Origin of the sequence: Rhizobacter koreensis (assembly GCF_013366375.1) — a bacterium.
Taxonomy (GTDB): domain Bacteria; phylum Pseudomonadota; class Gammaproteobacteria; order Burkholderiales; family Burkholderiaceae_C; genus Schlegelella_A; species Schlegelella_A koreensis.
This window is the reverse complement of sequence record NZ_JABWMJ010000015.1, coordinates 1-56607: the sequence shown is the minus strand read 5'-3', so window position 1 is coordinate 56607 and position 56607 is coordinate 1. Positions and strand designations below refer to the sequence as shown.

The following is a 56607-nucleotide window of genomic DNA, read 5'->3' as shown; positions in this document are numbered from 1 at the left end:
GTCACCGCCGAGTGCGCGGCTCCCATCGGGCGAGCTGGTTTCGATGTTCGGCTTCGACTGCAAGGATCCGCTGGCCGGCACCGCGCCGGGTACACGTCAGGGCGAGCTCTGCACCAACTTCATGGGCTGCTTCACCTGCCCCAATGCCGTGATCGCGCCGGAGCCGCTGACGGTGGCTGGTCTGCTCCAGGCGCGTGACCACCTTCGCGCCGCGGCGGCGACGCTGCATCCCGCGCGCTGGCAGGCCTTCTACGCGCCCCAGCTACGCATCCTCGAGGAGGACATCTTGCCGCGCTTCGCCGAACGAGAACTTGCGGCGGCCGAGTCGCTGTTGCCGCAACTTCCGCCGCTGCTGGACCTGCGCTGAGGCCGCTGCCATGCCAGCCCTGCAGCACATCGTCACCGACCGTCCCGCCGTCCCCGCGGGCGAACGCGCCGGCGATCGTGGATGGTTCCTACTCGACTCGAGGTGGGAAGACGATGTCTGGATTCTTGCGCCAGGCAACGCGCTGGAAGAACGGCAGCCTGTGCGCCTGCGCTGGGACTTCGATCTGCGAGACGGCCGACGATTCACCGACGAGCGCTACGCCACGCTGCGGGAGACCAGCAGGCAGCTCGTCGCCCTCATCCGATCGCGCTCGCTGTCCACCGGCCTGCCTCTGCGTCCGAGCACGGTGGCGCAGTACTTTCACACCCTGCGCTGCCTGCTTCAATGGATGGACGGTGAGGGCTTCGGCCGCTTTGGAGCGCTCGACCCGCCGGCGCTGTTGGAATTCCAGCAGTGGCTGCGCACGCGCCCCCTGACTGGCCACCTTTCGCAGCGAGCGCCGGGGACCGTGCAGCGTCACCTGTACCTGTTCGCGTACTTCCATCGCTTTCGCGGCAAACTCGACGACAGCCTGTGCTTCGACCCCTTTGCGGGACACGATCAGCGCCAGGCCGCCGGCTATCACGAGGGGCTGCGTCGACCCTGGCCTTACACGCCGGACACCGTCGCCGTGGCATTGGTGCAGGCGGCCATCGACATCCTCACCCGCGACGCTCCCATCGTTCTGCGCGCCTGGCCGACGTATCGGCAGGCGGCGACCGGCGGTCGTGGTGCGGGCCATGCCCACACCGGAAGAGCGACACGGGCACTTCGAAGCGCCAGCGCCGGCATCCCCGATGGTGATTCCCCAGTGCGATCGGTCCGCGAACTCGTCTTGCGCACCGACTTGCTCTACGCCGCCTGCTTCGTCGTCATTTCCTACTTGGTCGGCCCGCGCGTCAGCGAGATCCTGCACTTGAAGGCCGGCTGCGTGCAGCACCGTTGCGCCGACGGCGCCAGCGAGCCGGTCACCGTGATCGTCGGGGCGATCTTCAAGCGCCAATCGGGCTACCACGGACGGCCGCACGAATGGGTTGCACCTCCTGCCGCGGTGCAGGCCGTGGCGGTGCTCGAAGCCTTGTCCGCCGGGCACCGCGCCGTCTCCGGACGCGACGAGTTGTGGTTGCGCCGCTGGCACGGCAACGGCGCGACGGAGTGGCACGAGGTCCTGCCCGAGCTGCTCGAGATTCCGTCGATCGCACGGATCAACATCCAGCTGCAGCGCTTTGGCGCCTGGCTGGGCCTTACGCACCAGGACCGGCCGTGGCGGCTCTCCACGCACCAGGGCCGCAAGACCTTCGCCAGGTTCGCGGCGTTGCGTGATCGCACGTGTCTGTTCGCGCTGGCCCAGCAACTCGGTCATCGCGAACGGGCCGAGACCGACCATGGCTACGCCGGCTCCGACTACCGGCTCGCCCAGGAGATCGACGCCGAGATCCTGCAGCAGTCGGTCAACGCGTGGGAACACATGCTGGCGACACCCGGCCTGGGCGGCCGCGCCGGCGAGGAGATCGTGGCCAATCGCCCGCGCTTTCGGGGCAAGCGCATGAAGGAAGACCTCGCAAGCTACGCGCGCCTGCTGGTGGACGCGGGGCTTGTGCTCGGCATCTGCGACTGGGGCTTCTGCGTCTATCGCGAGGAGCACAGCGCCTGCCTCGGCAACGTGGCCGGCCCGAACCCCGCTCGCCGCGAGCCGTCGACCTGCGCGCGCTGCAAGAATTTCGTGGTGTCGCAGCGGCATCGACCCTATTGGGTCGAGCAAGTCCACCGCTGCGAGCGGTTGCTGGACGAGCCGGCCCTGCCGCGGCAGACCCTGCGCATCGTCCGCGCACGACTCGATGAGGCAAGGTCGCTGGTCCGCACGATCGACAGCGATGGGAAGCAGCGATCATGACGAAGCAGGCGCGCGGCACAACCAGGACCGCCTCGGCCCAGCGTCTGCGCGAGGCGCTGACGACGATGGTTCGACAGCGTGGCGGCAGCGCCTCACCGCCGGCACTGACCGCCGCCGCGCTGTGCGATCTGGCCGGCATCTCGCGCAACGCGCTGTACCGCTACCACCCCGATGTCGTGCAGGCGTTGCGCGCGGCTCAGCAGAAGCACCTTCGGCGCCCCGATGACGCCGGGCGCGCGGCGCGACTGCGCCGCGACAATGCCGCCTTGCGCGAGCAGCTCACCAAGCTCGCGGCACTGGTCGACCACTACTTCGCAGCCTGGCAGGAGACGCGGCTGCAACTCGTGCGGCGCGACCGGGAGTTGGCCGAAGTGCGCCGCGCCCACAAGCCCCAGGTGGTTTCGCTGCAGCGCTGAACCTCCGCCGCAGTCCGAGGGAGGGACTGCGGCCGGGGGTTGACTTTGACACAGGGGCAAGCTCTACGCTGCCAGCACTCGGGGTAGTGATGCCCCGCTTGGAGGTCTGCGATGAACAGCGACCTCGGATCCTGCCTTCGCCTCGCGCGAGGGCTGTTGCGGCTCTACAGCCTGGCCGTCGCGAGTGAGCAGCGCAGCGTTGCAGATCACCTCCTCCGCGCCCTGGAGCGGCTCGCGAAGAGCGAGCCTGCTTGCGAGCCCTTGCTCGATGAGGCATACCTGAGGGGAATCCGTCACCATGGCTCGGCCGATCCGCGCACGCCGCGAGCCGAGCCGCAATGATCGGTGCCGGCGCTGCCGGCTTGGGCCCGCGGTCGCTACGCCGCGAACACGGACCTTCGCGCTGCGCATCCGTCCGCCTTCAGCGCGTCGAGGTCGATCACGGCATCGGCCATCGCCGTCAGCTCCGGCGTCTGCGAGACGAAGAACTCGCGCTCGTAGCCGCCCAGGCGCAGCACTTCCCGCTTCATCGCCATGAACATGCGCTTGCGCTGGGAGTCCAGCGGGCCGTCCGCCTCGTCGGTGAACAGCGTGGTGTAGCGGCGGCCGGTGTTTCGCGCCAGGTACAACGCGATCGCGCGGGTCAGGCATGACTCCACGAACGTTCGCTCGCCCCCGCTCATCAGGCCGACGCTCTTGCTTTCGCCGGTGTCGCCGTCGTGCACGAGGATGTCGAAGCCCTCCTTCTGTTCGCCCTTGGCGGTCTCCAGCAAGGTGTGGATCGACACCGTGAAGCGCGGTCCGTAGCAGGCCAGCAGCAGGTCGTTCGCCAACGCCGAGAGCGCGGGCCCCGCATCGTCGATCGCCAGCGCGATCAGGCCGTCGTTGCTCATGCAGCGCGCGAAGAGGCTCCAGTTGCCCAGTTCGTCCTCGACGCGAGCGCTGCGCGCGTGAACGCGCTCGCGGCGCTCGGCCAGCGCGGCCACTTGTTTGGACACCTCCTCGATCGTCTGCGCTTCGCGCACCGCCGTCAGCATCGATTGCTCGGCGGCGCCGAAGGCTTCCCGAGCGGCACCCAACGCTTGAGAGGCCTGCGTCACCTGTCGCTCGTCGAAGGCGGGCGGCAGCGACGCGAGCGCGTGATCCAGGCGCGCCAGCGCCGCCGTGGCCTGCCGCGCCAGTTGTTCCTGTTGCTCCTCGATCGCCTGGCGTGCCGCGGCGATTTGCTGGCGCTCGGCGCGCTCGTCGGCGGTTTCGGCGGCCGCATCGGCGGCCAGCGCAGGGCCCAGCGCCTGCAACTCCTGGTCGATCTCGACCAATGTCATCTGTGCCTGTGCGCACGCCGGCGCCTTCGAGCACATCACGGCCAGGCGACTCACCCGCTCGCGCGCGACGGCTTCGCGGTGCTCGGCCCGTGCCAGGTTCTGCGGTGCGCCGGCCAGCGCTTCGCAGCGCTGGCGCGCGGCGAGCAGTTCCTGCTGCGCCGCGGCCTTCTCGACGGCCAGCCGGGCCAACTGGGCATGGGCGTTCGGGATCAGCGATTGCGCCTCGCGCGCGTCACCCAGCAGCTTGCAACGGCCCTGCAGGTCCGTGCCGACGCAGGGCACCTCGCCGGTCAGCCCGAACCGGCGCGCGAGTTCCTCGGCTTTCAGCGCGGCCCGCCCCGCCTCTTGCTCGATGCCTGCCACGCGGTGTTCGGCAAGCCGCATCGCCCCTTGGCAGCGCGTCAGCGCGTGTGTCTGCTGGCGACAGGCTTCGGTGAGCGCGCTGCGCAGCGCCTGCACACGCTGCGCGAGCGGCAGGCGCCGGTCCGCACGCTGTACCTCGGCCGCGTCGGCAAGCACTGCCTGGCAACGTCGCCGGGACAGGGTCAGGGCTTGACGCCGCGAGCGTTCCTGCTGAAGCCGTCCGGCGACCCGCTGGTCAAGTTGCTCGAGCCGTTGCCGCTCGACCTGATCCCTGGACTGGAGCGCACGGCGAGCCTGCGCGGTGGTGTCGAGAGTGGACTGGCGTTCGGCCGCGAGCTGTGCGCGGCGAGCTTCGGTGGCCCGCGACTGCTCGCGCTCGACCGCCACGCGCGCATGCCGCGCCTGCGCTGCCTCCAATGCGGCGTGTGCCGCCGCCTTGGCACGCTCGGCCGCCGCCATGCGTTCGCCCGCTCCGTCGAGCTGCCGGCGTGTCGCCTCCAGGCGCACCCCCTCCGCGTCGAGCCCGACCAGTTCCTGCCGGATGGTCGCCAACCCCGCCTTCAACAGGCGCACCGTCTCCGCGGCCTTCTGGCCCAGAGCCTGGATCTCTTCCTGCCCTAGCAGGTCCGCCAGCAGCGACTTGATCTCGGCGTTGCGATAGGTACTGAGCTGGCGCTTGCCCTGCGCCGCGAACACGGAGGTGAAGAACGTCTCGGCGCTGCCGCAGATGGCCTCGACGCAGCGGGTATAGGTCTCGACCCGGCCGTCGGACACCATGCCGTCGTCGAGCTGCACCGGCCGCCAGTGCCCGGCATCGTCGAGCGTGTGCAGGAAGGCCTCGGTGCGGCGGCGGCCACAGAGGCGGATGACGATCTGCGAGCGGTAGCAGCGGCCCTCGTGCGCCCAGGTCAGGTCCTTCACGCTTTCGGGCAGGTACACGTGGTCGTAGTAGGAGAAGCCGCCCGCACCGGCCAGCGCGGCGCGGCTCGGCAGTCCGATGTAGGGCACGAGGCAGTCCATGATCGTCGACTTGCCGCTGCCGTTCGCCCCGACGATGGCGATCAGTTGCGCGTCCTGGGTCAGGCGCTCGAGGTCCAGCGTGATCTCGTCGCGGCCCAGGCCGTCACGAATACCGCGGAATCCCTTGAGGGTGAGTGCGAGAGGTTGCATGGAGAGCCCCGAAGAAGCAGATGCCTCAGGCTCTCATGAACATTCTCTGCGTCAAGGCCAGTCGTCCGCACTCAAGGCACGCATGTCAGCCGGCACAGCACGAGAGCAGCTTGACGTCCTTGGTGAAGGTCTGCGCGCACAGCTTGAGCCCTTCCACCATGGTCAGGTATGGGAACAGCTGATCGGCCAGGTCGTGCACCGTCATGCGTGCTCGCAGCGCGAGCGCAGCGCTCTGGATCAGCTCACCCGCATCGGGCGTGACGGCCCGCACGCCCAGCAGCCGCCCGCTGCCCGCCTCGGCTACCAGCTTGATGAAGCCTCGGGTGTCGAAGTTGGCCAGCGCGCGCGGCACGTTGTCCAGGGTCAGCGTGCGCGTGTCGACTTCGAGGCCCTTGGCCCGCGCCTCGGTTTCGGTCAACCCGACAGTGGCCACCTGCGGGTCGGTGAAGACCACGGCCGGCATCGCGCTCAGGTCGAGTGCAGCCTCTCCTCCGGTCATGTTGATCGCCGCGCGCGTGCCGGCGGCCGCGGCCACGTAGACGAACTGCGGCTGGTCGGTGCAGTCGCCGGCGGCGTAGATGTGCGACGCGCTGGAGCGCATCGCTGCGTCGATGACTATGGCGCCCTGCGCGTCAACGGTCACACCGGCCGCGTCGAGCCCGAGGCCCTGCGTATTGGGTGCGCGGCCCGTGGCGACGAGCAACTGGTCGGCCCGCAGTTCACCGCGATCGGTCGCGAGCACGAACTCGCCGTCGGTGTGGTCCACCCGGTTGGCTTGCGTGTGTTCGAGCACCGTGATGCCTTCGGCGCGGAAGGTCGCTGTCACGGCCTCACCGATCCCGGGATCGTCGCGGAAGAACAGCGTGTGGCGTGCGAGCACGGTCACCTTGCTGCCCAGCCGCGCGAAGGCCTGTGCGAGCTCCAGTGCCACCGCCGACGAGCCGATCACCGCCAGACGTGGCGGGATGACGGCGCTGGCCAACGCTTCGGTGGAGGTCCAGTACGACGTGTCCTTGAGCCCGGGGATCGGCGGGATCGACGGATGTGCACCAGTAGCAATCAGGCAACGGTCGAACGCCAGTTCGCGCTCACCGCCTTCGTGGAGCCGGACCACGAGATGCCAACTGTCCTTGAAGCATGCCTCACCGCGCAGCACGGTGACCGCCGGGGTGCTTTCGAGGATGCCCTCGTACTTCGCATGTCGCAGTTCGTCAACGCGGGAGCGTTGCTGCGCGAGCAGACGGGCACCGTTGATGACCGGCGTGCTCGCGGCGATCCCACCGTCGAAGGGACTCTCGCGCCGCAGGTGCGCCACGTGCGCGGCGCGGATCATGATCTTCGACGGCACGCAGCCCACGTTGACGCAGGTGCCGCCGATCGTGCCGCGCTCGATGAGCGTCACGCGCGCGCCGCGTTCGGCCGCTTTCAGCGCCGCGGCCATCGCGGCGCCGCCGCTGCCGATGACGGCGACATGCAACGCCTCGTCGCCGCCGGGTGCCTTCTGGCCACCGCCGAGCCAGCTGCGCGCCTTGCCGAGCAGGCTGTCGCGCGGCCGATCGGCATTCCCATTTGCGACACGGGCTCGATAGCCCAGCGCGGTCACCGCCTCCACGAGCGCCGTCATGGGCGTGTCGGGGGCCAGCGTGAGCTTGGCCGTGCCCTTGGGGTAGGACACCTGCGCGGCGTGCACGCCGGGGACTTTCTCCAGGGCTTGGCGAACATGCGTGGCGCACGAGTCGCAGGTCATGCCGCTGATCACGAGTTCGGTCATGGGGTTGCTTTCACAGGTGCTGGCGCGGCGCCTTCAGGAGTGCCTGGCCGCGACCTCGCAGCCTTCGGGCCCGCAGCGCCGGTTTGCAGGGGAGACGAAGTCCCACACCGACACGGCGACCATCGTCGCGAGGCCCACGTAGAGGAGTTTCTCGGCTACGGTGAAGCTGGCGACCAGCACGATGGCCGGTCCGATCATGCCGAGCACGCTGCGCTGCCACTGGCGGTGACTGAACCAGCCCAGCGCATTGGCCAGCAGCGCGAGCCCCGCGAACAGCGGCAGCAGCACGGTGACGAACAAGGCCTCGAACTGGCTCAGGAAGCCGAGCCCGAGGGCAGCACCGAGGCTGGCAAGGGCCGGGAAGCAGGCGCCGCAGCCCATCGCCGAGACGATGCTGCCCAGCGCGCCGGCCTTGTCGGCAATGCGCGTCATGACGTTCATCGTGGCCTCCTTACCGCCGCTGCGGTTCAGCGCTTGACGGTGGACGGGTAGCCGGCGTTCTCGGTGGCCTGGGTCAGCTTCTGCACGCTGGCCTTGGCATCGTCGAAGGTCACCACGGCCTGGCGCTTGTCGTAGCTCACGTCGACCTTGCTCACGCCGTCGACCTTCGAGATCGCCTTCTTCACCGTGATCGGACAGGCCGCGCAGGTCATGCCGGGCACGTCGAGCGTGACGGTCTGGGGCGCCGCTTGCACCGCGGCGGCGGCGAACACGGCGATCAGCAACAGCTTCTTCATGGCGAACTCCGGGTCAGTAGAACAAAGGAAGGACATACGGGAAGGCGAGCGCGATCAGCACCAGCGCGCCGACGATCCAGAAGACGGCCTTGTAGGTGGACCGCACCTGCGCAATCGCGCAGACCTCGCCCGGCCCGCAGGCCTGTGCCGGCCGATAGATTCGTCGCCACGCGAAAAACATGGCGAGGAGTGCGGCACCGATGAAGATCGGGCGATAGGGCTCCAGCGCGGTGAGGTTGCCGATCCAGGCGCCGCTGAAGCCCAGTGCCACCAGCACCAGGGGCCCGAGGCAGCAGGTCGATGCGAGGATGGCGGCCAGTCCTCCCGCGAAGAGGGCTCCGCGCCCGGTCGGTGTTTCCGTCATGCGTATTCCTTGGCGAGTCTGGACGCGATGGCGTAAGCTTATTTCCGTACTCATGTACGGAGTCAAGCGGCATGGAACGCGAGCAGAACGGCCTGACGATCGGAGCCGTCGCCAAGGCGGCCGGGGTCAACGTGGAGACGGTGCGCTTCTACCAGCGCCGGGCTCTGCTGGCCGAGCCGGACAAGCCCTACGGCGGCATCCGGCGCTATGGCGCGGATGACGTGGCGCGCGTGCGGTTCGTGAAGGCCGCGCAGCGCCTGGGGTTCAGCCTCGACGAGATCGCGGGGTTGTTGCAGCTCGATGACGGCACTCACTGCGACGAGGCGCGAGAACTCGCAGAAGTCAAGCTCGCGGACGTGCGCAGGAAGCTGAAGGACCTGCGCCGAATCGAATCGGCCCTGGCCGGCCTCGTCCGCGATTGCTGCATGAGCCGCGGCAAGGTGTCGTGTCCGTTGATCGATACCTTGCAGAAGCAGTGAGCAGCGCCTCGGTCGGTTCGGGCCACTGTTGACACCGCGAACTCAACATAAGGGATGGAGGTTGTCCATGATCGTGGTCTTGCCGCGGCCATTGCTGCCTGCGATCGCGACCAGCTGGGCATCGCCGACCAGCGCCTCCAGGTCCAGCGTAATCGCGTCACGGCCCAGCCCGCTGCGGATGCCTTTGAATCCCCTGAGGGTCAGGGACAGCGGCCGGTAGCCACCACTCGTCGCCTTGCCCACGTTGACCTTCGTCTCGCTCATCGCCTCTCCGTTCCAGCGCGTCCATCGCACTTGCTGGGTTCAGTCTCGCGCCGGATGTCCGCGCATCAAGTCCCGGCTTAGAAGAGCTCGAGCTCGGCCGGCTGGTCTGGCTCTCGCGCCGCCTGGATCGGCAGAGGCTTCGCCTGCGGGGTCGATCGGAACAGCGACGCGTCGACGTCGGCGCTCGCTTCGTCCACCTGCAGGATGCCCGCAGCGATGTCGGCGGGGTCTCGGTCGACGAGCGAGTTCAGGCGTTCGATCAGCGGCCCGTCCGTGCAGCCCGTCGCCTTGGCCCAGACCCTCACCTTTTCCTGCAGCGTGGCAGCGCGCGAGATGCCGGCGGCGCGGCTGCGCACGACTGGCACGACACGGCCCTCGAGCTGGACGTCCGCGGCATCGCCGAGGGCGCGCTTGATCGCCTCACGATCGATGCCGGCACGCTCCTCCTCGCCCACCTGCCAACGGACTCGAACGTGGGCGCCTGCCACGCCCAGATCGGTCGCCGCGCGCGTGATCTCTTCAAGGTCGGGCAAGCCTTCGAACACCAAGTCGACCGTGCGCCGCGCCGGCGTCTCGATCAGCTCGAAACGCGCGATCGCTGCACCCACCTCCCACAGCAGGAAGCCCTTGGCGTCCAACTCGCCGTGGTGAAAGCGGCCGATCGAACCCGCGTAGGCCACCACTCTCCCCGCATCGTCCCAGCTCTGATGCTTGTGGATGTGCCCAAGCATGAAGGCCTGAGCCCCCGCCGAGAACAGGCTGGTCGTGGTGAACTCGTGGTCAAAGCCTGCCATCGGCACGCCGTGCTCCGTGATGCAGCCGGTCACCGTGCCATGACCCAGGCCGATGGTGGGCACCTGTGCCGCCCGAGCGGCGCCATTGATGCCCGCGTAACCGGACAACAGCGCGGCGAGCTCGCGGCCCACGGCCTCGGCGGCATCGGCGGCACCCACCATCGCCGCCACCGTGGCCTTGTTGACCGTCGGGATGCAGGTGAAGACGGCTCGAGCGCCAGCGGGCACTGCATCGAACCGCCAACCCTGCGCCGGCGCCCAGGTCCCATCGGCCATCAGCGCGACTTGCCCGATGCGCTCGGCCACGTGCACGGGGTGTCTCCCACCCAGCAGCGGGAAGATCGCCAGCGTGCCCGGTGGTTCGTGCGAGAACGTGCCCTGAAGCATCAGGACCGGGCAGTGGTCGGCCAGGCGCCGCACTTCGCGGGCCAGCCGCCCCACGGCCGGACTGTGCACGTCGAGCGCGTGATCCGTCGAGTCGCCGGTGATCACCGCCAGATCGACCCCGCGCTCGATGGCCTGGCCCACGCCGTAGCCGAAGCAGCGTCCGGCCTCGTCCAGGTTCTTGCCGCTGAAATGCAGGTCCGAGAACTGCGCCACCTTCATCATGAGATGCATCCTTTTCGTTCGCTGTCGTTGTCGGAGCCCGACTGCCGCGTGTGTCGTCCGGGTTGGTCTGTGCGACAGGATCGCGCGGCGGCGCCGCGCTTCAAGCCCGGTGCATGGCCTGCGGGTCCATCCGCGACGCCTAAGTCCTCGCGGCTCAGGCCCAGACGTCGAGCTCGGCCTTCACCTTGTCGACGAAGCCAGCGCCGTTGTCCTGGAACGGGGTGAGATCCTCCAGCGCGCGCTTTCGACCGCCGGCGGCTTTCTTCCACCCCTGCCCCCACCGCTTGGTGGCGTAGCGCTCGTAGGTCTCCGCGTCGACACCGAGTGCTGCGGCGGCGTCGAAGAGCCACGCCACCTCCTTGCCGTCGGCGGCACCTTCGCCGCCACCGGCCTTAAGCGCGACCGGCGTGTCGCGGCGCGGCTGCCCTCCGGGCCTCGGCGCCGCCGGTTGAACAGGAGGGCCCGGCTGCACCGCATTGGACTCGGCCGCCACAGGTATCCGTTCCGGTTCGGCGTCCGTCTTGCCGCCCGGCGCCGCCGGCAAGTCGATCACACCGTCATCGCTTACCACCGGCGCGGCGCTTGTCTGGGCCGTCGACTGCCCCTGAAGCACGATGGCTGCCTCCGCCGCGCGAGTCTCGATGGCATCCAACCCGTCTTCGTTGCGCAGCAGGGCCGTCGGATCCACCGGGGCCTCGAGTTCGATGAGCCACTGGGTGACGCGACCGGGCTTGCCTTCTTCATCGATCCGTGACACCTCCACCAACCGCTTGCTGATGAAGAAGGGCGTGCGCTGCCCGTCCAGGAATCCCGAGATGCGACCACCTCGCATGAACGCGATGGTCTGGAACTTCTCGATCGCGGCCTGCATCGCGTAGAAGCTGTTGGTCGGCAGCTCGAACGCGCTGATCGACTTGATGCCGGGAATGAAGAAGATGAACCGGCCGGACAGGTTGCACTTCTTGGCCTGGTACTCGGCGCAAGTCTCGGGGTCGCACACGCCGTTGTTCTGTGCCCGCAACGTCGCCTTGCGGCCGCCGAACATGCGCACCACGCGGCGCCCGTCGCCGGCGGCAGGCGGCTGCTCGTAGGTCTTGCAGTACCGCGTCTGCCCGTCCTCCGAGTACTCCGACCAGAAGCGCCGCTCGCTGGACGTCCAGGTCACCAGTTCGTGTGGCATGACGTGCTGCCACGCGTCGGCCGGGAAGACCACGGGGAAGCGGTACAGCCGCATCACGCCGTCGCCCCGGTCTTCGGCATACAGGTCCATGATCTGCCGCGCCAGTTCCGGGTTCGGGAAGTCCTCGCCGCGTACGGTGAAGTACGGGACGTTCTTCGGCGTCAGCGGGTTCTTCAGGTCGGGCAGCACGGCCGCAAGCTCCCGTTCGATCGCCTCGAACCCGCGTCCTTCGGCCACGCCGGACTCGTACACCTCACGCGCCCGCGCCGACTCGGCGGCGCGCCGGGTCAGCACCTTGATCCCTGCGCGGATGCGGCCACCCACCGGGATGCGCTGCGCCGAGCGCCCCAGCAGCGTCGGAATCGCCACCGCTCCTGCGGCGGCCGGTGCCAGGGCAGTGCCCTGCCCGTTCGCCTTGCTTTGTGCCATCGCGACCATTCATCTCTCCTTCACAAGTTGGTGGAAGCGGAAACTCATGGTCCTGCGGCTGTCCGCTCTTTCAAGTCCGCGGCTGCGTTCGATCACGACCTCGAAGTCCGGCATCCCGCGCATCAGCAGTCCACCCCAGCGCTTGGTCACGATCCGCCGATCGAGGATCGTCACGCGGCCGCGGTCATGGATCGTCCGAAGCAGCCGACCGATCCCCTGCTTCAACCGCACGGCGGCTTCAGGAACCGTGATCTCGATGAAGGGCGACCCGCCTCGCGATTCGACCCACTCGCGGCGCGCCTCCTCGAGTGGCGAGTCCGGCACCGAGAACGGCAGCTTCACGATGACGACGTGCGTGCAGTAGTCGCCCGGGAGATCGACGCCCTCGGCAAAGGTGCTCAGGCCAAAGAGGACGGACCTGTCGAGCCGGTCGACGGCTGCGCGGTGCCGCGCGAGCATCTCGCCCTTGGGCATGGATCCCTGCACCAGCGTGATCCGCCGGAGGTCCTCGGGTAGCAGTGCATACACATCCCGCATCTGGCGCGCCGAGGTGAACAGCACCAGGGTTCCCAACGTGTCCACGAGGGCTGGCAGCCGGGCGCCGACCTCATGGGTGTGCTGCTCCGCAGCCGTGGGTTCCGCGCGCATGGCCGGGACGACCAGGCGTGCCTGGCTGCGGAAGTCGAAAGGCGAGTCGACCTGCAAAAACGTAGGCCGCTCGAAGCAGCCGAGCCCTGATTGGCGAAGGAAGAGATCGAAGGTGCCACACGACGTCAGCGTGGCCGACATCACGACGGCGCCGCTGGCGCGGTTCCACAACAGCTTGCGCAGCTTGTCGCTGCCGCTGATCGGCGACGCGCAGACCAGGTAGTCGCCCGGCCGCCCGCCTCCATCATGGCGCTCGATCCAGCGCGCTATCGGCGCGACGTCGTCCGGCTGCTCGGCCAGCATCAGCTGCCACGTATCCACCAGGTTGTCGAGCCGGACAACGTAGAAGCCAAGCACGGACAGGATCTGGGTGGCGAGCGTGCCGGCGCTGGCTGCGCGCTCCAGGACATGCTCCCTGAGCGATGCGAACGTCTTCTGCAGGCCCTCGCCAGCATCCAGGATCTGCTCCCCCGCACCTTGACACCAGGCCGGCAAGGGTCCCGCCTTGAACCGCCTGGCCCGCTTCTCCTCGAACCCATTCGTTCCATGGATGCACCGGTGCAGTTCGCGCAACGCGCGCTCGATCCGTTCGCTGGAGGCGCGACTGTCGCGGATGAGTTGCTCGTCCAGGCGCAGTCCAAGGACGGCATCGCGCACCGCGTTGCAGGCGCCTTCCAGCCATTCGACCGCCCCGCGGATCGCGTGGCGCGCAGAGAAGTGCTCCACCGCCTTGGCCGCGAGGCTATGTGCCTCGTCGAAGACGTAGATCGTCTCCTGCGCTGCCGGCAGGACACTGGCACCCTCCATGTCGATCGCCGACAGCACGAGATCGTGGTTGGCGATGACGAGGTCGGCCTCCTTGACACGTTGCCGTGCTGCTTGGAATGGGCACCGCGAGAACTCGGGGCACTTGGAGCCGGAGCAGCCCTGCCTGTCCGTGGTGATGCGATCCCAGAGCTCGTCCACCACCGGGATAGGTAGCTCGTCTCGGTCTCCGTTCCACCGTCCGCCGTCGAAGCTGACCAGCAAGTCGCGCAGCACCGCCACGCGTCTGGGTGCCTCATCGGCAGCGGCGGCCGTGGAGGCGCCAGCGAGGTCTAGACCCCGTTGGCCCGCCTGCTTACCTTCCGCCTGGAGCTTCACCGTACATGCATAGCGCCGCCGGCCCTTGGCCACAGCGAAGCTGAACTGAAGGGGCAGCAGCCGCTGCAGGGTCGGCGCGTCCTTTTCGGCGTACTGGTGTTGCAGCGCCACCGTCGAGCTGCTGACGACAAGCCGCTTATGTCGTGACTTCGCCATCACGAGCGCCGGCACCAGGGCCCCGAACGACTTACCCGTGCCGGTGCCCGCTTCCACGATGGCGAGGTGATCGCCGTTGCCCGCCTGCTCATCCTCGGCGCGGCACCGCGACAGCGTGTTGGCCACGGCCGCGATCATCTCCATCTGCGGCCGTCGGGACTTGAAGCCAGGAATCCCTTCGCGCAGCGCATCGATGCACTCGCGGATCAGCTGCTTCTCGGCATCCCGGACCATGCAGTCAGCCTATGGGCCGCCTGCCTGCGCTCAAGGGTGCCGGCCGGTCCGCATGCGGCTCACGACCTGAGACCGTCGTCAAGCCGCGCGCGTCGTGACTGCTCTGCTACCCGGCCTCCGGCACCCGCTGAGCGCGCAACCCTTCGCTGGCAGGACCGGTGGCTCGCGGCGACGCGCGTGGCGGCAACTCGGGCAGGTCTTGATCCGTCCGCCAGACCCACGCGCCCTCACCAGCCGCCAGCACCGCCTTCTCCTTGGCACCCTGCTCCTTCGGATCGAGGAAGGCGCTCACGACATGCAGCGGGAACGGCCCACCCTCGGTGTCCAGCAGCAACGCATTCGGAAAGCAGGCACCGCTCTTGGCATCGAACCGAAGCGGCTTCAGGAAGGCCCGTCCCTGCCGTTGCAGTTCCTCGATCAGCGGAAGCTCGTGAAGGCCCTCAAGCGGGATCCACTGATCCGACACCAGGGTCATCGACAGCGAGTCGACCTGGTAGAGGTGCTCGCGCTTCGCGTAGATCAGCGCGGCCATCACCACCATCGGCTTGCGCTCAAGGTCCGCGTCACGGGCCTGCAGCGTCGCCCCGTAGGCGCGCTCGGCGCGCTCCCAGGCCTTGTTCTCCATGTACAGGGGCACGTCCGGCATGTGCTTGATCAACAACCTTCGACCGTAGGCACTCTGCTCCGCCCCGTTGAACTGCCCGATGACGATGGCCATCTTGTAAGCCACGTCATCGCCCGGCGACAGCAGCATCGCCAGCTTGCGCCGCCGGCGCTCACCGATCTCTTCCTTGTCCGCGACCCGGAACGGCTCCGGGACGTAGAGCCTCTTGTCCAGAGTCTCGCCCTTGAGCGTCACACCCGATGCCGCAAGCTCGAGGTACTTCTTGATCACGCCCTGCGAGCGCCTGCCCTCCATCGCCGGATACCAGCGGTTGAGGCCGGCCCGGTGGTAGAGAAAGTGAAGGACCGCGCGCAGGCTCATGCGCTTGCGCGGTGCGTTCACCGCCGGCGGCTCTCCACCGGCCTCGCCGCGCGGCATGGCCTTGCCGGAGACGCGGGAGAACGGAAAGTCCGTCCGGATCTCCACGTGATCCGCGTTGTGCTCGACGATGGCTTCGCCGACCAGCTCTCCAAGTCCCGAGATCCCCGGCTCCGGCTCGAAGGAGTGGCACGTGGGATGGTGCATGTCTCCCGTGCCCGGCATGCGCTTGACGACGTATTCGCCGTGCTTGGCGATATACATCTCCACGCCGCCGCGCACGCACATGCAGCGCGGCCGCTCGGCGCTGTCGTAGACCCTTGCCAAGGCGTCCTGCAGGGCCGGGTCGGTCGCCTGAAAAGTGATGCCTCTGACGAAGTACCTCGGCCCGTCCATTGCAACCTCCTGGGCCCGCAGGCCCCTGTGTGTCTACACCAGCTCGCGTGCGATCTCTTCCAGGGGCACGGGCGGTAGGCTCGTCAGCCGATGCACCTGCCGACTCGAGCGCAGCCCCAGCAGTTCCTGCAGTTGGGTGCGGTCGGCACCGTGCCGCTCCATCGCGACCGCGACTTGCCGACGTACCTGCTGGGCCGTCATCCCGATCCAACCAGCGCGCGCGAAAGCCAGGCGCAGCGTCGCTTGCAGGTACTTCGAGGTAAGGCGCGAATCGGTCGCGGACCGTGGCTTGACTTGAAAGGGATTGCCCGCCTCAGTCAGGAACAGCCGGCTCGTCGGATCAAGCCCGCGAAACCGATTGGGCACGCCTACACCCAGGCGACGGCGGATGCGCTCCTCGAGGTAGGTGTCGATGCTTTCCACGGCTTTGGCCGAGACGAAGAACAGCGGTCGCTCGAGACCGTTGGATGCCGCGCCGGCGCGCAACATCGAACGGCGCCGCACGTTGCCCTGTTCGTCCAGGTAGTCACCCACCTGCAGACGGGCAAGCTCCATGGTCTTGAGACCGGTGCAGAGCAGCGTGTAGATCAGCGCGATGTCGCGGTTCGCGCTCCTGCAGCTTGCGCGCAACCGTCGAGCACCGGCGGCCACTTCCTCGGCATCGAGCACGACATGGCACGGTGGCGGCAGCTTGTCCTCATCGTAGGCGCGTGCAGCCGCCATGATGGTCTCACGCTCCTGGCGAATCGCGGGCAGGCTGTCGAGGTAATCCGCCCTCACCGAACCGAGCGCGTTGCTCAGGTGAAGTCGGCGCAACAGTCCCTTGATCCGCCGTTCGACCGTAGATCGCGCAACACCCAGGTCGGCGGCCACCTCCTTGTAGGTCCGGCCCTCCTCGACCACGCTGGCAAGCAAGTGCATGGAATGAATTGGAATGCGCCCCATGGACTGGTTCCGACCGGTGAAATGCGCGGGCGACTACAGCTCCCTGCCGGTTGCATTGCCCTGCCCTGGATCGTCCAGAAGTCGATCAGGCGTTTCAACCCGGAAAGGAGGGTCGAAGCCCCCCCGGTTTCCGCCCGTCGCGCTCGTAGCCACGGCCGGCACGCTGCATGAACGCGAGGTGGCACGACCTCCCACGGGCTGCGCCTTGCTGAGCCTCTGTTCAGGTACACAGCGTTGGTTCATACTGAGGCCGCTACTGGCACCTCGCCATTGCCGCTGTCACCAGCGTTCCGGCTTGGCCGGCGTTTGCGGTCGTGACCCGCACTTCAATCCGCCTGCGCCTGCAGGCCCACCACATCCTTCGCCGGCTCTTGCTGGCCCGGCTTTCGAACCGACCCGTGCCGCCCAACTGCGGCCTCGCGTCCAGGACGTAGGCCACCTCCTGCGCGGGCCCGCCCGCGCATCCTCAACCCGAGCTCGGGCGACACCCCGAGTCGGGTTCGCTCGTGTTCATGCGCTTGAAAGGAAAGCGTCATGTCCCACGAATCCATTTCCCTCTTCGCCAACCCGGGGCAGGCCTTCGACGGCAGCGCTCGCATCACCGCGAGCGTCGTGCCCGTCGAACGTCGCTTGGACTTCCTGCCGCAGCACTTCGGTGAGCGCGCGATGATCAAGTTCGAGATGTCGGTGTACGACTGGATGGGCAGCCTCTGCCCGACCTATCGCGGCGGCTTCTGGGACTACGTCGAGCTCTCGAACGGCGGTGCGTTCTTGCACCCGTCCGGCGTCGAGACCTTCCAGATCAAGGTCGACGGCAACGGCTTCAGCGGCACGGTTCGCGCCGAGGTCGCCGGCATCATCGCCACCGCCTTCGCGCTCAACAACATGCTCTGGCGAGGCTGGGACAGCCTGGCCGAGAAGTACGAACAGCTTCTCGAGTTCATCGGCGAGCACCCGGAGTCCGCGACCATCCGGCGCGCCCTCGACTAGGGGACGGCCATGTTGACCCATCGTTGCAACCGGTTCATGGTCCTCTTGACGGGCTTGCGCCACTACACCACCGAGCAACTCCTCGCGGTGATGCAAGACCGCCGCTACCCACCCCTGCTGCGCGTCGCCGCGCTGCGGTGGCTCATCCACTGGGCTCCACTGGACATCACCAAGGGCGCTCCCTATCTGCAGCGGCGTCGCTACGTGCGTCAGCACTATGGGGTGTAGCTCTCCGCCTCGAAGCTCGAAGACCACGGCCGGCACGCCGTGGTCTTCGAACTGCAGCAACCGCTACCGCGTGCAGTAGAAGTACAGAGTAACTAAGGCTTCCGACCGTGCACAATTGCTAGCGATGCAAGCCGAGATCACGCTGCCCGCACGATGGGTTGACGCCAACTTGCTTGATGATTCGTTCAAGCACCAGCGCGCGGTTCACGACCAAGTTGTCACTCGAGTCCAGATCACCTTTCCGCGTGACTGCAAGGTGATGGTCGATGCCGGCACCCGCCTGCTGTCGCTGGTGAACCAAGCCGCGACTGCCACCAAAGATGTGAGCCTCGTGTTCGAAGAGGGCGCGGCCGGCACCATGGGTTACCTGCAGCGCATGGGCTTCTTCAACTATCTTGATCCTGCGGTTCGCGTACATCCGAAGCTCGAGTCGGTAAGGCAACCCGCGCAACGCAAGCACAAGATGCTGGTCGAATTCGCTCGGATTCATCCTTCCGAGCGTGATCCCGATTTGCCCAGCCAATTGGCTGACCGCGTTGCAGGACAGGCGAGCGGAATGACCCAGGACCGGCTTGAGAAGTTTCGGTTCGCGGCTTGGCACGCGTTTGCCGAACTCATTCAGAACATCCATCGTCACGCGAACACCGCGATCGAGGGCTATGCCGCGATGCAGATTTACGGTGGGCATCGGGCCGTTGTCAGCGTTTCCGATTCGGGCCTGGGGCTGTTTGAGACACTTCGACCAGCACTGAACAAGACCGACCCTCAGTCCGCCGCGTTGTCCGACCCGGAACTGCTACTCCGAGTCGTTACAGATGGCTTGTCCCGGTTCGGCCCTGAGAACGGCTGCGGCATTCGCACCAGCGCCCGGCACGCACTCGCGTTCGACACCAGCATCCACTTTCGCCTCTACAACTCAAGTCTCCTCCTTGAACCGCGTAGCGGGAGGTCGTTTGTGGTAGCCCGGCACCGGCATGACCTCACGCCCTTGTGGGGAACGCACGTCGCCTTCGTTTTTAAGCTTGACGCTTGACAGTGCCTCTGCTTCAATGTACTCAATGAACGAGGTCGTGCGGCTCCGATTGGCCGACTACTTGGGGGCCGGCAAGGAAGGCTGGGGCAATGAGCAAGGCCGCGAGGTCTATGCCATGCTCCTGCGAGCCGTTGAGCAACATCCGAGCGCGCGGGTCTTTGAGATCTCTTTGGAGGGTGTCAAGCGCACCGACGCCTCCTTTCCACGTGAGAGCGTTGTCGAGCTGGCCCGTCGCTTCCGGAAGCAGTTGGGGTTCGTGATCAGTGACGTTGCTCACGAAGATCTGCTTTTCAACTGGTTCGTCGCCGCTGACAAGAAGCAGCAGCCCCTCTTCGTCAAAGGCCCGGCGGGCTGGGATTTGATCGGCGGCGAGCTTTCGCCCGCAAAGAAGTCTCTGCTTGACTACGTGATGGCAAACAAGGCCGTTCGGACGTCGGAGGCTGCAGCAGACTTGGGCCTGAAGACGACCAACGCCAGCACCCAGCTCAAGGATCTCTGGGAGATGGGCTACGTCTTGCGTCACGAGGAAGCGGCTGATACCGGCGGTGTGGAGTTCGTCTACACGGCGATTCCCTAATTTTTCTGCTTGCTTCAACAGCTTCATTGAAGCAGAATGGGCGCACTGAGGTTGACGAGCGCGCCCCTCCAGGGTCTGTTCAACAGCTTCACTGAAGCAGCTTATTCATCGTTGGTTCCATCGCCTTCGTGGCAGAGGAGTGATCCCATGCAGTCGGATACGCAACACAACCAGGCGGCTCGTCTCCAGGGCCAGGCCATCGAGGTGCTCGACGAGCACTTCAACCGCCGCAGCGCGCGCATCGACGACGACCGTGTGACCGGCCGTCAGATTGCCGAGGCTGCGGGCTTCAACTCCAGCGACGAGGTGATCGTTCTGCAGCAGCTGCCCGGTGGCGCGCTGGAGGAACTCCGACCTGAAGAGCTCGTCAATCTCAACCAGCCGGGCGTGGAGCGCTTCTTCGTCATCGAGGGCGACGCGACTTACCGCTTCTTCCTGGATGGCCTCAAGCTCGAGTGGCCGCGGGCGAGGGTCAACGCAAAGACCTTGCTGCGTCTGGCCCGCAAGGATGACGAGTTCGAGGTTGTGCAGCAACTGGAAGATGCTCCGGACAAGGTGCTCGACGATGACGATGTGGTGGATCTGTCCCAAGAGGGCACCGAACACTTCAAGACCCGCAAGGGCAGCAAGCTGGTCAAGGTGCTCTACAACGAACAGCCGTTCGAACTGACCAAGGGCACCTACACGACCGAGCAACTGATCGCCATCTTCAATGTCGAGCCGGGCTACCTCCTCGACCTGTGGGTCGATGGCAGGCTGGTCGAGTTGAAGCCCGGGCAGGAGCTCAAGCTCAAGGCCGGCATGCACTTCACGTCCCACCCGCCGCGGGGGCAGTCGTCATGAGCGCCGCACAACTGAGCGCACTGCAGGCTGTCGTACCCAGCGCAGAGCCGTTCCAGGAAGGGGGCCGCCTATTGGCCTTCCTGCCTGGCCTCAAGGTCGAAACCCTGGGCGGCACCGTCGTCTGCGACGCGCTGCTGCACCCCCACGAGCACACGGGCTACCAAACCCGCCTCTTCCTGGATCGACAAATCCCCGGCGGCAGCGCGAACAACTGGACCGCCCACTCTTTGGGCGGCCGCACCTGGTGGGCCTGCTCATGGCAGGGCGTCGAGGCGGCGCTCCCCTGGGTGCAGATCCTGATGAATCACCTGAGGGCATTCCGATGAAGATCCACATCAAGATCACCGAGGCACTACTTGCTCAGGTACGACTGGATCTGCACCGTCGACACCCGTTCGCCTTCGAGCGTGTTGGCTTTCTGACGGCGGGCGCCTCGCGCTCTGTCGACGGCGACATCCTGCTGCTCTGCCGCAGCTATCACCCGGTGGACGACGACGACTACGAGCGCGCTGCGACGGTCGGAGCCCAGATCGGATCCGACGCCATGCGTAAGGCGATCGAGGTGGCGCATCCGGGCAAATCGGCACTGCTGCACGTCCACACCCACGGCGGCCATGGTCTGCCGGGCTTCTCGAAGACCGACCTGATCAGTGGCGCCCAGTTCGTGCCGGGCTTCTTCAACGCGCTGCCGCGCATGCCACATGGACTGCTAGTGCTGAGCAACACAAGCGCCAGAGGCTTGGTGTGGACTGCGAAGAAGGCCCAACCCCAATACGTCGCCGGGTTCACGCAGGTGGGCCGCTCGGTTCGGAAGTTCGGAGATCTCTATGAGCAAACATGACCGACAAAGCTTCCTGGGCGCCACGAGCGAACAGGACCTGAAGCGCACCAAGGTCGGCGTCATCGGCCTGGGAGGAGGCGGGTCTCATGTCGTCCAACAGCTCGCCCACATCGGTGTCGGCAACTACGTGCTGGTCGATCCTGACACCATTTCCGAGACAAACCTGAACCGCCTGGTCGGCGGAACCCTTGAGGACGTAAAGCGCCGGACCTTGAAGGTTGAGATCGCCGCGCGCGTGGTCCGCGCCGTCGTCGCCGACGTCAATATCGGCGCTCATCCCACGCACTGGCAAGAGGTGTCTCAGGAACTCCAGACCTGCGACGTGCTGATCGGCTGCCTGGACGCCGTGACTGCCAAGGACCAACTCGACAAGTTCTGCCGGCGCTTCCTGATCCCATACATCGATATCGGCATGGACGTGCACAAGATCGGCGATGGCTTCCTGATCTCGGGCCAGGTCGCACTGATCACGCCAGGAAGCCCCTGCCTGCGCTGCATGGGCGTGGTGACCGAAGAAGCGCTAGTCCAAGAAGCCCGCAACTATGGCGCCGCAGGTGGCAAGCCTCAGGTCGTTTGGCCCAACGGCCTACTCGCGTCGGCCGCGGTCGGCCTGTTCACGCAGCTGATCTGCCCCTGGCACAACCAAGCCCGCGGATCCGCGTTCCTGGAATACGACGGCAACAAGGGCACGCTCACGCCGAGCAAGAGCTTTGCCTTCCTCGCGGACCACGCCTGTCCGCACTTCCACGCAGACGAGGCTGGCGACCCCCTCTTCGACATCCGTCATGCGCACCAACGCGCGCATGGATCAGAGTAGGGCCAAGTCCACCTCGAGCGTCTTCACTACTCGTAACAAATGCGATGCCCGGCTTCCTTGCAAGGCGGCCACCGTAGCGGCGCATCAAGCAGGGACAGCAGCCGTGTTTCAGCACTGCGCTACTTGTGTCTCCAACGGCTACCGGCGAGTCTGCCGCGGGGGCCCCATCAGCCTCGACCGGCTGCGCCCATGTTGGAGGCGGGAGACGAACTATCGCGGCTTGCCAACCTTCTTCGCCCGAGGTCTAGTCAGCGACTTCAGATCGATTGGCAGTGCATTCAAGTTGTAGAACTCGTGCAGCTTGGCGGCCAGCAGTTGCTTGTCCGGCAACTGGGTCTGGTATTGCGCGACAAGCGCTGGCGATAGCGTTCGGCTCAGCGCGTACTCCACCACCTCACTGTCCTTGGACGCGCACAACAGCACTCCGATGGCCGGGTTCTCGTGCGGCTTCTTCACGTCACGGTCCAGCGCTTCCAGGTAGAAGTTCAGCTTGCCGAGATGCTCGGGCTCGAAGCGGTCCACCTTCAGCTCGATGGCCACCAGGCAGTTCAGGCCGCGGTGGAAGAACAGCAGGTCGAGCGCGAAGTCGCGCCCGCCCACCTGCAACGGGAACTCCGAGCCGACGAAGCAGAAGTCGCGGCCCAGTTCGATCAAGAAGGCCTGCAGCCGGCCAAGCAGGCCGCGATGCAGGTCGGCCTCGGTGTGGCCGATGGGCAGCTCGAGGAATTCCAGCGCGTAGGCGTCCTTGAAAGCAGCAGCCGCCGACTCGCCATGCATTTCTCTCACCGCTGGTGAGAGTTTTGGCGGCGCCAGCACCGCCTTCTCGAAGGCCGCCAGGCGGATCTGCCGCTCCAGCTCTCGCTTGCCCCAGCGCTGCTGCACGGCCATGCGAAGGTAGAACTCCCGCTCCTCGGCACGCTTGGACTGGCCCAGGATGATGAGGTTGTGGGTCCAGGGCAATGCTCTCACCAGTGGTGAGAGTTTTGGTGCATCGCGGTAGGTGTCGACCAGCTGCCGCATGCGCCACAGGTTCTGCGCCGAGAAGCCACGCAGTCCCGGCACCGTGCGGGCCAAGTGTTGCGCCAGTCGGTCCACCACGCCCTCACCCCACTCGGCCGCCGCCAGCTTGCCGTCGATGTACTCACCGATCTGCCAGTACAGGCCGATGAGCTCGGTGTTGACCGCCTGGTGGGCGCGCTGGCGCGCAGCACGTATCAGTTCCACCACCTCATCGAATGCCGCCTCGATGGGCACGCCAGCCGCCGCGCCCGTGCGCGATACGCGAGGCGCCACTGCGGTCTTCTTGGCCGTCTTGCGAGTGCTCATGCCAACTATTGTGCGTGAGGCATGAGGGGTACCTTTCCACCTCGCTCGTGCGGCCAGGCCGCGGCAAGCCGCTGCACCTTGGTCACCGCGACTCCTGCGCCCAGCGCGGCGCAGATGCCCTTCCCTTCCACCGCACCATGCTCGCGCAACCAGGTGGCCTCTTCCCGTTGGCGTCAAGTTGTCACAACGCGCGACCCGGCCGCCTGTGGCCGGGTCAGGCCCGATGAACATGCGCCGACGCGGCGGGGCGTCTTTCCCTCCGCGGCTAGTTGATTCATACTCAATTTGCTTCGTGGCCACAGCCACAGCCGCCCTCTGAGGCGTTCCGGCATCGCCGGCGTTAGCGGTCGTGACCCGCAAGTCGATCCGCGCAGAGCCCTGCCCTGCCGAAGCCGCCAACCCGGGCGGTGAGTTCCCTGCCGTGCCCGCCTAAAAAGCGGCCGGCCCCTTCCCCCAATCCGTCTTCACCAACTCGCTGCCGCTCAGGCCGCGCGGCTGGCTGACGCACGTCCGCTTGCCGCTCCGTCGGCCGGCGCCCCCCTCCCACCGGGAGCTCACGCTCCCCTCGGGGGCGTGTGCTCTCTCCACATCACGGAGATCGCATGTCCCCATCCAGCCAGGGTGGCTACACCCCTTGTCTGCCGGGCTTCGACACCGAAGCCCCCGCATACCCAGACCTATTCGCCGAGGCCGCGCAGCCCGCGGCCACCACGGCCGAAGCCCTGCCCGAGGAGCCCTCACAAGTCTCCAAGGCATGGCGCCCTGCCCTGCAGACGTCGGCCAGCACCACCGCGGTCGTCGAGTGGCCGACCTGGGACGACACCGTCCTGGGTCAGCTCGATGGCCAAGTGACGAAGTTCGAGGCCAACACGGCCGCCATCACCGCACTCCGCGCCATCGAGGAGGAGGCACGAACCCCGACGGCCAGCGAGCGCACCACACTGCTGCGCTACACCGGCTGGGGAGGCCTTCCGGCCAGCTTCAACGAAGACGGCCGCGACCCCGCCTGGGTTCAGCGCGCCGGGCTCCTGCGGCAGTTGCTCTCCGACGCAGACCACGACTCGGCGCGCGCATCGGTGAACAACAGCCACTACACCGATCCGTTGGTCATCCACTGGTTCTGGGCGCTGCTGCGCCGCCTGGGCTTCCAGGGCGGCCGCATCCTCGAGCCGAGCGCCGGCATCGGGCACTTCCTGGGCTGCATGCCTGCCGAGGTGGCCGGCCGCAGCCGGATCACCGCCATCGAGATCGATCGCGTCTCAGGTCGCATGCTTCGAAGCCTGTACGCGCCCTTCGGCGTGGACGTGCGCATTGGTGGGTTCGAGTCCGCGGCCTTGGCCGAGGGGACCTTCGACTTGGTCCTGTCCAACGTGCCCTTCGGGCGCTACGGTGTGCTCGACAACCGCAACCGGCCCTACAGCCGAGCGAGCATCCACAACTGGTTCGTCGGTCGAGCACTCGACCTTCTGCGGCCTGGCGGCCTGGTGTGCTTCATCACCTCGTCGTACTTCCTGGACGAGAACGATGCCGGCGTGCGGGCGCATGTGGCCTCCGAAGCCGACCTGGTCACGGCGTTCCGGCTGCCGGCCGGTACGTTCGAGCGCCTCGCATCGACCAGCGTGCAGGCCGACCTGGTGGTACTCAGAAAGCGTGCCACCGGCGAAGCGGCGGCCTCGGCCGAATGGCTGGACCTCGACTACGTCCCCAAGGGGATGCTGCGGTCAGGTTGCCACGAGCAGTACCTGCGGATCAATCGCTGGTTCGTGCAGCACCCGCAGCATGTGCTCGGGCAGATCGACCGGGTCAGCAACGGCTACCAGGCCGTGCCGACTGCCGTGCTCGAGGGCAACCTCGAAGCGGCGCTGCTCAACGCGCAGGCGATGGTGCCCAAAGGCGTCTACGGCGCTCGGCCCACGGTCCCCAGCAAGGCGCCGCAGAACGTGGTGTCTGCGCCCGTGGGCGCGCGACCAGGGTCGTTCGTGGTCAACAACGGCCGCATCGGCGTCGTCGAAGGCGATCACGTCGTGGATGTGCACGACCGCCTGAACGCCACTGTTCGGCTGCGCATCGCCGGCATGGCAGACATCCGTGATCGCGCCCGCGCGCTGCTCAGCGCGCAGCTGGGCACGGCATCGGACCATGACCTTGGCGATCTGCGGCGCCGGCTCAACCAGAGCTACGACCGGTTCGTCAGGCGCCACGGCTACCTGTCCTGTCGCGCCAACGCCCTCGCCTTCCGGCGGGATCCCGACTATCCGCTGCTCCTGTCACTGGAGCACTACGACGAAGAGGAGGAAGTCGCCACCAAGGCCGCCATCTTCTCCAAGCGCACGGTCGCGCCGGTTCGGGAGGCCACGCAGGCTGAGCATCCCGACGAGGCGCTCGCCCTATCGATGCAATGGAAGGGCCGGGTCGATCCCGACTACATCGGCCAACTGCTGCGCGCGACGCCAGGCGAGGCCCTCCAGGACCTCATGGCGCGGGGCATGGTCTACCTGAATCCAGAGAGCGACCGGTACGAACCGGCCGACGAGTACCTCTCCGGCAACGTGAAGCGCAAGCTGACCGCGGCCCTTGACGCCGGCGACGCCTACCGTGCGAACGTGGCGGCACTGGAGAAGGTGATCCCCGAGGACCTTCCCCCGGGCGACATCGCGCTGCGCCTGGGCGCGGTCTGGGTCCCTGCCGACGTGGTCGAGGCCTTCATCAAGGAGGTGCTCGGCCTGCAGGACAGCAGCGTCCGGTACCTGGCAGTCGCCGGGACCTGGTCGGTGAACTTCAACGACTGGGCGGCACGTCAGAGCGTCGCATGCATTCAGGAGTACGGCACGCGGCGCATGCATGCGATCGAGCTCGTGCAGCACGCGCTGAACGTGCAGACACCCACCGTGCGCGACCCGCACCCTGAGAAGGACGGCGTGTACGTCGTCAACAAGGAGGAGACGCTTGCTGCGCGGGAGAAGCTCGGCCTGATCCGGGACCGCTTCGCAGCGTGGGCCTATGAAGACGCTGCGAGGCGCGAGCGGCTGTGCAGGATCTACAACGACCTGTTCAACTGCATCCGCCAGCGCGAATTCGACGGCTCGCATCTGAAGCTGCCCGGCTTCTTGCGTATTTCAGCGATCGTGGACGCCGGTTTCGGCGTGATCGCGGACGCTGTTTCAGCGTGATCGTGGACGATCACGGGAGCACGCGAGTGAAGGGGTTCATCGTATCTCAGCCGTCCACGATGGCGCTGAAGCGATGAGCGTTGTCCATGCCGGCGAGCATCGCCGGGGTGGGCAACGTGGCGCCGAAGGCGGTCATTGCAGGCTGGTCTTTGCGGCAGGCTTGTCCAGGGCGGCGGGCGTCGCTTGCGACGAACGACCGCCGCGGTGGGCAAGCCGTGTTCATGGTCGCAGCCGATGTGTTGCTCGGTTTGCGCGAAGCGGTCATGCCTTCACCTGCTTCTTTCGCATCGATTCACCCTTGAGCGCGATCTTGTGCGCCGCGTGGACGATGCGGTCCAGGATCGCATCGGCCAGCGTCGGATCGTTCAGCCATTCATGCCACGCTGTGACCGGCAACTGGCTCGTTATCAGGGTGGCGCGGGTGCCCACGCGGTCATCCAGCAGCTCGAGCAGGTCATTGCGCTCCGCGGCGGTGATCGGCGCGATCGCGAAGTCGTCGATGGCCAACAGGTCGATGCGTGCGAGTTGCGCCAGCCGGCGCCCGAAGCTGCCGTCGCCATGGGCGACGCGCAATTCCTCGAGCAGCCGCGGCGCTCGCATGTACAGCACCGTGAAGCCCGAACGCGCGGCCTGCTGCGCCAGCGCACAAGCCAACCACGTCTTCCCGACGCCGGTCGCCCCGGTGATCAAGACGTTGTGACCGTGGCGCAGCCAGTCGCAGCCGGCGAGCGCTGTGACGAGGGTGCGGTCCAGCCCGCGCGAGCCGCGCCAGTCGATGTCCTCGATGCAGGCGCTGCCGACCTTCAACTTGGCCGCCTTGAGCAGCCGCGCGAGGCGCTTGCCGTCACGCCAGTCGATCTCGCGCTGCACGAGCATCGCCAGGCGTTCGTCGAAGGCCAGCTCGGCCGCTGCCGCGCTGGTGCCCGGGTCGGCCAGCGCCTGGACCATGCCGTCGAGGCGCAGGCCGCGCAGTTGGTCCAGGGTGTGTTCGTTGAGCAAGGGCGTTCTCCTTCGTCAGTGGTAGTAGTCGGGGCCGCGCACGTTCTCGTGCGGCGGCAGTGCCGCCTCGGCCGGCGTAGCCGGCACCTGCTGGCGATCCAGCCCTGCGGCCAGGATCGAGTTCACGCTGCGGTAGGTCGGCGAGCGGATCGACATCGCACGGGCGCAGGCGGCTTCGAGCCGCGCATCGCCGAACTGGCGCGCCAGGCGCTGCAGCCCAAGGCAGGCGCGGTAGCCCTGCTCCGGGTGCGGGCGGTGCTCCATCTGCCAGCGCACGAGCGCGCCAGTGGCCGCGCCGATGCGCTCGCCCCAGGCAATGAGTCGCTGCGGCGTCCACTCCCGGTGCGCACGGTGCGACGCCGGCATGTGCTCGGCGGCGGTCGTGTGCGCGCCTCGCCGGCTGCTGTAGGCGTGCACGGCGACGCGCTGGTTGCCCGCCAGGATCTCGACCGTCGCGGCGGTGACACGCAGTTCGACCTTGCTGCGCACGAGGCGGTGCGGCACGCTGTAGTAGTGGCCGTCGAGCTCGACGTGGTAGTCGATGTTGACGCGGGCGCGCTTGAAGCGGGCGATCGCCATGCGGGTGGCCGGCAGTGCCCGCAGCTCAGGGCGGTCCAGGGCGTCGAACGCGCTCGCGCGGCAGCCGGGCAGCTTCTTGAAGGCTCGGTGGTTCAGGTCGAGCAGCAACTCGCGGATCGCGGCGTTCAGCTCCCCGAGGCTGAAGAAGCGCCGGTTGCGCAGGCGCGCGAGGATCCAGCGCTCGACCACTTGGACCCCCACCTCGACCTTCGGCTTGTCGCGCGGATGCGCGGGCCGTGCCGGCAGCACCGCGACGTCGTAGTGGTCGCACAACTCGTCGACCAGGCGGTTCACCGCCGGTTCGTAGCGGTCGGGCCGGGCGATCAACGCCCGTGTCTGGTCGGGCACGATCAGGCGCGGTACGCCGCCGATGAACTCGAGCGCGTCGATGATCGAGCCAACCCAGTCGACCGCGCTCTGCGTCGCCGTGGCGCAGGCGTAGGTGTAGTTCGATGCGCCGAGCACGGCCACGAAGATCTGGGCGCGGCGGATCTCGCCACCGGTCGCATCGAAGACCGGAACGGTCTGCCCAGCGTAGTCGACGAACAGCCGCTCGCCGGCGATGTGTGTCTGGCGCATCGAGCGCTTGAGCGCCGCCGCCCACGCGCGGTACTTGACGCAGAAGCTGGTGTACTTGTAGGCCTGCTCGCAGCCTCGTTGGTACTCCTCCCAGAGCAACTGCAGCGTGACGCCCGGGCGCTTGATCTCCTGGTGGATCCAGGGGTAGTCGGGCTCCAGTTGGCGGCTCGCGCGCGGCACGGCAGGCCGGTACAGCCGCGCTTCGAGTTGCTCGTCGCTGAGCGTCTGCGCGACCACCCAGTCGACGCCGGCGGCGCGCGCGAGCAGCACGAACTTGCCGATGGTCGCCTTGCCGATGCCCACTACGCGCGCGATCTGGCCGTAGCTCAGGCCGGCTTCAAGGTGCAGGCGCAGTGCCTGTCGAATCTGACGCATCATGATCCTGTTGGTGGGCATGGCAGGCCGAAAAATCGGCCAGCATGCCCGCGCTCAAGATCACCCGCGCGCTCCGCGATCGTCCACGATCAGGCTGAAACGTCGTCCACGATCAGCTTGAAACGGCGTCCACGTTCGTCTGAAACGGCGTCTACGATCGGCTGAAACGACCGTCTACGATGGGCTGAAATACGCAGTCTTCTCGCAATGCTTCGAGCTCCACGGGAGCCAGCGCAACGCGATCTGGCGCGTCGTGCAGTCCGGCAACACCGGGCTGTTCCACGCGGTGGGCGCCGGCAAGACGGCGATCATGGTGGCGGCCAGCATGGAGCTGCGTCGCTTGAGGCTGGCCAACAAGCCGGCCCACATCGTGCCGAATCACTGCCTCGAGCAGTACGCCGCCGAACTGGTGCGGCTCTACCCCTCGGCAGCCGTCCTGATGGCGACCAAGGAGGACCTGGCGGGCGACCGCCGGCGGGAGTTCGTGGCACGCGTGGCCACGGGCGACTGGGATGCGATCGTGATGACGCATTCGACCTTCGAACTGCTGCCCATGTCCGCCGGCTTCACCGCCGACTTCATCAAGGACACCATCCGCGAGATCGAGATGGCCGTGCGCATGTGCAGCGCGGACAGCCGGTCCAACAGGATCGTCAAGCAGCTCGAGCGCATGAAGAAGACCTGGAAGATCCGCCTGGAGCGGCTGGAGAATCAGGAGCGCAAGGACGACTTCCTATGCTGGGAAGCGCTGGGAGTCGACTGGCTCGCATACGACGAGGCCCACTCGGCCAAGAACCTGTTCCGTCACACCAAGATGGCACGCATCGCAGGCCTGCCACTGAGCAACTCTCAGCGCGCGTTCGACCTGTACCTGAAGACGCGCTACACGATGAACCTGTACCGGGGCGAGCATCGTGGCGTCGTACTGGCCACGGCGACCCCGGTGGCCAACAGCATGGCCGAGGTGCACACCTTCCAGCGCTACCTGCAGCCAAACACGCTGCGCTCGCTGGGCCTCGAGCAGTTCGATGCCTGGGCCGCCACCTTCGGGGAAACGGTCACGGCACTGGAGATCGCACCCGACGGCAGCGGGTACCGGCTCAACACGAGGTTCGCACGCTTCATCAACGTGCCGGACCTGATGACGGTGTTCTGCGACGTGTCGGACATCCGCACGCGCGAGATGCTGAAGCTGCCGGTGCCCGCCCTCAAAGGCGACAAGCCGAGGACGGTGACGTGCAAGCCGAGCGAGTCGCTGCGCACCTTCGTGCGCAGTCTCGTGAAGCGGGCCGAGCGGCTGAAGACCGAGCGTGTGGACCCGCGCGAAGACAACATGCTCATGATCGCCAACGAGGGCCGGCTTGCCGCGCTCGACATGCGGTTGATCAACAGCCGCCAACCCGCCGACCCCGGCGGCAAGGTGGCTCAGTGTGCACGCGAGGTGCACGACATCTGGCAGCAGACCGCAGGCCTCAAGAGGGCCCAGTTGGTGTTCTGCGACCTGTCCACTCCGAAGAGTGGCATGGCGTTCAGCGTCTACCAGGCGCTGCGCGACGAACTGATCGGGCAAGGCCTGCCGGCCGAGCAGATCGCTTTCATCCACGATGCAGAGACCGACTCACAGAAAGCCAAGCTCTTCCGACAGGTGCGTGAGGGCAAGGTTCGCGTGCTGCTCGGTTCGACCCCGAAGATGGGCGTCGGCACGAATGTGCAGCGGCGCCTCGTGGCACTGCACGAACTCGACTGCCCCTGGCGACCCTGCGACGTTGAGCAGCGCGAGGGACGGATCCTTCGCCAGGGCAACGAATGCGCCGAGGTGGAGATCATCCGCTACGTCACCGAAGGAAGCTTCGATGCGTACAGCTGGCAGACGGTGCTGACCAAGGCCAAGTTCATCGCGCAGGTGATGAGCGGGGACAAGGGCATCCGGTCCGTCGAGGACGTCGAACTGGCGACGCTGACCTACGCAGAAGTCAAGGCGCTTGCTTCGGGCAACCCGAAGATCATCGAGAAGGCCGGCGTCGATGCAGAGATCGCGCGGTATGCCTCCTTGTTGTCCGTGTGGCGCAACCAGCGCTATGCGAACGAATCCGAGGTGGCAGCGCTGCCGATGCGCATCGACAGCAACCAAAGGTTGCTCGTCGCGCTGGAGGCCGATGCCAACCAGGCGCAGTCGGTGCTTGCAGCGGATCTGGTCGTGAACATCCACCGTCGCAGCTACCGAGGGCGCGAGGAGATCGGCGAGGCGCTGCGTGCAGTGGTGCGCAGCGCCCGAGCATCCATCTCGCGTTCCGCGCGAGATGAGGTTGTCGGCTCGGTGGGCACGTTCGAACTGGGCGTTTTCATCGGACGCGCAGAAGACGAGGTTCACCTGTTCCTGCGCGGCGCGAGTTCACACGAGTGCCGCGCTTGCCAAACAGGCCCGGCCTTGCATGCGACCTTGATCGACACCATCCAGGGCATCGCGCCTCACCGCGACGACTGTGCTCAACGCCTGGCCCGCATGCGGGCGAAGCTCGACGGGCTCACCGCAGAACTGCTGCGGCCGTTCGAGCATGAGCAGCGCCTGGCTTCGTTGATCGTGCGGCAGCGCGAACTCGAAGCGGAACTCGATCTCGGGAAGGACGAAGTCGGCAGCGATGCCGTCGAAGATGTTCCGGAGAAGATGGCAGCCTGATCGCTGCAACCTCAGCCCCATCGCTCACGCGGTGGGGCTTTTTTCTTTTTGACGCGAGCCTCAGCCTACGCCGCGCTCGCTGCTGGCGTCGGCGGCCATCAGGCTCTCGAACTCTTCTGTGGGGAGGCTCGCCCAGTCGTCGCCAAGTTCGCTCTTGGCGTAGTGCTGGATCACCATCACCTGGACCAGCGGGGACTGCCATTCGCCACGCGCGAGGCGTTTCATGATGCTGGGGCTTGGCGCCGTGGTGGCATCGGCCTCATCGCGAACACGCCGGACCCACTCGAGTTGCTCGTCCGGTTCGAGCTTGGCGAATTGATCGCGGATCAACGAGAAGCGCCGGTGCCGCTCCGCGTCCTCGATGTCTCGTTGCGATCGGGCCACGGCCGGTGGCTTCGCAGGTTCGACCACGACCTGAACGCTCGATTCTGAGGTGGCGCCCTGCCCTGCCGCAGCCTCCTCGCGAGCCTTGTTCGCGATGATGGTTCGCAGGTAGGCGCCGGCGTTGCCGATGCGCGGGCGATCGCCCCCACTCATGAAACGCTCGTAGCGATCCAGGCCCTCGGTGACGGCGTCGACGCCATACGTGCGCTCGAGTTCTTCGATCACCGTGTCGCGGATCCCGAGCTTTCCGCCGCGCAGGATGTTGGTGACGTCCGGTGCCGCCGGCGCGATCCGCTCTGGCCGGCGCGCCATCTTCTTCACGCCGAACTGAACGTACTCGACCTCGCGCCCGCGCCTGAATTCGATCAGTTCGATCTCGATGTCGCCGAGTTCGTTGATCTCCTTGATGGCCGGCGTCACGAACTCGTTCTTGAACTTGCGCCAGGCGCGGACCTTGGAGGTCGGTGAGCTCCGTAGCGTCTCTGCCCACCATGACCAGTGCTGACGGCTGGTGACGCCCGCGGGGCTGTCGCGGTACCGCGCGCACATCTCGTAGAGCGCCACCGCACAGTAGGTCGAGAGTTGGCGCAGAACGGCGAAGTCGACCTGCGCCCATCGGGAGGGGCTGACCAACTCTTCGCGAATCGATGGCGGGTAGTACCAGGTGACCCAGTTCTCGCCCGCGCGCTTGTAGATGCGCACTTCCGCGAGCAGGTTGAAGATGCGCAGTTCGTCGGTGATCTGCGGCGCCGGAGCGCCCTCTTCTTTCCCGTTGGTGTCGAAGGTCAGCGGCAGTTGCTGCTCGGACTTCGACAGTGGCCGCCATTCGACCTTTGTCGAGATCATCTGATCGATGTACTTCTTCGCGTCGCTCGAGATGCTGTTGGTGGCTCCGAAGCCTCGCAGGATCGAGTTCAGCGGCGCGGCGAACCCGCCGTCCGGTCCCTCGGTTCCTGCGGCCGCCTGCATCTGTGCAAGGTGCAGCATCACCGAGTACGCTTTGCGGCCGGTGACCGTCAGCGAGCGATTGGTCGGCACGATCGCCAAGGCAATGACGGATTTGTGCAGCATGCCCTGCACCACATCCATCTGCCTCACGATCGCCGCGCCGCTCATGCGTCCATTCTAGGTCGCAGGTTTCGGTCAAACGTCCGGGTTGACCATCGTATCTTGGACGCTACACGTCAATCCGGTCTGACAATCACAACTGATCGACTCTACGGCTGCCAGGGGCCTGAAATCCCGGACACTTCGGCTCCGCTCTGATCACTTCGGCCTGGTGCCACGAGCCATCTGGCAGCCCGACTGGGGCCTGAAAAGTCGGACAGAAAGTTATCCACAAGCGCGAAAGTTATCCCCAGGACTTTCCGGACGCCTTCCAGTCGCTTCAAGGACGCTTCCGCGGTGATGTCCGGACGGCTGAGGCCGGGAGTCCGGACGGAGAGCCGCCTAACTCATTGATTTTCAAAGATTTTCCAGCCAAGAAAGTCTTGAACTATTGAACTTCTTAAACAGATCGACGACTGACCCTGGAGGGAGCCTTCAAAACGTCCTGAAATCCAGGTTCTACGTGGGCCGAGCACCAACTCATCTGCGATAGACGTGGAATGCATCGATGTCTTGAAAAAGCACTGCCTCACGTAGAATTGCGTTCATTGTCATAGCGCACTGCAAGGAACGCATGGATCCGACCACACAGGGACCTTCGGCTACCCACCCGATCTCGCTGAAGGCGATCACCGAGCAGGCAGAACGCGCCACCTCCATCGTGGCGCAGGCCCGCGGGGTGATGCTAGCGCCGGATGCCCGCAAGCTGCCACCAACGTTTTCGGCGACCCAACTCATCGAGCGCCTCAAGATCGAACGCTCGCAGTATGACTATCGCGTGCGCAATCCTGGCGGGCTTCCGACCGGGCGGCTGACTTCGACCGGGGCGCGTCGCGAGTTCACGCTCTCGGAGATGCGTCAGTGGGCTCGCCACTACCGGTCGGCCCATCTGCGACCCGAAGGTGGCGAGGCCATAACGATTTCCACGGCGCACTTCAAGGGCGGCAGTTCGAAGACGACCACCGCAACCACCCTCGCCCAAGGCCTGAGCATGCGGGGCCACAAGGTCTTGGTGGTCGACGTTGATCCCCAGGGCAGCATGACGACCCTCTTTGGATTCCTTCCGGATGCGGAGGTCGACGTCACCCAGACCCTGTTGCCACTGCTCAGTGGGGACGAGCCCGACGTCAACTACGCGATCCGGCCAACGTACTGGGACGGCGTGGACCTGGTGCCCTCCTCCTCCCCCCTCTTCTCGGCCGAGTTCATCCTACCGACGCGTCAGCTCAAGGAAGCTTCGTTCCAGTTTTGGCGCACGCTCGACTACGGGCTCGACCCCATCCGGTCGAAGTACGACGTGATCATCTGCGACACCCCGCCGTCGCTGTCGTTCCTGACAGTCAACGCCCTCATGGCGAGCGACGGCATCATCATGCCGCTGCCGCCGAGCAACCTGGACTTCGCGTCGAGCGCCCAGTTCTGGGATCTGTTCAAGGATCTGGCCGACGACTTTGCGGGGCGCGGCGCCGGCAAGGACTTCGCGTTCATCAACATCCTGCTGTCGAAGGTGAAGTACGCCGCGCCCAAGGACAACACCGGGCAATCGACCGCGATCATTCGCGAGTGGATCCAGGCCGCCTACGCCGAGCGCGTGCTGCCGGTGGAGATTCCCGACGTCGAGGCTGTTCGCACCGCCAGCAAGGAGTTCGGAACCGTCTACGACGCGAGTCGCGACAACGCCTCGACGCGCACGTTCAAGAGCGCCTTCGAGGCCTACGATCGATTCGTGGACCTGATCGAGCAGCAGATGGAAACGTTCTGGCAGCGCCAGGTGGGAGGTTGAGGTGGCTACTCCGAAGAAGGGGCAAGGGATCGCCTTCAAGATTCCAGACCATGTCGAGGCGCCCGCACCCGCGCCCGCAGCAGCTGCCGAGGCTCAGGCCGACGTGAGGCCAGCCGTTCCTCGCACCGGGGTGGGGATGCTCTCCCGCATGCTCTCCGGCGCAGCGGCCGATACGGAAGCCGTCTCGAAGCTCAATGCCGAGATCGAGAAGCTCAAGCTGCAGGTCGGTGAACAACTCATCGACCCGCGCCAGATCGTGCTGACGCGCTGGGCCGATCGCCATCCGGACTCGTTCTCGAGCCAGGCATTCATGGAGCTCAAGCGGGAGATCGAGAGCGCCGGCGGGAACGTGCAGCCGATCAAGGTGCGTCCCGTTCGTGGAGGTGCGGCGGAGCAAACGGATGGACCGCGCTTCGAACTGGTCTACGGGTCCCGCCGGACACGTGCGTGCCTTGAGCTTGGCTTGCCCGTGCGTGCAGTCGTCGATGAGAACGTCGACGACCAGACCCTCTACGTCCAGATGCAGCGCGAGAACCGTGGGCGCTCAAACCTCTCGGCTTGGGAGCAGGGCGTGAGCTATCACAAGGCTCTGAACGAGGGCTTGTTTCCCAGCGCAAGGCGCCTCGCCGAGCAGATCGGGCTGGACCATAGCAACGTCGCCAAGGCACTGCGGGTTGCGGAACTGCCGCAGGAGGTGGTGGGGGCCTTCCGCAGCCCCGTGGAGATCCAGTTCCGCTGGGCTGTGGCGCTGGACAAAGCCTTCGAGCAGGATCCCGATGCTGTTCTTGCCGCCGCTCGGTCACTGGCGGGCCGGTCGCCGCGCCCGGCCGCAGCGGAGGTCTTTCGCGTTCTGACCGATGCCGCATCCCGCAAGCCCAAGGCCAAGGCGAAGGAGGTGACGCAGACCTTCGTGTTGGCAGACGGGAAGAAGGGCGTAATCCGGGCAGGGAAGGGTGGGGCGGTCAATGTGGAATTGCCGCGGGGTGTGCTTTCGCCGACGCGCTGGACCGCCTTCGAGACGGCCTTGCAGAAGGTGCTGGCCGAGCTTCAAGACGCACCCTGAAATGGCTGCGTGGTACGGTACCACGCAGCCGATTCCGACCCTGTGAACGGCGTTTATCCGGCGATACACGACCGGTCTTGGGCGGCCTCCGCTGGGCCGCCAGAATCGCTTGGGAGGTGAGGTGTGGTTCCGTACCACACCGACTTTTCCAGCCGGGTCCGGACACCAGAAAGCGGGCTGTGGTTCCGTACCACACCACCCCTTCAAGCGCCTACCGCGGTGGCGTTTTAGCCCGTCGCGCGACCGGTTCCCCGATGCCGCAGTCGGTTCCCGCTCTCTGCATCGCCCTAATGCCTCGGACGATGTCGGTGGCGTCGGCCTTCACGTAGACCGAGGTCACCCGCAGATCGGAGTGACCGAGCAGGCTCTGCAGCACCTGCGGCTGCATCTGCTTGACCGCGGTGTTTGCGAAGGTGTGGCGCAGCCAGTGCGTAGACGCTCCAAGGAATTCGCTCGCTTCCGGTGCGTCGCTTCGCGAGGCGGCTGCCACAGCTGCATCGCGGAAGAACCGCCGCAGGAGCTTGTAGATGGCCGAACGCTCCAGTGCACCGAAGCGGTCAGCCTGCGAAGAAGCCGCGCGATCCACGAAGGCCACGCCCAGATGGTCAAGGGTTCGACGAGGGGGAGGGCGCCTCAGGATGCCCACCAAGGGCCGCCACGCGCGCAAGGCCTCCCGCTCGAGCGCATCGGCCAGACTGCCTGCGGAAGGGGTGCTGGCGCTAACAGCCCTATCGTCGCCGCGGCGCAGGGTACGCTCCCCGGCGGCCGACGTCGCAAGGCTGCCCGGAATCTGGACTTTGCTGACCGAAGGATCGAAACCCAGACCAGCCGCATCCATGTCGCGGTGGTGCTGCTCGATCAGCGCCTTGACGTGGTCCAGGACCACGACCGTACGCAGCTTCCCGCCCTTGCCGACCACTTCGAGCAGCCAGGCGGACTCACCGTCCACCTGCTCCTGCCGGAACCCCTTCATGCGGGTCGTGGCCAGTTCCGACAGGCGCAATCCCGTGGTGCTTCCGAGTTCCAGCAGCAGTTCGAGGCGGCGCCGCTCTGGAGTGTCCGGCTTTTCATGTAGCACCTGCTTGGCAAAGGCCCAGTGGCGATCGCTGAAGGAGCGCCGCACGTCGATGCTGGGCTTGAGCAGCCCGAGGGTGCGGCCCAGATTGGCCATGGCGTTCGCCCGCAGGTACCCCTTCTCCAGCATCGTGCTGAACATGCTGCCGAGCACGGTGAACTCATGGCGCTGGCTGTTGCGGCCGAGGGGGCCCCGGAAGGGCCGCCAGGAGGGGTCCTCGCGGCGCACCATTCGCTCCTGCACCCAGTCGGCCGGCGGGGCGGCCAGGAAGGCCTGGTAGGCCTGCAGATCGGGCTCCTGGAGCGACGAAAGCGCCTTGCGCTGTACGTGGGTGCACCAGAGGTAGAAGCGCTCGGCCACGCGGGTGTAGTCCCGAAGGGTCTGGCCCCGGTAGCGGCTGAGCCACTGGGAGATCGCCTGGACGTCGGTCGCGGCACCCCAGACGTTCTCTTCTTGCGAGCGGAAGGCGCCGACCCGCCCGGAGAGGGCGTCCGGAAGGGTGCCATCGAAGATGGGAACGAGCGCAAAGCGCTCCACCCCCTGCGTTCCCCCCATCTCCCGCTTGCGCAGCAGCGCCAGGTCGGTCTCCGGGCGCCTCGCGGCCTCTTTCAGCGGGCGGCCGCGTGCCTCGGCCAGCGGCGCGAGCCAGCCCAGCAGGCGGCGCGCGCGCACCACGCCCATCCGGGCCACCCGCCGGTGCCAGCGGAAGCCGTAGATGTTGATGAAGTTGATCAGGTCGCCCAGCGACTTCACACCGACCTTGGCCAGGTCGCGGGGCATCCCGGCCCCCAGCCAGAAGCCGGTCTCATCTTCCAAGCTCGGCTCACGGGCCAGCACGTTCTCGAGCGTTGCAAGCGCTTCCAGCACAGCCTTGCGCTGCGCTAGTGTGAGGCGGGATGCCGGCTCGGCCCCGACCGCTTCGGCCCGCCTCGCGTGCGTCGTGGCGGACAGGGCAGGGGAGGGCGCCGCCGCGAAGTGTCCGGCTTTTCCTGCCCCCGAGGAGGACTCGCCGACGGGCTCGCCGAACTCCTCCACGTAGAGCTCGAGCCACTCGGCCTCCGTGTAGAAGTCCTCGTCGATCCCGGTCCTGCCGCAGTACCGCGACCGCCAGTCCTCGAGGGTGGGGGAGGGCGCCCGGGGGGAACTGGCAGCCACCTCGCCTTCCGCTGCGCTCAAGCGTCCGGCTTTTCCTGCCCCAGACCCCGCCCGAGCGGGCACGAAGTCGGGCAGGGCTCGCAGCGCCGACACCACTTGGCCCGCTTCGGAGGCTTTGCCACGTTGAGGTCCCGCGTGGTCGATGACGTCGACCAGCTGCCGCAAGCGGCTTGCGAAGTGCCGTCTGTCGATCGGTCCACCGGAGAAGGCGAGGTACCGCTTCCACGCGTGCTCGAGGTCGATGCCATCGACCAGCGCGCGCAGGAAGGCGAAGTGGTGGCGGCCGAGTTCGCCGGCGCCAGCACTCAACAGCCGGGTCTGAGCGCCACGAGGGCGGCCGCGGCGACGCGGCAGGGGCGATCCGCGACCATCAGCGTCGCGATCGGCCGGTTTTCCCTCGGTAGCAGCGACTGCAGTGCGCTCCAACGGCACTCCCTGGATAGGCAACCAGCACTATAGAAGAATTTTCGCGATGTCCTACTAAGCGTTGTTATCAGGACGTCATTTGGTAGTGAATATTCTGGGGCTGACGACCAGACCTCGTGGCGGCCCGCTGGAACAGCATCGCCCGCCTTGCGATCCGTCGGGCAGCGCTGACGCAAGGGCCCGCATCGTGCAGCGGTGTCGCCGTCGTTCGGGCGGCCCTGGCTTGGGCAATGCCACCACGTACCATGTTGGATGGGAAGTGGGCGCGAGGGGTGAGGGGTGAGGGCGTGAAGTTCGTATGCATCGGGTGGGGCTCCCTGGTCTGGGATCCCGGCGTTCTGCGCTGCGTTGGCGACTGGCAGACCGATGGCCCCACGTTGCCCCTCGAGTTCGCGCGGGTCTCTCGCGACGGAAGACTGACGCTGGTGCTGACCCCAGGGGCGGAGCCCGTCCCGACCTTGTGGTGCGAATTGGATTACCACACGGGGGAAGCCGCGCAAGCCGCGCTGGCTGGCCGCGAGGGAGCCGCCCTCCATGCCATCGGCCTGTGGCCAGGGCACCCACCGAGACACGCCACTGGCTACGCGGAGATCGCCCAGTGGGGCGCGGGCCGAGGCTTTGGCGCCGTGACTTGGACTGCCCTGCGCCCGAGGTTCGACGGCGTCGACGGTGCAGGGCCCAAGGACGCCGCCGCCGCGGCGTCCTACCTCGGCACTCTCACCGGGGATGCTCTGGTGCGTGCCAGCGAATACGTTCGGCGAGCGCCAGACCAAGTCAGGACCGGGTTCCGCGCGGCACTCGAGGCGACGTTTGCCGTGACCTAACGCCGGGAGCATGTCATGCCAGCACCGTGACGACCAGCCTCCGGGTGCCGGTGACTAAGGCCGGTGTCTGCATTTGCCTGCCGAGCCTTGTCCCGGGCTACCTGGATGTCGTGCCCGACCCTGTTTAACAAAGAAGGCGTACTGCGGGCGCATGCAGTCAAGGCGTACCTGTTCGACCTCGAGTTGACGTCCGCGCCGCAACGCAACGCGCGGCGGTATCGAAAGAGCCCCGGGGTTTCCACAACGGCGCATCGCCGTGCAAACCGTCTTGTTGACGTTGGGGCCTGGGACTGCGAGGAGCAACCGTCCTCGCCAGTCCGCCAGTCGCATCCAGGCAAGGTCAATCAAGGGGAAATGCTGCATTGCACAATGCATGCGTGATGCCTCCGAGACATCAAACCCCAGTCGCGCTCTTCGTGGCGTTGACCCGAGCCGTGCGCGAAGCTGCGGTGCAGGATGACGTTCGGATCCAGGCCTACGACGTCATTGATAGCATGGCACGGTTGGTCGGCCAGCCCAATTTTCGGCTGGAACTTGACGCGCTTGTCGCCCTGGCTTCCCGACACAGCCGGATCCATTCGGCGCTGCAACCGTTCTGGGATGATCTGTACTCGCTGGCGCCAGAACCGTAGAGCAATGTGGCACCGGAGCCTGTCGAGAGGGCGTCGACCAGCCACCGCCAGTCCGCATGGTGCAGGTCGCTTGCGCGCGGGCCGGTGGGAGTTGATGGCGGCATCGACAAGGGTGCCGCGGGTCCGGGCTGCTATGGCCTCGTTTCGCCGTTCCAGGAACCCGGCAATGGAGTCTTCATCTCGTTGCGACAGAATGTCGGTGCGTCATCCGATCAAAGGATGCGCAAGGCCGCGAGGGGCGTCAGCCTTGGGACAGGCGGGTAGTCGCTCGGATCGACAAGCTCCGTGCGACGCATGCTGACGGGACCGGCCGCAGCGCCGAAGCGGGTTGGAGGAGGAGCATGGCGACCAAACAAACGGCACGTTCGCGCAAATCTGCCCCCAAGGAGGCAAAGAAGCCTGCCGCGGCCAAGCCCACACTGGCCAAGCGCGCCGCACCGGCCAAACGCGTTGCCAAGAAGGCGACAGCCTCCTTCCGTGGCGAGCCCCAGGTCGCGCCGCGGGCGGCCGCAGCATCGTTCGCGCTCAAGTTCCCTCTTGGGAACGACGCTCGGGTCGTGCTCGATGGCTTGAGCCGTTCTGCGATCGACTCGTTCCTCACCAGAACCAACAAGGCCCCCAAGGACAAACCGCTTGCAGACCTCGCCACGGTGCAGGTCAAGAAGGGCGGCAGATGGGTTGGCGTTCCAGGCGTCGACGCCGGTGGACTTGCCGCCGCAGCGATGGCTGCGACCGGCGAACCTCCGGCCGCTTTGCCGGCCAGCAGCGCGGCCGCAGCGAGCAACGGGGAATCCGCCCCAAGCAGCTTGGTCGGCTTCGCAGCAAGCGAAGCAGGCTACTTGGGGGCACTGCCGGCCCGACTCGCCGGTATCGAACGCGGTGATTTGGGCAGGCTGCATCGTGCGGCCGGCGTCAGGCCCGCGACCATGGATGCGCGGCTAATGTTGGCGGTGATCAACCGCCAACGTGGCAAACAGGCTCTGTCGATCACTTCAGCGAACAGCAACGAAGTCGCTGTTGTTGCCAGAGTCGCGGACACAGCATTGTGGCGAGAACTGCCGGACGTGCTCCCAGGCGCGCAACTCGGGATGACGCCCGACGGTTCTGCCATCGTGACCGGTCGCGTGGCGATCGACCGGATCGAGGCCGTTCGCGTCGAGCCCGTGGTCCGCAGCCTCAAAGCCTCACAACTTGTCAGGCCCCAGCTGGAAGCGACGACCCGCACGATGCGCGTCCGCTCAGACCTGCTGCCGGCCGACGTCAAGCCGAAGGGGGGCGTGGGTACGGTGGTCGGAATCGTCGACTTTGGTGGCGACTTCGCTCACGGCAACTTCCGCAAGGCCAACGGCAAGACCCGGCTGCTGGCCATCTGGAATCAGGCTGGCGTCGCGCAGGTCAACAGTCCCTTCAACTACGGCCGCTTGTATACCCAGCAAGAGATCGATGCGGCGCTGCTTTCATCCGATCCGTACGCCGCGCTCGGGTACGGTCCTCGCCCGGATACGCCTTTCGAGCGCGGCTCCCATGGCACGCACGTGATGGACATCGCCGCCGGAAACGGGCGCGGAAGCGGCCTGGTAGGAGTGGCGCCGGAGGCCGACCTGGTGTTTGTCGAGGCGTCCGCGAACGACATCCCATGGCAGGGACCCGATGTGGTGAAGAACTCGTTCGGTGATTCGGTCCAGATGCTGGAGGCCATTCGGTTCATCTTCGACCTCGCCGGCGACAGGCCCTGTGTCGTCAACCTGAGCCTCGGGACCAACGGCGGACCGCACGATGGGAGCTCGTTGGTCGAGCAGGGTATCGATGCCATGGTCAGCGAAAAGCCCAACCGCGCAGTCGTCATCGCCGCCAGCAACTCGCAGGGCGACGGCATCCACACGTCGGGCCAGGTTCCGGCGACAGGCCTCGTCGAGGACCTCGTCTGGCGGGTTCGAGATCTGGTTGGCGGCGAGGCTGAGGTCTGGTTCTCCGGAGCCAAGCGGCTCGAGGTCAGCTTGATCGGGCCCGACGGAACCGTCGTGCTGGATGCGCTTCAGCCGGGGAACACGGCGGAAATCACCGATGAGCAGGGAAAGCTGGCCGTCTTTGCCAGCAGCCGCCTCGCTGAGCCGAACAACGGCGACAACGTGTTGGGCATCTACTTGGCGCCAGGTCTGCCCGGTGGCGATTGGACGATCCGGTTGCGCTCTATGGGTGGCGACGCGGTCGACTACCACGCGTGGGTCGAGCGCCTGGATTCGGCGCAGTCATCGTTCGCGCGACCCGTGCCGACACACACCTTGGGGTCGATATCGACCGGTCGGCTGTCGATCGTGGTGGGGTCGTACGACGCGCACAAGACGTCGTTCCCGATCTCCAGCTTCTCTTCGTCGGGACCGACCCGGGATGGACGCGAGAAGCCAGAGGTTTCCGCGCCGGGCGGCTTCGTGATCGCAGCGCACTCGCGCACCGGAACAGGCGTCGTCCGAAAATCCGGAACCAGCATGGCGGCCCCTGCGGTCACTGGCCTGATCGCGCTGATGTTGTCCGAAGCTGCGCGCAAAGGGGTTCAACTGTCGATCAACGACATCCGCGCCAAACTGGCCGCCGGGGCGGAGCAACTGCCGCCAGCGGCGGGAGCCTGGGATCCGCGCTACGGTGCTGGGCGCGCCTCGGCGAGTGCGATCTGACGCCAAGCGAGCGCCATGGACGCGTCTTGGGGTTTGCGCTATGCTGAACTTGCCCTATTAGGAGCAACTTGGCCTGCCAGCTTGTATCCGTACGACGGGGCCCCACCTGGCGAATCATGGCAATCGACCTGTCCAAGCTGCGCAAACTCGAGACGCCGTCGGCATCCATGCAGTCGCGTCGGCCGTCCGAGGACGAGAAGATGGTCGTGCTCGTCAAGCTGCGGCAGGGGTTCGCTCGGCCCAGCTATCTGGTCCCGCGCGGCGAGATCTCCGCAGCGATGTTCTCGACCGAGGTCCCTGCCTCCGCGCTGCAGCGAATCGAGTCCGATCCGGCCGTCGAGTCGGTCTCCATTTCCAAGAGTCTCCCCGGCATTCGCTGAAGGGGTTGTCTGCGGGTCGTCGCCGACGAGCCATGCGTCAGGGACTGGCGCATTTGCCTTGGCCGTTTCGGCCGATCCACGGTGCCCTGAACGCTCGAACTTCGGCGCCGCGCGCGACATGAACTTGGGAGGGCATCCGCATGCGAACACTTGATGCGTCGTCCAGGACCGCCGTCAAGGCCGTCATCGACGCCCATCTGCCTGAGCTGAAGATGCTGCCCGGTTTGGTGGGCGTCGAGCCTGGCTTTCCGATCGTCGACGGAAGCATCCTGCGCGAGCCGGCGATCCTGGTCTTCGTGTCCCACAAGAAGCCCCCGACCGAAATGCTGCTCGAGGATCGGGTCCCGCGTCAGCTCGGGCCCTATCGTGTCGCAGTCATGCAGGCCGATCCCTGGCGCCAGCTTGGAGCCAAGCTTGCAGCCGAAGGCTCCGAGATCGACCTGGCAGCGGATGCCGGCAGCCTGTCGTACGAGGGCATCGAGGGCGATCCGATCGACGTCGAACACCAAGTGGAAAGCTCATTGCTCTGTCACCTCGGTCCAGACGCGGGTTGGCCGGTCTTGAAGCCATTCCTGGAAGCCACCCGATCGTCATTGACCGTCGCGATGTACGACTTCAATGCGGCCTACATCGCCAAGACCTTCATCGACACCATTCGAGACGGAGACATTGAGGCAGCGCTGACCTGGGACGACAGCATGACCGCGCCGGAAACCGAGATCCGTGCCCAACTCAGACAGCGCCTGAAGAGCCGCCTGGACGGCGCGATCATCCAGTGCGGGTCGGGGCGCCGCTTCGCATCCGCCTACCATGCGAAGGTGGCCGTTCGGGACCATGCGTCGTTCTGGCTGTCCAGCGGCAACTGGAGCAAGCGTAGCCAACCAGACATCGATCCGATTGGCGACCCCACCACGGCCAATGGCATGTACTCCGCTGGCAATCGTGAGTGGCATCTCATCGTGGACGATGAAGCTCTGGCCCAGCTGTACGAGCGCTACATCCGCCATGACCTCGAGGCGGCCAAGGCCGACCTGAAGGCAGGCGAGCCGGGCGTCGCGCTCGACGTCCAAGGCGGATGGCACTTCCCCGATGTGCTCGTTCCGATCGAATCGTTGACTGCTGAATCCGGACTGGCACTCGCGACCGTTGAACCGATCGCGCCGGAAGCGCTGCCGTCGGTGCCGCGGCGCATCAAGGTTCAGCCGCTGCTGACGCCGGACAACTATGTGGGACGCGTCGTGGATTGGCTGGCCTCGGCTCGCCGCTCGATCTACCTGCAGTTCTCGTACATCACCTACTCGGACAAGCCCTCCGACGAGCGCTTCACCCAGCTCCTGCTGAGTCTCGCCGAACTCAGCTACAAGCCGGGTCTGGACATGCGCATCATCGTCGGCAACAACGGTGCCGCCGACAAGGTCCGGCGACTGGCGGAGGCCGGATTCAACGAGGCCGTGTTTCGCGTGCAGAGCAACGTGCACAACAAAGGCATCGTGCTCGACGGCGAGTCGGTGCTGGTCAGCAGTGCCAACTGGTCCGCAGACGGCGTGCTGCGCAACCGCGACGCCGGCTTGATCGTGCACGACCGCGAGGTTGCCGGCTACTTCAGCCGCGCGTTCGTCGATGACTGGGAGTCGAGGGCCAGGCCGACGCTCGCCGATGACGCGCCCGTGCTGATTGCGCCGGACGACGGCAGTACGCCCTCAGGCATGGTGCGCATGGCCTGGCGCGACTACTTCAGCTGATTCGAGAGTCAAGTCGAGTTGCGAGCGCGCCGGGTCAGTCCGGCGCGCGGGCTCGACCGCGCGCCCATACGATCCGGCCGCGGATGACGCTGTAGTGGCTGCGACATCCGCGCTTGCGCCACACCGACGGATGCAGCGAGATCTCCCCGGCCGGGTTGACGTTGGCTTTCCAGCGAGGCCTGTCGGTCGGAATCAGGCTCAGTGACACCAACGCTTGACACCCGCAAGGGCAGACCATCGCCGCGGACCAGGCCTCGGGCCCGTCGCCGATGAGGTAGACCACGCCCGGTGATGGTTCGTCGGGGGTGTCTTCGACGCGTTCCCACCGATAGCGCGCGGTCCCCAGCGTGAGCCGCCGGATCCAGGAGGGGAGGGCGAGCTTCCAGCTCATGCACCACCGCTCAGTTCGGGCCAGTCCAGCAGCGGCTCGACGTCGCCCCTTCCAGCATGTCGCGAGAGAACAGGACACGGCTGGCCGTCCGCCTCGTGCTCGAAAATCCCATGGCTGAGGCTGATCCGGGTCACCGAATGCTCGGCGTTTGGATCCAGTCGGTATGGATGCAGACGAGCAAGGAACTCGTTGACCGCCAGGCTGGCGATGAGAGTGTTTAGCTGAACGACGGCAGGGCGATCTTCCTGGACTCCACGGAGATAGCCCTCGTCGAGCAGGCGCTGGTACTGCTGAGGGTCGGTTCGCATCATCCCTGCCGCACGTACCTGCTCGAGCGAGTACACGTGTCGACTCAGCAGGCTCGATCCGCCCGGTTGCAGGTAGTGCACCGAGCCGCACACCTGGTTCACACCGCCCATCCCGTCGGCTTCAATCTTGACGCCGAGATCGAAATACGGGATCAGGTAGAAGGTGGCGAGCTTGTTGAGTAGGTGTCTGCCGTCGATGGTGTCCATGCAGCCGAACAGCACGTCACAGCTGGCGAGCTCGCGCACGACGACGGGGTCGAACAGTGTGGATGCAAGCGTCTGCACGGTGGTTCCCAAGCCCATCGCCGCGATCGCACGTGCGGCGACATCGACCTTGAGTCGCCCTTGCTCGGCATCGTCCCGCGTTGTGTTGGCGATCCGGTTCAGGTTCTTGTCCTCGACATGGTCCGGATCCACCAGCACCAGTGAGCCGATGCAATTGCGCGCCAGCTGCTCGATCACCGGACTGCCCGTTCCCGAACAACCGACAACCCCGACCTTGAGCCGGCGGAGCCGCTCGAAGGTCCCGCCACCGAAGGTCTGGGCGATCCGGCGACCGTGCTCGGGTACAGCGGCTGCCCCGCCGCCGCCATCAAATCGCTCGATGTCGTCGCCGATGACATGGACGGCTTGCAGCGGCTGGAACTGCCCGTCTTCGCTAACGACCCTGCCGAACAGCCGGCCGTCATCCATCAGGATCGCGCTGGCGTGCACGGGAGCGCGATCGACCCAGGCATACAGAGACGGAAAGAGCAACCGGTCAGACTCATCGTCCGTCTGCGAGAAGCGGTCGTAGCCGCGGTGGCCGTGGATCTTCACGACGGCCAGTCCGAGCTTGTCGGCGACTTCGAGCCAGGGCACGATGAGTTCAGTGGGCCACGTGACCGCATCCGGCCGCCGGTCGCAAGCTTCGTGGGGAATCAGGTGAACCTGGCGCACCAGAAGTCGCAGGGGATTGCCGCCGCGTGCCATCCCACACAGAAGGATGGCGACAGCCTCGCACCCGTCTTCGGGCAACAAATGGCGCGCCAACTCCGCGCGCTGCCGTGCGGTCAGGGTCAGGGAGGCTGACATGATCAGGCCTTGTTCGCTTCCCGCTCGAGCCACTCCTGGATCAGGGCGAAATGCGTGCTGAGACTGTCGATTCCAGGACGCCAGGGGTTCATGGGCGTGCGGTGACGGCTCCAGCGTTGCCAGACCGTGCCGTCGAAGGGTTCATCGCAGATGGCATTGATCTGCCGGCCCGACGCGAGGACCAAGGCGGGCCGGAAGTAGGCCATGTCGATCTGCACGTCAGGGTAGCCAGGCTCGATGCGGACGCTCACCGAGACGCTGGGCACCGTGTATCCGGCGGGAACGGGCAGACCGTGCACGATCACCCGGCGTTGGCCAGGATCCGCCACCAGCTCGAAATTCAGCCCCAGTCCGTCTAGCCAATCCTGATCCTCCGCAGGCAACGAGAACTGGCGGCGCGGCGCATCCAGCCCCTCGGTCTGGTCCAGGGGGAGCGTCACGAAGCGCTCGACGCCAGGCGCACGCAAGTCGACCGGTTCGTCCAGGCCAACCCGCTTGGGCTGCGTCCCGGGCAGCTTGATGTAGATCGCGAACTGCTCGGGCGGTACCTTCCCCGCCTGGGCAAGCAACTGGCGGCCGGTCACGACGGGTTCGGTCAAGACGTACAGGATCTTGTCGATCATCACGCGGTATTCGCGCTTGCGGCGATCATCGTCTTCCGCGCCGGACTCGGGTGCCTGGGTTTCGTTGGTGTTCATGGTGTAGCCTCTTTCAGTCTGGCGCCGCCCTGGCACCTACCAACACATGCGCACAAGCCAGGACTGCTCGGACATCTGCAGGAGAATCTTGCCTCAGATGTCCGAACCCGTGACCGTCGCGCGCATACAGTCTCGTGAATCCGCCCACCGTCACCGAAGCTGCTTCGGGTTTCGTCTCCATCGATGAGGTGGCTGCAGTCATGGAGCGGCTTTCCTCAGCCGACTCCGCGCGCTTGGCCCAGCTGGCGCGCCTGCGCTGCTTGGGGGCGGTTGGACTGGAGTGGCAGGACCTGCTCCATGAAGCGTTCATCCGGGTCCTGGATGGTCGCCGTCGCTGGCCGCGCGACGTGCCCTTTGTGGCCTTCATTGCCCAGAGCATGCGCAGTATTGCCTCGGAAACCAGGCAAGCGGACATGGTCGAGTTCGGTGCGCTCACGGAACATGAGTTCGGGGACGACCATGGAACTGTCAATGTGGTGGCCAGAACGGACATCACGCCGGAGCGTGAGATGGCCGGCCGCCAGATGCTGATCGAAATCGAAGCGCTGTTCGCGGAGGACGCGATCGGACTTTCTGTCCTGGAGGGGTTGGCCCGTGGCGATTCGGCCGGCGAGGTGCAAGCGCAACTCGGGTTGGACCCAACGACCTATGCCAGCACACTGCGTCGCATCCGCCGGCGCCTGACCAACTACTTGCTCCCTACTGAAGCATGAGGCCATGATGATCAAGACACGACATCCGGAGCAACTGATCGACGCTATGGAGGCCATGATCCTGACGGCTGATGCCGACGACTTGTTGTCGGCCCCCGCGGGGAGCTTGGCGGTGGCTGCTCTGCAAGTGCAAGAGATCGCCAGGCGAAGCCTGGCCTCGCGCAATGACCGGGACACTGCTGCGCAGCCACGAAAGAGTGGCAGGAGTGCTCGTGGCCCCGGACCTTTGATGGACTATCTGAAGCGCCTGGTCACGGCTCGCCCGGAAGTCTCGCCGAATCTCGCCGCAGCGTTCGCTGCGGGAAAATCACCGAGCCAGGAGGAGGTCGAAGCGCTGGCCGTCGAACTGTTGAAGACTCGACTGAGCAGTCCCAAGCCAAATCGGAAGCGACAAACCGGGGGCTCGCGCGGCTGAGGCGTAGCGCGAGTACAGGAAGGGGGAGGCAGTGACCGCAGAAGTCGTCGTGATGAATCGATTGGGCGTGGCCCTGGCCAGCGACAGCGCAGCCAGCGTCCTTGTTGGGGGCAGAACAAAGCTGTACCACGCTGACAAGCTGTTCATGCTGTCGAATGTGCGACCGGTCGCGGTCATGGTCTACAACAGTTCGTCGCTGCTTCAGGTTCCGTGGGAGACCATCGTCAAGTCCTTCCGGAAAGAACTGGGCGATGTGGCTTACGACACGCTGGAAGAATACGCCGCAGCGCTGATTGCGTACTTGAACCGCAGTCACGGTATGTTTCCAGAGGACGTTCAGAAGGTGATGTTTCTCCATACGTTGGGTGTGCTCTTCAAGGAGATCGATCGCGACGTTCGGCGGGATGCGCTGGAGAAGTACTTCGCTGACGGTGCTGATGATGGTCACAACGCGCTGCGAGAGGCGGCGGAGCCTTGCATCGCGCGTGTCTTCGAAGAATGGGATGCGAGCCCGGACCTGGATGCAGCGACCTTTCCGTCGACCACGGCTATGACTTTCGCGACGCGGCTCTCCGGTGAGATCAATCGCCTGATCAGCGAGAACTTCTCATACCTCGGCGCCAGCGAGGTGCAGTCCCTGACTCGGCTGGCCCGACTGGTGATTCAGAAGCAGAAGATGGTGACGGACACCTACTCGGGTCTGGTGTTGGCGGGTTTCGGCGAGAAGCAGTTCTTCCCAGTCTTGCAGTCCTACAAGGTCGGCGGCGTGTTCGAGGGACACCTGAAGTACGTTCTCGAGGAAACGTTGCGTGTCGACGTCGACCATCCGGCCGTCATCAAGCCCTTCGCGCAGTCGGTCACCGTGGAGGCATTTCTCTATGGTGTCAATCCACAGCTGTACCTGGACTTCGCGAAGGCAGTCCTAGAAACCGTCCTGGGCCTGCCTGACGAGATCATCGACGGCTTCCCGGGTGCCGGAAAGAAGCGCAAGGAAGCGTACCGAGCCACAGTGGCCAACGTGGCCACCGATGCTGCTGCCGATTTGGTGGACCAGTTCCAGGACCTGCTGAAGGCGCGGCACTATGAGCCGGTCCTGGCTTCGATCGCACACTTGCCGAAGAACGAGCTCGCGCATGTAGCCTCGACGCTGGTCAACTTGAGCTCCTTCCAGAAGCGAGTGTCGATGATCGAAGACGAGACAGTCGGTGGACCGGTGGACGTCGCCGTCATCACCAAGGGTGACGGATTCATCTGGGTCGATCGCAAGCACTACTTCAAACCAGAACTCAACACGCACTTCTTTCGAAACCGTCAGGCGACGATGCCAAGGCCCGCTCCGGGAGATGCAGAATGACCGACAAGTCCCAGCGCAAAGAGAAACTTCGCCGCGAACAGCATTTGCAACAGGTCCGTGAGCGCGCCGACAAACTGCTCGACGAGTTGGCCAAGCGTGACCCTTTGCTGGCCCTTGCGCGTTCGCAGAGACGTACTGCGCAGGAGCGTCCCAATGAGATTGCCGCGTCCGTGTTGACGCTGCTGCGGGAGCAGTTGAATCGCTGAGTCTGGAAGACGCACAGGCGGAAGCCGGCTTGGCCGTGGAGACGATCTGCCGCGAGAGCGGGTTCTCTGGCGCCACGTTCTACAAGTGGCGCGCCAAGTTCGGCTGCTGGGAAGCGTCCGACGCCAAGCGGATGCGCGCGGCAGCATCAGCAACGCGGTCAGAGCGCCAAAGGCCAGGGCGGCGGCGACCTCGCCCAGCGGTGCGCGGATGGAGTGAATCGTGGCGGCGACACCGACGATGCGTCTGCGGCCGTGCTTGAGGCGACATTGGCCGCCACGTTCCGAAGGATCGGCCAAAGCTCGCCCGCACCCGCCTGCAGAACCACCGTGCCTGGCCGCTACAAGTACTGATGCCGTTGCGTCGCACTTGCGCCAGCCAGTGCGCGACGGTTGCGTGGAAGCTGATCCAGAGGCGACAAAGATGCCCCTGCGTGAGGGGACTACGCCGAGGCAAAAGGTCCGGATCAGGCCGTCCACCTGGACACGGTGGGCTGCCAAACCCGGAGCCCCCGCTCCACGGCAGGGCTCCGCCCTCAGTCGTCCAAGTCGAGAATTCCTGCAGCAAACCAGCCGCCGATGACTCCGGTTGTCGAGTTGACGCCGCGGATCAACAACTGCGGGTTGTCACAGGTGGCCGGCAGGACGGCAGTGTTCAAGAGTCGAGCACTTCTCGAATGCCGGGCTGCGAAAGCCCAATCCCGGCGAGGACTTCGGGCAGGTTCGATACGTGTGGCGGTACTGAGATCGGTGAAGGATGGATTTCGGCTGCGTGGGCAAGCGCGCCTTAGCAACGGCCGACGTGCTCGGTCACGGCGCGCACATTGGCGCCATCGTTGAGCGGCGCGAAAGTGGCAGCTGCGCTCAGTACGGCGGCCGGCCCGCACTTTCGCGGAGTTCGCCGCGGACCCGGACCGGCGTTTGAGACGGCCCAACGGGACGTCGACGCGCTGGGGCGCCTTGCCGGGTCGTGCCTCCCACAGAAGCCGCACAAACGAACGCTTGTTAGGTGTAGAATTTCGTCGATTGGGCAGTGCAAAGGGCACGGGGGTCGACGGACATGGCTTCGAGCGGGTCAACGTCAGCAACGCGAAGTTTGCGCGGTCGAGCCGCGATCACCGGGGCGGGGCGATCGGCGGTGGGTCGGGTGGAGGGCCGCAGCGTCATGGCCCTGGCGACCGACGCCGCGCAGGCGGCACTGGCCGATGCCGGCCTCGATCGTGGCGCCATCAACGGCGTGCTGACGAGCGTCGCCTTCGCGGCCCCATTCCACCGCTTTAGCGTCGCTTTCAGCGAGTACTTCGGCATCGCACCGACGTTCTCGAACACGCTGCAGGTGTCCGGTGCGACGGCTGCGACGATGTTCAACATGGCCGCGGCGGCGATCGCGGCGGGCCTGGCGGACAACGTACTCGTACTCGGCGCCGACAGCCTGCTGACGGGGCTATCGCCCGACTTGGCGCTGCGCTCGATGACCGAGAGCCGCGACCAGCAGTACGAGATGCCGTTCGGGATCCCGGTCGCGAATACCTTCGCGATGACGGCGCACCGTCACATGAAGGAGTTCGGCACCACGCCCGAGCAGTTCGCAAAGGTTGCCGTCATTCACCGCGAGCATGCGATGCGCACACCCGGCGCGCAGATGACCACGCCGATCACGGTCGAGGACGTGCTGAACTCTGGTTGGGTGACCACGCCGTACCACAAGCTCGATTGCTCGCTGATCTCCGACGGCGCCGCGGCGTTCGTCGTAAGTGCCGCTGACCGCGCCGCCGCGGGCCGAAGCAAGCCGGTCTATATTCTCGGCGGCGGCGAGTGCTACACCCACGAGCACATCTTCCTTATGCCGTCGCTGACGACGACCGGTGCCGTTCAGTCTAGCGCGCGGGCCTACGCGATGGCCGGCGTGGCCCCGCGCGACATCGACGTGGCCGGCGTGTACGACTGCTTCACCGGGACGGTGGTGATGATGCTCGAGGACCTGGGGTTCTGCCCTAAGGGTGAGGGCGGGCGCTTCGTCGACGACCGCCAGATTACCTACGGCGGGAGCATCCCGATCAATACGCACGGCGGTCTACTGTCGTTCGCACATCCGGGCATGCCGGGTTCCCTGTTGCATTTCCTGGAAGTGGTCGAGCAATTGCGCGGGCGTTGCGGGGAGCGACAGGTGGCGGGTGCCGAACTCGGCCTCGTGCACAGCCTGGGCGCCGGCTTCGCCACGCAGGCCACCACGATCCTCGGCACGGAGGCCACGCTGTGAGACGCATTGACCCCAGCGAGGCTCACATCAAGCCGCTGCCCACGCCGGACGCCGACTCGCAAGCCTACTGGAACGCCTTGAAGGAAGGCCAGTTGCTGCTGCAGCACTGCAGGAGCTGCGGGCATGTGCAGTTGTACCAGCAGGCGGTCTGCCGGCGGTGCCTTAGCTCGCAGCTGGTTCACCGGCCCGCGAGCGGTCGCGGAACAGTCCACTCGTTCAGCGTGGTGCACCGCGCCCCGGGCCCGGCGTTCAAGCAGGACACGCCCTATGCGGTGCTGCTGGTCGAGCTCGAAGAAGGGCCGCGCATGATCAGTTCGCTGGTCGATGCGGACCCGATGTCGATCGACTTCGATACATCGGTCGAACTGGTCTGCGAACCAGCCGGCTCGGGCGCCGTACTACCGCGCTTCCGGCGGGCGAACCGATGACTCTTGGTGCACTCGACATGTGCGGCGATGCTCCGGAATTCAGGTCCGAAGTTGTCGGGCCCACGCGGCAGTTGCTGGAAATTCGCTTTCGTATCGACGTGCCATTTCCGGGTCGGGCGCTGCAAGTTCCGTGTGGCTCCGACGGACGAGTCGAGCTCGACGAGCTCGACGATATGTGCCGGCAGAACTATCTGTTCGCGCGCATCCTCGAGAGGCTGGGGCGCGCTCATAGCTGGATCGTCGGCGACACGTCGATGCCTTGTAAGCGCTCAATAGACCACGCCCTTGCGCCGCTGCCGAACCGATGATCGATCTCAGGTGAGCGCGATGCGCCAGGGTAGCAAGGCCTCGAAGTCGTCGACGGTCTTGGCCTTGGGCAGGGCCACGAGCAAGGCCTTGAGGTATCGGTACCCATCGATGCCGTTGACCAGGCAGGTCTGCAGCAGCGAGTACAGGTTCGCGCTGGCGTCGGCGCCGGCCTGCGTGTCGGCGAACAGCCAGTTGCGGCGTCCGATGGCAACGGCCTGCCCATAGGACCCCTCTTCTTCAAGTGCTTGAAAACATTGAGATCTGCTGGTCGTCCTCGTCGCGACATGGGCGACTTGTTCGCGAGATCGCGTCGACGACCCGCTGATCTGCCAGCGCGGCAGCGCGGATCTGGTACGGCGCACGCGGAACTACCTGCTCTGCGGACAACAATCCCTGCTTGATGAGGCTTCGGATGCGGTGATTGGTGACGCCCAGCTTCGCGGCGGCCTGCGACATGGTCAACCACTGACCATCTCCCTCGGCCGGCTTGTAGGCGGGGATGTCACGCACGCGCCGCATGGACGACACACGGTGCGCCGTCCATGTCTTGCCTTGGCCGGTGGGCATGCCCATGCGGTTGAGTGACGCCGCGATGTGTTCGTCGGACCACTGGCCGGCCATCCTTCGAATGACTTCCACCGCCTCCTCCGAGGTTCTGCAGCCGTGTTCTCCTGATCGAGGCTTGGCCACGCGAAGCTCGGAGTGTTGGCCGCCATGCCAGTGGATGACCAGGATGACCTCGCGTGCCTTCTCGTCGACGTCAACCACAATGTCCTGGACCAGGGCTCGCAGCAGTTGCTGACGAGCTCGGTTCGTCACTCCCGGCGCGTGCCACGCGGCATCGAGATCCTCGGCCAGGCCGCTGAAGTCGGGCCACTCGGCTTGAGAGTGGGCGGCTTGCAAGCTGGCCAGCTGGCGCTCGCAGGCCTGCACCCGTTGCAGAGCGGCCTCCCAGCTCTTCTCCAGTTGTGCGGCGATCAACCGGTTGTCCGGGTCGCAAGCGGCGTAACGCCGTTCGGCAAGCGTCGCGTCGTACCGGGCCTGCTGCAGTTCCAACTCACGAACGCGGCGCTGTTCAGCCTGGGCTTGCATGAAGGTGAGTTCGGCGTGACGTGCGGCATCGACCGCCAGGGGCTCGACGGCACGCAGAAGCTCGCGCGCCACCGCTTCATCGGGTCGTGAGGCCCCGAAGGTACAGCATCGCGGCTCGTGCGGCTGCGTACTCGGGTGCTCGCATCGATACACCGGCTGCGGCCTGCGGCCGCGGTAGGCCACCGAGAGCCTGCGTCCACACCTTGCGCAAGTCATCATCCCGGCCAGCAGCGCCGCGCCGCCGCGGCCGGACTTGACGCCACCTGCACGCCCGTATGCGTTCAGCGCCAGGAGCTTCTGGTTGCGCTCGAACTCTGCCCAGTCGATGTAGCCGTCGTGGTGATCCCTGAGCACGACCTCCCATTGGTCGAAGGGCTTGCCGTGCTTGTAGGTCTTGCGAAGACGCCCATCGACTAACGTCGTGCGCTTCTCGGTCTTGCCGTAGATGTAGGCCCCGGCGTAGAACGGGTTCTTCAGCAGGCTCATCACATTGCGGTAGCGGATCGGCGTCCAGTCGAAGCTCACGAGCTTCTTGCCGTCCGAGGGGCGCGGGAAGTGAACCCGCTCGGCTGCCAGGGAGAGGTAGGTCTGGCGAGCACTGGCGAGTTGACGAAACCGGGCGAAGACCAGATGCACGACTTCCTGCATGCGCAGATCGGGATCGACGGTCAGCCCGTACTCGCGATGCCAGACGTAGCCGATGGGGACGGTGAGACGAAGCTCGCCGCGTCGCGCCTTGGCGCGCGCGGCATCCAGCATGCGCGAGCGCAGGATGTTGAGCTCGAACTCGCTGATGCTGCCCTTCATCCCCAGCAGCAGGCGGTCGTTGGGGCGGCACGGGTTGTAGACGCCGTCCATGTCAATGACGCAAGCCTCGACGAGACCGCAGAGCTCGAGCAGGTGGTGCCAGTCCCGGCCGTTGCGCGCCAGGCGCGAGGCGTCTGAACACAGCACGGCACCGACTTCGCCAGCGCACAGCCACGCGACGAGCCGATCGAAGCCGGGGCGCTCGACCGTCCCGCTGGCAGAGAGACCGAGGTCGTCGTCGATCACTTCGACGCGTTGGAAGCCGCGGCGGCGGGCTTCCTCGACCAGGTCGTACTGGCGGCGCTTGCTCTCCAGGTTCATCTGGACCTGCGTCTGCGTCGACTGGCGCACGTAGACGACAGCCTTGCGGCGCAGCACGTCGGCAGGCAGCGGATCATGGTTGGACATCGTCGGCCTCCGGATCGTCAAAGCCGGCGGCCTGCATCAACACCGCGGCGAGTGCTTGCGTCGCCGTCGCGCGCTGCTCCGGCGTCACCGCCAGAAGCACGGACGTCTCGAACGCCATGCACAGCTGGCGCGGCCCGGCCAACAGAAGCTGCTTGACTGGCTGAGGAGCTGGACTTGAACTTGTCTTCATGCGGAGCCTCACCGAAGGTGTGATGAACACCTGGCGAGCTTCGCCGATGGCCGTGTTCGACGAGCAGGCGGTGCAGCTCGGCGAGAGCCGTCACCGACGCGCGTGGCGGACCCAGAGTGAATGCAGCGCAGGTGGCCTCGTCCAGCATCCAGCCAGCGACAGCGAAAACGACGCCGTGGCTCACCTCCACGTGTACAAGCTCGCCAGTGGCGCGGCGCTCGCTGTACACGCGACGCAAGCGACGGCCGTACAGCGCATGCCAACGGTAGAAGACCTCAACTTCTTGCCCGACATGGGCAGAATGAACCGGAACTGGCGAACGGGCGGATCGCGTTCTCACAGTCGTTGTTACCCGGCATGCTTCGAGCTCGCACTACCCTTGGCGCGGTCTTCCGGCGGCGGAGTAAGGTCCGCGCACCGGGATAGGGGCGACGGGAGCATGTGTTTGCGGGCAGGCCGGCATTAGACAATGAGCTGCGAGCTCGGGTTGTTATCTGGCTGCCCCTTCGATTCGCCCGGTTGCGCTGCGAGCGCGGATCCGTAGTTGTCGTGTTGCCCGCGAGCTTCCGCCGTGACTTACGCACTGCAGGAGATCGCTTATGAGAGTCATCGGTTTGGACGTGCATCGCAACTTCGCGCAGGTTGCGATCCTCGACGGAGGCCTGGTGAAGGATCACGGCCGCTTCGTCATGGAGCGCGAGGCGGTGTTGGCCTTCGCGAACAAGGTGCTGACCCCGGAAGACGATGTCGTGCTGGAGGCGACCGGCAATACGGCCATCATCGTCAGGCTGCTGACGCCCTTCGTACGCCGCGTGGTCATCGCCAACCCGCTCCAGGTGCGAGCCATCGCGTGGGCCAAGGTCAAGACGGACAAGATCGACGCTGCGACTCTAGAGCCGGCTCCGCTGGTTTGAACACGCAGCGGCCTGAGTTAAGTGGATTGGCTGCGGTTTGAAGTTCTTCAATCCCGGGCCCCTGCCAGGCCGCCGGAGGCGCCCCGGTTGAGCCCCTGTA

51 protein-coding genes and 3 pseudogenes are annotated in these 56607 nt (G+C 66.1%); 30 read left to right on the top strand and 24 right to left on the bottom strand.

The window, feature by feature from the left end; translation table 11 throughout:
- Positions 1–194 precede the first annotated feature (194 nt).
- The 3 genes from HQN59_RS23200 (at position 195) to HQN59_RS23190 (ending at position 3019) form a co-directional block, all read left to right on the top strand.
- Entirely contained in the window at positions 195–2261 is a 2067-nt protein-coding gene (locus HQN59_RS23200; protein ID WP_176071523.1) for a hypothetical protein, read from the top strand.
- Entirely contained in the window at positions 2258–2677 is a 420-nt protein-coding gene (locus HQN59_RS23195) for a hypothetical protein (RefSeq protein WP_176071522.1), read from the top strand. The genes HQN59_RS23200 and HQN59_RS23195 overlap by 4 nt, the downstream gene beginning before the upstream one ends.
- 111 nt (positions 2678–2788) lie before the next feature.
- Positions 2789–3019: a hypothetical protein gene (locus HQN59_RS23190; protein ID WP_176071521.1), complete on the top strand. Its 231-nt coding sequence runs from the start codon at positions 2789–2791 to the stop codon at positions 3017–3019.
- A gap of 35 nt (positions 3020–3054) precedes the next feature.
- On the opposite strand, the gene HQN59_RS23185 is transcribed toward HQN59_RS23190, so the two are convergent.
- From HQN59_RS23185 to merT, 5 genes are all read right to left on the bottom strand, one after another.
- A complete protein-coding gene (locus tag HQN59_RS23185) occupies positions 3055–5535 on the bottom strand; it encodes an AAA family ATPase (protein ID WP_176071520.1) in 2481 nt (826 codons plus the stop codon).
- Between the two features lie 85 nt (positions 5536–5620).
- Positions 5621–7306 (bottom strand): mercury(II) reductase, encoded by a 1686-nt coding sequence (gene merA, locus HQN59_RS23180; RefSeq protein WP_176071519.1) that lies wholly within the window; start codon positions 7304–7306, stop codon positions 5621–5623.
- A gap of 33 nt (positions 7307–7339) precedes the next feature.
- Positions 7340–7747, bottom strand: coding sequence for an organomercurial transporter MerC (gene merC, locus HQN59_RS23175; RefSeq protein WP_176071518.1), 408 nt, complete (start codon positions 7745–7747; stop codon positions 7340–7342).
- A gap of 26 nt (positions 7748–7773) precedes the next feature.
- Complete coding sequence (gene merP, locus HQN59_RS23170; RefSeq protein WP_176071517.1) at positions 7774–8043, bottom strand: mercury resistance system periplasmic binding protein MerP; 270 nt, start codon at positions 8041–8043, stop codon at positions 7774–7776.
- Between the two features lie 13 nt (positions 8044–8056).
- Positions 8057–8407, bottom strand: a complete 351-nt coding sequence (gene merT / locus HQN59_RS23165; RefSeq protein ID WP_176071516.1) for a mercuric ion transporter MerT — start codon at positions 8405–8407, stop codon at positions 8057–8059.
- A 71-nt stretch (positions 8408–8478) separates the two neighbouring features.
- Between merT and merR the strand changes: the two genes are divergently transcribed.
- Positions 8479–8886 carry a mercury resistance transcriptional regulator MerR gene (merR, locus tag HQN59_RS23160; protein WP_217704287.1) on the top strand — a complete coding sequence of 136 codons (408 nt, stop codon included), beginning with the start codon at positions 8479–8481 and terminating at the stop codon, positions 8884–8886.
- Between the two features lie 51 nt (positions 8887–8937).
- Here merR and HQN59_RS23155 read toward each other — a convergent pair.
- The 6 genes and pseudogenes from HQN59_RS23155 to HQN59_RS23130 all read right to left on the bottom strand — a co-directional run.
- Positions 8938–9150 (bottom strand): annotated as a pseudogene (locus tag HQN59_RS23155) (hypothetical protein); the annotation flags it as partial.
- 77 nt (positions 9151–9227) lie between these two features.
- Complete coding sequence (locus HQN59_RS23150) at positions 9228–10562, bottom strand: metallophosphoesterase family protein (RefSeq protein ID WP_176071513.1); 1335 nt, start codon at positions 10560–10562, stop codon at positions 9228–9230.
- A 145-nt stretch (positions 10563–10707) separates the two neighbouring features.
- Entirely contained in the window at positions 10708–12171 is a 1464-nt protein-coding gene (locus tag HQN59_RS23145; protein WP_176071512.1) for a recombination directionality factor, read from the bottom strand.
- A complete protein-coding gene (gene dinG, locus HQN59_RS23140; protein ID WP_176071511.1) occupies positions 12172–14343 on the bottom strand; it encodes an ATP-dependent DNA helicase DinG in 2172 nt (723 codons plus the stop codon). It abuts the gene before it with no gap.
- A gap of 106 nt (positions 14344–14449) precedes the next feature.
- Complete coding sequence (locus HQN59_RS23135) at positions 14450–15721, bottom strand: DUF1173 family protein (protein WP_176071510.1); 1272 nt, start codon at positions 15719–15721, stop codon at positions 14450–14452.
- A 33-nt stretch (positions 15722–15754) separates the two neighbouring features.
- Positions 15755–16642 (bottom strand): tyrosine-type recombinase/integrase, encoded by an 888-nt coding sequence (locus tag HQN59_RS23130; RefSeq protein WP_176071509.1) that lies wholly within the window; start codon positions 16640–16642, stop codon positions 15755–15757.
- A 558-nt stretch (positions 16643–17200) separates the two neighbouring features.
- Between HQN59_RS23130 and HQN59_RS23125 the strand changes: the two genes are divergently transcribed.
- The 8 genes from HQN59_RS23125 to HQN59_RS23090 all read left to right on the top strand — a co-directional run bounded on the left by HQN59_RS23125 (position 17201) and on the right by HQN59_RS23090 (position 21995).
- Positions 17201–17656 (top strand): antirestriction protein, encoded by a 456-nt coding sequence (locus HQN59_RS23125; RefSeq protein WP_176071508.1) that lies wholly within the window; start codon positions 17201–17203, stop codon positions 17654–17656.
- A 9-nt stretch (positions 17657–17665) separates the two neighbouring features.
- The gene (locus HQN59_RS23120) at positions 17666–17884 is read left to right on the top strand and encodes a hypothetical protein (RefSeq protein WP_054018154.1); all 219 of its coding nucleotides are present in this window, start codon (positions 17666–17668) and stop codon (positions 17882–17884) included.
- A gap of 124 nt (positions 17885–18008) precedes the next feature.
- A complete protein-coding gene (locus tag HQN59_RS23115; protein ID WP_176071507.1) occupies positions 18009–18917 on the top strand; it encodes a hypothetical protein in 909 nt (302 codons plus the stop codon).
- A gap of 25 nt (positions 18918–18942) precedes the next feature.
- Positions 18943–19494 carry a helix-turn-helix domain-containing protein gene (locus HQN59_RS23110; protein ID WP_176071506.1) on the top strand — a complete coding sequence of 184 codons (552 nt, stop codon included), beginning with the start codon at positions 18943–18945 and terminating at the stop codon, positions 19492–19494.
- Between the two features lie 147 nt (positions 19495–19641).
- Positions 19642–20337: a multiubiquitin domain-containing protein gene (locus tag HQN59_RS23105; protein WP_176071505.1), complete on the top strand. Its 696-nt coding sequence runs from the start codon at positions 19642–19644 to the stop codon at positions 20335–20337.
- A complete protein-coding gene (locus HQN59_RS23100) occupies positions 20334–20663 on the top strand; it encodes a hypothetical protein (protein WP_176071504.1) in 330 nt (109 codons plus the stop codon). Before HQN59_RS23105 ends, HQN59_RS23100 begins: the two co-directional genes overlap by 4 nt.
- Positions 20660–21178: a hypothetical protein gene (locus HQN59_RS23095; RefSeq protein ID WP_176071503.1), complete on the top strand. Its 519-nt coding sequence runs from the start codon at positions 20660–20662 to the stop codon at positions 21176–21178. The genes HQN59_RS23100 and HQN59_RS23095 overlap by 4 nt, the downstream gene beginning before the upstream one ends.
- Complete coding sequence (locus HQN59_RS23090) at positions 21165–21995, top strand: HesA/MoeB/ThiF family protein (RefSeq protein WP_176071502.1); 831 nt, start codon at positions 21165–21167, stop codon at positions 21993–21995. The genes HQN59_RS23095 and HQN59_RS23090 overlap by 14 nt, the downstream gene beginning before the upstream one ends.
- Positions 21996–22205: 210 nt before the next feature.
- Here HQN59_RS23090 and HQN59_RS23085 read toward each other — a convergent pair whose 3' ends face one another.
- On the bottom strand, positions 22206–23321 hold the full coding sequence (locus HQN59_RS23085; RefSeq protein WP_176071501.1) for a PDDEXK nuclease domain-containing protein: 1116 nt from the start codon (positions 23319–23321) through the stop codon (positions 22206–22208).
- 602 nt (positions 23322–23923) lie between these two features.
- On the opposite strand from HQN59_RS23085, the gene HQN59_RS23080 reads away from it, so the two are divergent.
- A complete protein-coding gene (locus tag HQN59_RS23080; RefSeq protein WP_176071500.1) occupies positions 23924–26491 on the top strand; it encodes an Eco57I restriction-modification methylase domain-containing protein in 2568 nt (855 codons plus the stop codon).
- Positions 26492–26537: 46 nt separating this feature from the next.
- Here HQN59_RS23080 and HQN59_RS23075 read toward each other — a convergent pair whose 3' ends face one another.
- From HQN59_RS23075 to istA, 3 genes are read right to left on the bottom strand one after another with little or no spacing between them, the layout of a single operon-like run.
- Entirely contained in the window at positions 26538–26756 is a 219-nt protein-coding gene (locus HQN59_RS23075) for a hypothetical protein (RefSeq protein ID WP_176071499.1), read from the bottom strand.
- Positions 26753–27490 (bottom strand): IS21-like element helper ATPase IstB, encoded by a 738-nt coding sequence (istB, locus tag HQN59_RS23070; RefSeq protein ID WP_176071498.1) that lies wholly within the window; start codon positions 27488–27490, stop codon positions 26753–26755. Before istB ends, HQN59_RS23075 begins: the two co-directional genes overlap by 4 nt.
- 15 nt (positions 27491–27505) lie before the next feature.
- On the bottom strand, positions 27506–29044 hold the full coding sequence (gene istA / locus HQN59_RS23065) for an IS21 family transposase (RefSeq protein WP_176071497.1): 1539 nt from the start codon (positions 29042–29044) through the stop codon (positions 27506–27508).
- A gap of 232 nt (positions 29045–29276) precedes the next feature.
- Here istA and HQN59_RS23060 point away from each other — a divergent pair, with 232 nt between their 5' ends.
- Positions 29277–31700 carry a helicase-related protein gene (locus HQN59_RS23060; RefSeq protein WP_176071496.1) on the top strand — a complete coding sequence of 808 codons (2424 nt, stop codon included), beginning with the start codon at positions 29277–29279 and terminating at the stop codon, positions 31698–31700.
- 60 nt (positions 31701–31760) lie between these two features.
- On the opposite strand, the gene HQN59_RS23055 is transcribed toward HQN59_RS23060, so the two are convergent.
- Positions 31761–33200: a replication initiation protein gene (locus HQN59_RS23055; protein ID WP_176071495.1), complete on the bottom strand. Its 1440-nt coding sequence runs from the start codon at positions 33198–33200 to the stop codon at positions 31761–31763.
- A gap of 565 nt (positions 33201–33765) precedes the next feature.
- On the opposite strand from HQN59_RS23055, the gene HQN59_RS23050 reads away from it, so the two are divergent.
- Both HQN59_RS23050 and HQN59_RS23045 read left to right on the top strand, forming a co-directional pair.
- Positions 33766–34974 carry a ParA family protein gene (locus HQN59_RS23050; RefSeq protein WP_176071494.1) on the top strand — a complete coding sequence of 403 codons (1209 nt, stop codon included), beginning with the start codon at positions 33766–33768 and terminating at the stop codon, positions 34972–34974.
- 1 nt (position 34975) lies between these two features.
- Entirely contained in the window at positions 34976–36037 is a 1062-nt protein-coding gene (locus HQN59_RS23045; protein ID WP_176071493.1) for a ParB/RepB/Spo0J family partition protein, read from the top strand.
- Positions 36038–36248: 211 nt separating this feature from the next.
- On the opposite strand, the gene HQN59_RS23040 is transcribed toward HQN59_RS23045, so the two are convergent.
- A complete protein-coding gene (locus HQN59_RS23040; protein ID WP_176071492.1) occupies positions 36249–38576 on the bottom strand; it encodes a phage integrase family protein in 2328 nt (775 codons plus the stop codon).
- Positions 38577–39897: 1321 nt separating this feature from the next.
- On the opposite strand from HQN59_RS23040, the gene HQN59_RS23035 reads away from it, so the two are divergent.
- From HQN59_RS23035 to HQN59_RS23020, 4 genes are all read left to right on the top strand, one after another.
- Positions 39898–40149 (top strand): hypothetical protein, encoded by a 252-nt coding sequence (locus HQN59_RS23035; protein WP_176071491.1) that lies wholly within the window; start codon positions 39898–39900, stop codon positions 40147–40149.
- A gap of 341 nt (positions 40150–40490) precedes the next feature.
- On the top strand, positions 40491–42821 hold the full coding sequence (locus tag HQN59_RS23030) for a S8 family serine peptidase (RefSeq protein WP_217704286.1): 2331 nt from the start codon (positions 40491–40493) through the stop codon (positions 42819–42821).
- A 116-nt stretch (positions 42822–42937) separates the two neighbouring features.
- Entirely contained in the window at positions 42938–43201 is a 264-nt protein-coding gene (locus HQN59_RS23025) for a hypothetical protein (RefSeq protein WP_176071490.1), read from the top strand.
- 140 nt (positions 43202–43341) lie between these two features.
- Positions 43342–44943 carry a phospholipase D-like domain-containing protein gene (locus HQN59_RS23020; RefSeq protein WP_176071489.1) on the top strand — a complete coding sequence of 534 codons (1602 nt, stop codon included), beginning with the start codon at positions 43342–43344 and terminating at the stop codon, positions 44941–44943.
- 34 nt (positions 44944–44977) lie between these two features.
- Here HQN59_RS23020 and HQN59_RS23015 read toward each other — a convergent pair whose 3' ends face one another.
- Genes HQN59_RS23015 through HQN59_RS23005 form a run of 3 tightly spaced genes read right to left on the bottom strand, consistent with a single transcriptional unit; the run spans position 44978 to position 47414 of the window.
- Positions 44978–45334, bottom strand: coding sequence for a ubiquitination-like system serine protease family protein (locus HQN59_RS23015; RefSeq protein WP_176071488.1), 357 nt, complete (start codon positions 45332–45334; stop codon positions 44978–44980).
- The gene (locus tag HQN59_RS23010) at positions 45331–46716 is read right to left on the bottom strand and encodes a ThiF family adenylyltransferase (RefSeq protein ID WP_176071487.1); all 1386 of its coding nucleotides are present in this window, start codon (positions 46714–46716) and stop codon (positions 45331–45333) included. Before HQN59_RS23010 ends, HQN59_RS23015 begins: the two co-directional genes overlap by 4 nt.
- Positions 46717–46718: 2 nt before the next feature.
- Complete coding sequence (locus HQN59_RS23005) at positions 46719–47414, bottom strand: multiubiquitin domain-containing protein (protein ID WP_176071486.1); 696 nt, start codon at positions 47412–47414, stop codon at positions 46719–46721.
- 134 nt (positions 47415–47548) lie between these two features.
- Here HQN59_RS23005 and HQN59_RS23000 point away from each other — a divergent pair, with 134 nt between their 5' ends.
- From HQN59_RS23000 to HQN59_RS26635, 5 genes are read left to right on the top strand one after another with little or no spacing between them, the layout of a single operon-like run.
- On the top strand, positions 47549–48127 hold the full coding sequence (locus HQN59_RS23000; protein ID WP_176071485.1) for an RNA polymerase sigma factor: 579 nt from the start codon (positions 47549–47551) through the stop codon (positions 48125–48127).
- Between the two features lie 4 nt (positions 48128–48131).
- Complete coding sequence (locus HQN59_RS22995; RefSeq protein ID WP_176071484.1) at positions 48132–48542, top strand: hypothetical protein; 411 nt, start codon at positions 48132–48134, stop codon at positions 48540–48542.
- Positions 48543–48573: 31 nt separating this feature from the next.
- Entirely contained in the window at positions 48574–49896 is a 1323-nt protein-coding gene (locus tag HQN59_RS22990) for a hypothetical protein (RefSeq protein ID WP_176071483.1), read from the top strand.
- Positions 49893–50102 (top strand): hypothetical protein, encoded by a 210-nt coding sequence (locus tag HQN59_RS22985; protein ID WP_176071482.1) that lies wholly within the window; start codon positions 49893–49895, stop codon positions 50100–50102. Before HQN59_RS22990 ends, HQN59_RS22985 begins: the two co-directional genes overlap by 4 nt.
- On the top strand, positions 50099–50362 hold the full coding sequence (locus HQN59_RS26635; protein WP_259372773.1) for a transposase: 264 nt from the start codon (positions 50099–50101) through the stop codon (positions 50360–50362). Before HQN59_RS22985 ends, HQN59_RS26635 begins: the two co-directional genes overlap by 4 nt.
- 273 nt (positions 50363–50635) lie before the next feature.
- Here HQN59_RS26635 and HQN59_RS26630 read toward each other — a convergent pair whose 3' ends face one another.
- Positions 50636–50758, bottom strand: a complete 123-nt coding sequence (locus HQN59_RS26630) for a hypothetical protein (RefSeq protein ID WP_259372771.1) — start codon at positions 50756–50758, stop codon at positions 50636–50638.
- Positions 50759–50784: 26 nt separating this feature from the next.
- On the opposite strand from HQN59_RS26630, the gene HQN59_RS27120 reads away from it, so the two are divergent.
- From HQN59_RS27120 to HQN59_RS22960, 4 genes are all read left to right on the top strand, one after another.
- Positions 50785–50844, top strand: a complete 60-nt coding sequence (locus HQN59_RS27120; RefSeq protein ID WP_425342767.1) for a hypothetical protein — start codon at positions 50785–50787, stop codon at positions 50842–50844.
- Positions 50845–51264: 420 nt separating this feature from the next.
- Positions 51265–52359: a thiolase C-terminal domain-containing protein gene (locus HQN59_RS22970; protein ID WP_246295116.1), complete on the top strand. Its 1095-nt coding sequence runs from the start codon at positions 51265–51267 to the stop codon at positions 52357–52359.
- Positions 52356–52787 (top strand): Zn-ribbon domain-containing OB-fold protein, encoded by a 432-nt coding sequence (locus tag HQN59_RS22965; RefSeq protein ID WP_342451288.1) that lies wholly within the window; start codon positions 52356–52358, stop codon positions 52785–52787. The genes HQN59_RS22970 and HQN59_RS22965 overlap by 4 nt, the downstream gene beginning before the upstream one ends.
- Positions 52784–53095, top strand: a complete 312-nt coding sequence (locus tag HQN59_RS22960; RefSeq protein ID WP_176071479.1) for a hypothetical protein — start codon at positions 52784–52786, stop codon at positions 53093–53095. The genes HQN59_RS22965 and HQN59_RS22960 overlap by 4 nt, the downstream gene beginning before the upstream one ends.
- A gap of 6 nt (positions 53096–53101) precedes the next feature.
- On the opposite strand, the pseudogene HQN59_RS22955 reads toward HQN59_RS22960, so the two are convergent.
- The 3 genes and pseudogenes from HQN59_RS22955 to HQN59_RS26625 form a co-directional block, all read right to left on the bottom strand.
- A pseudogene (locus HQN59_RS22955) lies at positions 53102–53302 on the bottom strand (transposase domain-containing protein); the annotation flags it as partial.
- A 31-nt stretch (positions 53303–53333) separates the two neighbouring features.
- Complete coding sequence (locus HQN59_RS22950) at positions 53334–55403, bottom strand: recombinase family protein (RefSeq protein WP_176071478.1); 2070 nt, start codon at positions 55401–55403, stop codon at positions 53334–53336.
- Positions 55390–55521 (bottom strand): hypothetical protein, encoded by a 132-nt coding sequence (locus tag HQN59_RS26625; RefSeq protein WP_259372770.1) that lies wholly within the window; start codon positions 55519–55521, stop codon positions 55390–55392. The genes HQN59_RS22950 and HQN59_RS26625 overlap by 14 nt, the downstream gene beginning before the upstream one ends.
- A 686-nt stretch (positions 55522–56207) precedes the next feature.
- Between HQN59_RS26625 and HQN59_RS22945 the strand changes: the two are divergent.
- A pseudogene (locus HQN59_RS22945) lies at positions 56208–56486 on the top strand (IS110 family RNA-guided transposase); the annotation flags it as partial.
- Positions 56487–56607: the final 121 nt, after the last annotated feature.

Bases quoted from the DNA above. Each gene is read 5' to 3' on its own strand.
- HQN59_RS23195 (WP_176071522.1), top strand. From the start codon at position 2,258: ATGACGAAGCAGGCGCGCGGCACAACCAGGACCGCCTCGGCCCAGCGT.
- HQN59_RS23190 (WP_176071521.1), top strand. From the start codon at position 2,789: ATGAACAGCGACCTCGGATCCTGCCTTCGCCTCGCGCGAGGGCTGTTG.
- HQN59_RS23185 (WP_176071520.1), bottom strand. From the start codon at position 5,535: ATGCAACCTCTCGCACTCACCCTCAAGGGATTCCGCGGTATTCGTGAC.
- merA (WP_176071519.1), bottom strand. From the start codon at position 7,306: ATGACCGAACTCGTGATCAGCGGCATGACCTGCGACTCGTGCGCCACG.
- merC (WP_176071518.1), bottom strand. From the start codon at position 7,747: ATGAACGTCATGACGCGCATTGCCGACAAGGCCGGCGCGCTGGGCAGC.
- merP (WP_176071517.1), bottom strand. From the start codon at position 8,043: ATGAAGAAGCTGTTGCTGATCGCCGTGTTCGCCGCCGCCGCGGTGCAA.
- merT (WP_176071516.1), bottom strand. From the start codon at position 8,407: ATGACGGAAACACCGACCGGGCGCGGAGCCCTCTTCGCGGGAGGACTG.
- merR (WP_217704287.1), top strand. From the start codon at position 8,479: ATGGAACGCGAGCAGAACGGCCTGACGATCGGAGCCGTCGCCAAGGCG.
- HQN59_RS23150 (WP_176071513.1), bottom strand. From the start codon at position 10,562: ATGCATCTCATGATGAAGGTGGCGCAGTTCTCGGACCTGCATTTCAGC.
- HQN59_RS23145 (WP_176071512.1), bottom strand. From the start codon at position 12,171: ATGGTCGCGATGGCACAAAGCAAGGCGAACGGGCAGGGCACTGCCCTG.
- dinG (WP_176071511.1), bottom strand. From the start codon at position 14,343: ATGGTCCGGGATGCCGAGAAGCAGCTGATCCGCGAGTGCATCGATGCG.
- HQN59_RS23135 (WP_176071510.1), bottom strand. From the start codon at position 15,721: ATGGACGGGCCGAGGTACTTCGTCAGAGGCATCACTTTTCAGGCGACC.
- HQN59_RS23130 (WP_176071509.1), bottom strand. From the start codon at position 16,642: ATGCACTTGCTTGCCAGCGTGGTCGAGGAGGGCCGGACCTACAAGGAG.
- HQN59_RS23125 (WP_176071508.1), top strand. From the start codon at position 17,201: ATGTCCCACGAATCCATTTCCCTCTTCGCCAACCCGGGGCAGGCCTTC.
- HQN59_RS23120 (WP_054018154.1), top strand. From the start codon at position 17,666: ATGTTGACCCATCGTTGCAACCGGTTCATGGTCCTCTTGACGGGCTTG.
- HQN59_RS23115 (WP_176071507.1), top strand. From the start codon at position 18,009: ATGCAAGCCGAGATCACGCTGCCCGCACGATGGGTTGACGCCAACTTG.
- HQN59_RS23110 (WP_176071506.1), top strand. From the start codon at position 18,943: ATGAACGAGGTCGTGCGGCTCCGATTGGCCGACTACTTGGGGGCCGGC.
- HQN59_RS23105 (WP_176071505.1), top strand. From the start codon at position 19,642: ATGCAGTCGGATACGCAACACAACCAGGCGGCTCGTCTCCAGGGCCAG.
- HQN59_RS23100 (WP_176071504.1), top strand. From the start codon at position 20,334: ATGAGCGCCGCACAACTGAGCGCACTGCAGGCTGTCGTACCCAGCGCA.
- HQN59_RS23095 (WP_176071503.1), top strand. From the start codon at position 20,660: ATGAAGATCCACATCAAGATCACCGAGGCACTACTTGCTCAGGTACGA.
- HQN59_RS23090 (WP_176071502.1), top strand. From the start codon at position 21,165: ATGAGCAAACATGACCGACAAAGCTTCCTGGGCGCCACGAGCGAACAG.
- HQN59_RS23085 (WP_176071501.1), bottom strand. From the start codon at position 23,321: ATGAGCACTCGCAAGACGGCCAAGAAGACCGCAGTGGCGCCTCGCGTA.
- HQN59_RS23080 (WP_176071500.1), top strand. From the start codon at position 23,924: ATGTCCCCATCCAGCCAGGGTGGCTACACCCCTTGTCTGCCGGGCTTC.
- HQN59_RS23075 (WP_176071499.1), bottom strand. From the start codon at position 26,756: ATGACCGCTTCGCGCAAACCGAGCAACACATCGGCTGCGACCATGAAC.
- istA (WP_176071497.1), bottom strand. From the start codon at position 29,044: ATGCCCACCAACAGGATCATGATGCGTCAGATTCGACAGGCACTGCGC.
- HQN59_RS23055 (WP_176071495.1), bottom strand. From the start codon at position 33,200: ATGAGCGGCGCGGCGATCGTGAGGCAGATGGATGTGGTGCAGGGCATG.
- HQN59_RS23050 (WP_176071494.1), top strand. From the start codon at position 33,766: ATGGATCCGACCACACAGGGACCTTCGGCTACCCACCCGATCTCGCTG.
- HQN59_RS23035 (WP_176071491.1), top strand. From the start codon at position 39,898: ATGCCTCCGAGACATCAAACCCCAGTCGCGCTCTTCGTGGCGTTGACC.
- HQN59_RS23030 (WP_217704286.1), top strand. From the start codon at position 40,491: ATGGCGACCAAACAAACGGCACGTTCGCGCAAATCTGCCCCCAAGGAG.
- HQN59_RS23025 (WP_176071490.1), top strand. From the start codon at position 42,938: ATGGCAATCGACCTGTCCAAGCTGCGCAAACTCGAGACGCCGTCGGCA.
- HQN59_RS23020 (WP_176071489.1), top strand. From the start codon at position 43,342: ATGCGAACACTTGATGCGTCGTCCAGGACCGCCGTCAAGGCCGTCATC.
- HQN59_RS23015 (WP_176071488.1), bottom strand. From the start codon at position 45,334: ATGAGCTGGAAGCTCGCCCTCCCCTCCTGGATCCGGCGGCTCACGCTG.
- HQN59_RS23010 (WP_176071487.1), bottom strand. From the start codon at position 46,716: ATGTCAGCCTCCCTGACCCTGACCGCACGGCAGCGCGCGGAGTTGGCG.
- HQN59_RS23005 (WP_176071486.1), bottom strand. From the start codon at position 47,414: ATGAACACCAACGAAACCCAGGCACCCGAGTCCGGCGCGGAAGACGAT.
- HQN59_RS22995 (WP_176071484.1), top strand. From the start codon at position 48,132: ATGATGATCAAGACACGACATCCGGAGCAACTGATCGACGCTATGGAG.
- HQN59_RS22985 (WP_176071482.1), top strand. From the start codon at position 49,893: ATGACCGACAAGTCCCAGCGCAAAGAGAAACTTCGCCGCGAACAGCAT.
- HQN59_RS22970 (WP_246295116.1), top strand. From the start codon at position 51,265: ATGGCCCTGGCGACCGACGCCGCGCAGGCGGCACTGGCCGATGCCGGC.
- HQN59_RS22960 (WP_176071479.1), top strand. From the start codon at position 52,784: ATGACTCTTGGTGCACTCGACATGTGCGGCGATGCTCCGGAATTCAGG.
- HQN59_RS22950 (WP_176071478.1), bottom strand. From the start codon at position 55,403: ATGTCCAACCATGATCCGCTGCCTGCCGACGTGCTGCGCCGCAAGGCT.
- HQN59_RS26625 (WP_259372770.1), bottom strand. From the start codon at position 55,521: ATGGCGTTCGAGACGTCCGTGCTTCTGGCGGTGACGCCGGAGCAGCGC.